The following is a 57170-nucleotide window of genomic DNA, read 5'->3' as shown; positions in this document are numbered from 1 at the left end:
TGAGTATTTTGCTCATCTGGTGCAAAGGGACGAAAGAGTACGGCGGTTTTGTCCGCGTGACGCTGTCGCTGCTGCTGGAGGTGCTGTTCTCCGTGCTACTGGCGCCGGTGCGTATGCTGTTCCATACCGTCTTCGTGGTCAGTGCTTTCCTCGGTTGGGAAGTCGTCTGGAACTCGCCGCAGCGTGATGATGACTCTACTCCGTGGGGTGAAGCGTTTATGCGTCACGGCTCCCAGCTGCTGCTGGGTCTGGTCTGGGCGGTCGGTATGGCCTGGCTGGATCTGCGCTTCCTGTTCTGGCTGGCACCGATAGTCTTCTCCCTGATCCTGTCGCCGTTTGTGTCGGTGATTTCCAGCCGTTCAACGATAGGGTTACGTACCAAGCGCTGGAAGCTGTTCCTGATCCCGGAGGAGTATTCTCCTCCGCAGGTGCTGGTGGATACGGATAACTACCTGGTGATGAATCGCAATCGCTCGCTGGATGACGGCTTTATGCACGCGGTGTTTAACCCGTCATTTAACGCACTGGCTACGGCGATGGCGACCGCGCGTCACCGCGCCAGTAACGTGCTGGAGATTGCCCGTGACCGTCATGTCGAGCAGGCGCTGAACGATACACCTGAGAAACTGAATCGCGATCGCCGCCTTGTGCTGTTGAGCGATCCGGTGACTATGGCGCGTTTACATTATCGCGTCTGGAACTCGCCGGATAAGTATTCGTCGTGGGTTAATTATTATCAGGGGATAACCCTGAACCCGCTGGCACTCAGGAAGAAATAGAACGCCTGAAATGTGAAAATACCGGCCTGGTGCCGGTATTTTTTTATGCGGATGACAATGTTGTTAATGAGGGTTCAGGTGCGAATACTTGCGGTTGGAATCATGGTCATCTTGCTGAGCGGTTGCGGCAGTATTATTAGCCGCACGATCCCGGGGCAAGGTCACGGAAATCAATACTATCCCGGCGTGCAGTGGGATGTCCGGGATTCAGCATGGCGCTATGTCACCCTGATCGATCTGCCTTTTTCACTGGTGTTTGATACGCTGCTGTTGCCCCTTGACATCCACCATGGTCCCTACGAGTAATTACCGCTCATCCCATTCGTCGGCTGCTGTCTGACCTTCCTCGGTATCCAGAGGTGGTTCAAGCTGGAATTCGCCTTCATCCCACTCGTGGAGGGTATTTTCCTCCAGCCACTCCTGGCGAATTTCAATCTCATCATAATCGCCATCAAAGACGCTTTGTGCCGCTTCACCGCTCAGCATCGGCAGACATTCGCCTTCCTCATCTTCGTCGGCGAAAAACTCAGCCTGCCACATGATGTCACCATCCTGTAGCACATACTTTTGTACGTTCAACTGCTGAACACTGGCGTCGTCCGCATCTAGGTCGGGGTTATCAGCCAGAAACTCTTCACGGGCAGCATCAATGGCTTCTTCCAGCGTGGCATACATGGTCATCAGCGTCTCCCTTTGATTTAATGAGGTATTCAGGGAAATAATAGTTGATTCTCCGCTAGTGCAAGTATGAATGCACAAAAATCATTGCGTGCGCTGGGTTTCGCGACGTCGGCGCAGGCTGTTCCAGGAGTAGAGCGCGTTAAATAAGACCACTCCCGCGGTCACGCAGAAGACCGCGCGAAAACCATAGTTGGCTGAAATAGCTGCGCCCATCAGTGGCCCCGTCACGTTGCCAATATCACGAAATGACTGGTTGTAGCTGAAAATACGCCCGGCTATTTGGTTGGTTGAGTTATAGACCAGCAGCGTTTGTACGGCAGGGAGCAGTGCGCCGTCGGCGGCTCCCAGCAAAAAGCGCAGGACGCCGAGCTGCCAGGGCGTCTGGACGAATGACATGGGGATGAGCAGCAATACGGAAATGACCAGAGCGACAATCAGGATCTTCTCCGGGCCTATGCGGTCGCCTAATTTGCCCAGCCTTGGCGCGCTGAGTAAAGCGGCCACGCCGGGAACGGAAGCGATCATGCCGCTGATAAAAGCGATATTGCCGACGTTACCCGCCAGTTCCCGCACATACAGCGTCAAGATAGGTGCGATGGATCCGGTTGCGATCTGAATGATCAGTGTGGTGACGAACAGACTCAGTACCAGCTTTGGATTTTTTAAGGATCCGACGACCTCCCGAATGTGCAACATCTCTTTTTTGCTGACCGGTTGAAAATGCTCACGAATAAAAAATAACGTCAGCATAAAACAGAGCAGCAGCACGCTGGCGGTAATAAAGAAAACGGGGCGCAACCCGTATTGGTCGGCAAGCAAGCCTCCCGCCAGCGGGCCCAGCAGTGCGCCACTGACGCCGCCGGTTGAAAGTGTTCCCAGCGCCCAGCCGCTTTTATTGCGCGGCACCTGGGTGGCGATCAGCGCATTCGCATTGGGAATGAACCCACCAAGCAGTCCCAGCAGCGCACGCAGGATCAAAAACTGCCAGATATTTTGCGCCAGCCCCATTAGCAGCATCACGACAGCCATCCCCAGCGCTGAGCGCAGGAGCATGATTTTCCTGCCTTTGCGATCTGCAAGGCCGCCCCAGAAAGGTGAAGCGATAGCTGAAAAAAGAAACGTAATGCTGAACACCAGACCCGACCACATGTTCAGGGCACCGTGTCCCGTCACGCCGAGGCTTTCGACATACAGGGGTAAGAAAGGCATCACCAGGCTAAATGCTGCACCGGTTAAAAAGCAACCGAGCCAGGCAACCGTGAGATTACGCTTCCAGTTGATGGAGACATCTGAGGGTGACATAGCGATCCGCAGTGTGGCGCGCTGTTTGCGCTATCGTGTAAAAATAAGTAAGCAGACTAATTATGCGCCTGGTTGATAGTCGCTGCAATGTGCAGAGCAGTAAAACCTAAACAGGGGGGCGAGATGTTGCAGCCCGCGGGCTGCAACAAAGGGTCAGTACAAGGAAGGTGCGCCTTCAGGGCGTGTTTTGAACCGGCGATGTAGCCACATATATTGCTCCGGCGCCATCATGATGCATTTCTCAATAATTTTGTTCATCCACGCGGCGGTGGTTTCAGCATCGTCCAGCGGCGGCGAACATTCCGGCGGCAGCATAATCAACTGATACCCTTTGCCGTCAGGTTTACGACGAGGGACAAACGGCACCAGACACGCATTGGACATCCGCGACAGCATCCACGTCCCAGAGGTGGTTGCAGCCTGCTCTACAGCAAACAGCGGCACAAAGACGCTGGAGCGTGGGCCGTAGTCGTGATCCGGGGCATACCAGACCACTTCACCTTTCTTCAGAGCCTTGACCATCCCTTTTAGATCTTTACGATCGAGCATTGATTTATTGGAGCGCATACGCCCCCAGGTTTGCAGCCAGTCGAGCAGCGGATTGTCGTTGGGGCGATACACCCCGATACCGGGTTCCTGTAAACCAAACTGACGCGCGCCTAATTCAAGCGTCAGAAAGTGCAGACCCACTAACAGGATCCCACGCTGCTGTGCCTGAACATCACGAATATGCTCCATGCCGATTACTTCGGTCCAGCGCGTAATACGACGGTCGGACCAAAACCAGGCCATGCCAGTTTCCACTACGCCCATGCCGACGGACTCAAAGTTTTTTACCACCATCTGCTGACGCTCTTGTTCGCTCATCTGTGGGAAGCACAGCTCCAGATTACGCGAAACAATCTTTGCCCGGCGTCTCATCACATGTAACGCCAGCCGACCTAATGTACAGCCCAGCTTATAGAGGAACGGATAGGGTAACTGCACGATCAACCAAAGGATGCCAATACCTAGCCAGGTTAACCAATAACGTGGATGCAAAAGTGCAGCCGAGAACTTGGGTAAATTCGTCATGTCTATCCTGTCATTAAACGACCAATGCCCTGTATTGTCGCATTTTTTCGCGCGTATCAAAAATTTGTGACGGGAGAATGGCTGGTTTTTCGTCAATTGTTGTGACGCTTTTATCATGAAGTATGAAATGTAGCGTAAAATGTGTGGATGTAAATTGGCGATGTTTGCTTTATGATGCCGGCCGATTTTCATCTTTTTACTGACTGCAGGAAACGTACACCATGCCAGTGTTACACAACCGCATTTCGAATGACGCGCTCAAAGCTAAAATGTTGGCGGAATCTGAGCCGCGCACCACGATTTCATTTTATAAATATTTCAACCTCGTTAATCCTCAGGATACGCGTGATGCGCTGTACCAACTGTTCACCGAGCTGAACGTTTTCGGGCGCGTATATCTGGCGCACGAAGGCATTAACGCACAAATCAGCGTGCCGCAAAGCAAGGTTGAGGCATTCCGTCAGCAGTTGTACGCGTTTGATCCTGCATTTTCCGGGCTGCGACTTAACATTGCGCTGGACGATGACGGAAAATCGTTCTGGGTACTGCGCATGAAAGTCCGTGAGCGTATTGTGGCGGATGGTATCGATGATCCTGCTTTTGATGCCAGCAACGTTGGTGATTACCTGAAGGCGGCAGAAGTAAACGCCATGCTTGACGATCCTGACGCGGTGTTTATCGATATGCGCAACCACTATGAGTATGAGGTGGGGCACTTCGAGAACGCCATGGAGATCCCGGCAGATACGTTCCGCGATCAGTTGCCGAAAGCCGTTGAAATGATGCAGGAACATAAAGATAAAAAAATCGTAATGTACTGCACGGGCGGTATTCGCTGTGAGAAGGCCAGCGCCTGGATGAAATACAACGGGTTCAGTAAAGTCTGGCACATTGAGGGCGGCATTATTGAATATGCCCGTAAAGCTCGTGAACAGGGACTTCCGGTACGCTTCATCGGTAAAAACTTTGTTTTTGATGAGCGGATGGGGGAGCGGATCTCTGAAGACGTTATTGCGCATTGTCATCAGTGTGGTGCGGCGTGCGACAGTCATACCAACTGCAAAAATGACGGCTGCCATCTGCTGTTTATCCAGTGCCCGGCCTGCGCCGAGAAGTACAAAGGGTGCTGCAGCGATCTGTGTTGTGAAGAGAGTACGTTGCCTGAAGAGGAACAACGTCGCCGTCGCGCAGGTCGTGAGAATGGCAATAAAATTTTTAATAAGTCCCGTGGCCGTCTGAATACTAAACTGGGTATTCCGGACCCTGCGCAATAAAATGATGCCGGATGAGGGCTACAGCCTCATCCGGCTTCCATTTTGGCAGCATTGAGATGCTATTTCTGCTGAACACCTTCTACCGAGATGATTAAGTCTACTTCCTGTGAAGCAGGCCCCAGGTCGGTGGTGATGTTAAAGTCCTTCAGCTTAATCTTCCCTTGTGCTTCAAAGCCTGCACGGGTGCCACCCCACGGATCGCCACCCTGACCAATAAGCTTCGCGTCCAGCGTGACCGGTTTGGTGACGCCGTTCAGCGTCAGATCCCCGGTAATATCCAGGTCGTTACCCGCTTTCTTCACGCTGGTGGAGGTGAAGGTCGCCTGCGGGAATTTGGCGACGTTAAGGAAATCTGCGCTGCGCAGATGCTTGTCACGCTCGGCATGATTAGTGTCAACGCTGTTGGTGTTAATGGTGACGTTCACTTTATCGGCGGCTGGATTTTTTTCATCGAAGGTAAACGATCCGTCGAAGTCTTTAAAGGTGCCGTACAGCCAGCTGTATCCCAGATGCTGAATACGAAAATTAACAAAGGCATGTTGTCCTTCTTTGTCGATTTTGTAATCTGCCGCGATGGCCGAACCGGTGGTAAACAGTAAAGATGCGAGAGTCAGTCCCAGCAGGTTTTTTTTCATTTTAAGCTCCATAGTCAGATGACGATTTTCCCAACATGCGATTAAGGGTATCGTCGTTGTCGATAAAGTGGTGTTTCAGGGCCATCAGCCCATGTAAAAGAGAGAGGACCACAACGCTCCAGGCAAGCCACAGGTGCAGGCTTCCGGCGAGATCGGCCTGCGCCCCGGCGTTGGCGAGCGTGGCGGGGATCTCAAACCAGCCAAAGACGCTGATGGGTTTGCCGTCTGCGGTCGAAATTAAATACCCACTGATGACAATGGAGAACAGCAGCAGATATAAACTGAGGTGGCCCAGGGCCGCAGCCAGACGAGTTAAGCGAGAATAGCTTTTCAATGCCGCAGGAGGAGGAGAGAACAGCCGCCAGACCACGCGAATCACAAGCCCCATCATCAGCAATACGCCGATGCTTTTATGCAGTTCAGGTGCCTGGTGGTACCAGCCATCGTAATAGCTGAGTGTGACCATCCATAAACCCAACGCAAACATGCCATACACGGCAAGCGCGACCAGCCAGTGTAAAACGGCTGACACCACACCATAGCGCTGTGGACTATTATTGAATTGCATAAATACACCGATAGATATTTCAGAAGTGAATGAAAATGGCCTGTAAAAGACATTAATGCAACTAATAAATAACAATAGTGATGATATTTATTCTTAATTCAATAAATTTGATGTGATGATGAGTTGATCATCAGGTGTTTAGAGAAAGATGGGCGGGTAGAGCCTGATGTGAGGTACTTTGCAGGGTTTCTGATTATTCAATTAATCACAATAAAAATTAAAGAAATCTCAATTGCTGTCAATTATTGTCAGCAGGCTAAGATCAGAAAAACATAATATATATTACATCCATGATTGCCAGCAGAGACCATAAAATAATGTAGAGCATAAAATGCTCGCGTATATTATTCACCAGATAGTCAACGATGCGGCGCATCACTATTATTCCTTCAATAAAATGGCCCCAGTGGCGAGGCCATATCATGGTTATCGTTTAAAACGGCTCAGTTTGAACGGTGCCAGGTCGAAGGCCGACGGCTTGTCCTGGGCAAAATCAGCCGCAATCTCCCCCAGTACCGAGGCAAACTTAAAGCCGTGACCGCTTAGCCCGGTAATAATAAGCGTATTATCATGTCCGGGTAGCGTATCAATAATAAAGTCTTCATCCGGAGAGTTATCGTAGGTGCACGACGCACCTTGCAGACAACATCCCACGCCGGGCAGAACAGAACGCAGGAACGGGAAAGCCTCTGAACCATCGCTGGCGACAGCGGCAAACGCTTTGCGCTCTTCGGCTGAGTGAATAACCTGCCCGCCGTTATGTTTACCAATCTTCAGTTCGTCGTTCTCGGCCGGGAAACCGTAATACTGATCGCCATTAGGCAATTCGCCGGTGAAGGCCGGGAAATTGTTTTTAACGCTGTAGCGCCCGTCAGCCTGATACCACGCGAACACTTTACGCACTGGCTGTATCGGCAGTTCCGGTACTAATGCCTGCACCCAGGTGCCGGCACTCACCAGCGCTTTTTTCGCGTGATAGTCGCCGTCTGCGGTCTCAACCGTTACGCCATCATCATGATGGTGAATCGCGGTAACCGGGCATTTAAACAGCTGAGCGCAGCCTGCTTCCTCAGCCAGGCGAATCCAGGTCTTAATGGCCAACTCACTGCGCAGAAAACCTGAATCGGCCTCAAACAGGCCGATATAGTTTTCCGGGACACGAATTTCGGGCCAGCGGGCCATGATGGCAGCGGCATCCAACTGTTCAACGTTGAGCTGCCACTGTTTTGCGCTTTGCGCCACGTTAGATAAGAACGTGGAATCTGCTGGGCCGAGGTTGACAACGCCAGAACGGACAAACACAGGTTCTTCATTATGCTGGGCGAGTTCATCCCACAATGTCTGCGCACGCAGGACCAACGGAACGTATTTTTCACCTTCGCCATAGGCATGACGAATTAAGCGTGTATCGCCGTGATGGCTACCCTGTTGATGCGGCGGCATATGTGCATCGATCATCAGTACATTCAGACCGGCGCGCGTGGCATAGTATCCGGCGGCGGCGCCTACGGAACCGCTGCCAATAATGATTAAGTCGTATTTCATCCGCTTCTCTCTGCAATCGCGATAGTAGCAGGGTAAATAACTGACCCGCATTATTCAACTATCAAATAAGAAAGGCACCGTTAAGGTGCCTTTTGAAGGTTGGGTGCATCAGATTTAATGACGCTGATACTCATTAGCGGGGAAATCACCTGATTCAATTTTGGCGATTCCGGCTTCTAATATCGAAATAAATTGCCTGGCAACATCAGTGGTTAACCAGAGCGTTTGACCAACTTCAGTCCCATTTGGGTCTGGACGATTCGGGGTCTGGTAGTGCAAGCGCAGCATCAGCGCATCATAGCTATCAACGGTGCTGATGTCCCATCCTACAAGCGGATGAGTCTGAATGACTTCATTATTCTTTTCCATCATGCCCCCTAATTCGTGTTACTAGACAACGGTTTTCGAGGTTCAATGCGTTTTTTTCTGAAGCAAGTTCAGTATATCAATAAATAAGGGTATTCACTGAAAATTTAAAGAGGACAAGGCATAATTTTTTTGTTTTAAGTGTTATCTGAACGATAAACCGGCATGTCATTCATATTTTTTTAGCATGTTGTGCAGTTATTTTGTGGTTTTGACTAAAAGATAATCAGCATGTAAATAAACATTAACTGTTTTGTTGAGAGAGATTGCTCGAAATCTTTATGATACGGGAAAATAAAAAAGCCGGGGCGACCCGGCAAAAAACATCACTGCATATCATTTTTTATTCATTAATGAACCAGTCATCCGCGCTTTCCCATGTCTCTTGCAGGATCTCGCTGATGCGTTCTTTGTCCTCTTTTGTCGCGCCAATGACCGACAGATTGTTTGTGCCGGCATAACGAACGGTGACGTTACCGTCGTTATCCGGAAAATGATGGTGAATACGACGGGAGAGTTCACCTGCCAACGCGTCAATGGCGCCAGCAGGCAAAGGTGAAGTTTTGGCAATAGTGACTTCAATACGCATAATAGCCCCCTGTTGAATATACTGGTTATTTATACAGTTAACTTCGCCAGTTGACAACAGGTTGCGACATTTTTTTAGCGTTTCACTGACCAGCGTACTGTTTCACCGCCGAGGAAAGGCACCAGCGTGTCTCCCTCCAGCGCGATACTTTCCGGTATCTGCTGCTCTTCTTTAACCAGTTCAATAAAGGTGTCGTTAACCGGCAGTCCGTAGAAGCGAGGACCGTTAAGCGAGCAGAAGGCCTCTAAATGGGCCAGGGCGTTCATCTCTTCGAAGACGGTGGCATAACTGGCGAGTGCGGTAGGGGCATTAAAGCACCCCGCGCAGCCGCAGCTGGATTCTTTACGATGACGCGCATGCGGCGCCGAGTCAGTGCCGAGGAACGCCCGGCTGAAACCACTGGCGACCAGTTCGCGCAGCGCCTGCTGGTGGACGTTTCGCTTGAGAATAGGCAGGCAATACAGATGCGGACGAATGCCCCCGACCAGCATATGGTTGCGGTTAAACATCAAATGCTGCGGGGTAATGGTCGCTGCCAGCAGATCATTGCCGTCACGCACGTAGTCGGCGGCGTCTTTAGTGGTGATATGTTCAAACACCACTTTCAGCGCGGTCAGACGCGACCGCAATGGCTCCATCACCGTGTCAATAAAGCGTGCTTCGCGATCGAATATATCGATTTCCGCGTGCGTGACTTCACCGTGCACCAGCAAAGGCATGCCGAGTTTTTCCATCCGTTCCAGAACCGGCATGATGGCATCAATAGAGGTCACGCCGTGAGTAGAGTTGGTGGTGGCGTTAGCCGGGTAGAGTTTGGCGGCGGTGAAAACACCTTCGTTGAACCCGCGCTCCAGTTCGTTGGGATCCAGCGTGTCCGTCAGATAGCAGGTCATTAACGGGGTGAAATCGTGTCCGGCAGGTACGGCGTCCAGTATACGCTGACGGTAAGCGATGGCTGCGTCAACAGTAGTGACGGGCGGTGCCAGGTTCGGCATGACAATTGCGCGTCCATAAATTTCACTGGTGTAGGGCACGACAGTTTTCAACATGTCGCCATCGCGAAAGTGAAGATGCCAGTCGTCTGGGCGGCGGATCTTTAATACCTGGGATGGTGCAGTCATCAATATGCTCCGGCTGAGGATAGTCTTTTTTGCCGGAAACAAAGGATAAGCGGAAACGTTTTCGTTTGCACGAAAAAAAAGGGCGCTGATGCGCCCTTTGGTGTGTTAATCGGTGAACGGGATGATGATTTCACCTGGTTTTACTTCAATTCCTTTTGCCAGCTTTTTCGCCAGCGCTTCGCCTTCACTGCTGTCTTCACGCAGGACGTATGCCGGTTGCTGGTTGAAATAATTGCGCAGCGACTGGTTTAAATACGGCATCAGGGTTTGCAAAACCGACTGCATTTTTTCTGGCGTGACGGTCGCATCAACCACTTCCATCTCTTGCAGATAAATCGCGCCTTTTTCTTTATTGAACACCGGTAATGCTTTTAACTTCAGCTTCATTGTCGCTTTCTGGCTGCCAAATAGTGAGTTCATGTCCAGGTTGGCATCGCCGGTCAGGGTCACTTTATTGGGTTCTTCACGACCGATCTGGCTGGTCAGATTGCTCAGCACGATGTGGGCTTCAGCAACGCCGGGCAAACCGATATCTTTCGAAAAATTATTATGCTTTGCCAGCGCCTGGTTAATTTCTTGCTCGCTTACCGTGTATTGTGTGAGTTGATTACAACCAACCAACAGGCCGCTGACAATGAGTGCAGCAGCAAAAAAAAACTTTTTCATGGGGTTCCTCAACATGATGCTTATGGCGTAATCGTGACACAAAGCAGCATCCAGTACCAGCGCCCCGGACACCAGCAGAAAAAACTGAAAAGGTGTCCGGGCTGAGGGTTACGCGTCAGGCATCAGGCTCCAGCATTCCACGCGTCGTGCGTTTGTGGCTGAACTGCCAGCCCAGCGCCAGGAAGGTGATAATGCCGATAACACCCAGCATCATCCACGGTAACTCGGGCTGCGACAGTGCCTTACCCATATCAAACAGCCAGCCGCCGCCGATGTAGCCTATGGCGCCGCCGATGGCGAGTCCCAGCCGACTAAAGCCCATATAGCTCCCCCGGGCCCGTGCACTCGCCAGCGAGGCACTGAGCGTTTCACGTGCTGGCTCAGCAATAATGGAGCCGATATAGAACGTGCAGATCAGGGTGAAGAGCTGCTGTAGGTTTCCGACCAACCCAATAGGCATCATGCTGAGTGACATGATTAACAGACCGGCCATCAGGCGGTGTTCAAGGCGAAAACGTTTTTCGCTCCAGCGGGCAATCGGGTAGAGCAACGTTAACGAGAGGCACGCCTCGATGGCATACATCCATTTGACGGCCGCCGGGGATCCGGCAATGTCGTTAACCATAATCGGCAGCATCAGCATCACCTGGACTGCCAGCATGTAGTAACCTGCCAGCGTCAGCACGTAAGTGACAAATCGCTTGTCACGCATCACGTGGTTCATCCCTTCACGCACCGGAATTTTCACTGTCGATAGTTTCCACGCAGGAAGCAACCAGGCGTTAAAGGCGGCGCACAGGATGAAGATAATGGCCCCGGTGGCGCAGACCAGCCTGAAGTCATACTGTAACAGCCAGCTTCCCAGTAATGCCCCAATGACCGCCCCGGCGCTGTCCTGCATCATCAGGATGGAGAAGAAGCGCCCGCGCTTTTCCGGGCGGATCAGTTTGACCACCAGCGCCGAACGGGGGGGATCGAACAGCGTGCCGCCCAGCCCGGAGAGAAAACAGGAAAACCACAGAAGCCAGGGTTCATGGGCGATTCCCATCGTCGCAAACCCGGCGGCGCGCATCAGCATGCCGGTGACAATCATCGGTTTTGCGCCAAAACGGTCGGCAATGGCCCCGCCAAAAATTCCCAAACCCTGCTGAATAAATTGACGTAACCCGAGCGCGATGCCGACCATCACGGCGGCCCAACCCATTTGGTCGACGAAACGAATCGAGATCAGCGGGAAGACGACGAAGAAGCCCAGCACGACCAGCATATTATCGATAAGCAGGAAATATTTACCCAGGTTCCTCGCCTGCGAGACTTGCGACATTTCCCCTCCAGGGAAAAACTCGTCACTCTGTTTAGAGTTTTAACGGTAAGCCTGTCTATTCTGCGGGGTTGTCTGACCTTTTCCCACCCTCGGCGGGACAATATTTTTTTATCAAAAGTCGGTCTTGATAGAGAGTTTTCATCAAAATGTGTGAATAATTCAAGAAATGGTGTTTTGCTCTTTTCATCGGGCATATTTGTACAGGTATAGTATCGCGAATAGCGTATTGAAAACGGTGCGGGAAGGAGTAGGTATAGAATGTTTGGCTATCGCAGTAACGTGCCAAAAGTGCGCTTAACCACGGACCGCCTGGTCGTGCGTTTAGTGCATGAGCGTGATGCCTGGCGTCTGGCAGATTATTACGCAGAGAATCGTCATTTCTTAAAGCCCTGGGAGCCTATTCGCGATGAAAGCCACTGCTATCCCTCTGGCTGGCAGGCGCGTCTGAGTATGATCACCGAGTTTCATAAACAAGGCTCTGCCTATTACTTTGCGCTGCTCGACCCGGAAGAGAAAGAGATTATCGGTGTTGCAAATTTCTCCAACGTTGTGCGTGGATCGTTTCACGCCTGCTATCTCGGCTATTCCATTGCGCAAAAGTGGCAAGGGCAGGGATTGATGTACGAGGCATTGGTTGCAGCCATTCGCTATATGCAGCGTACGCAGCATATTCATCGCATTATGGCGAACTATATGCCACACAATAAACGTAGCGGCGATTTGCTGGCGCGGCTTGGATTTGAAAAAGAAGGTTATGCCAAAGACTATCTGCTGATAGATGGGCAGTGGCGCGATCATGTGCTGACGGCGTTAACAACATCAGAATGGACCCCCGGTCGCTAAGTTTCAGCTGTATTGGCTGATGAATGGAGAAGACGATGAAATATGAATTAACCGCTACCGAAGCACGCGTGATTGGCTGTTTGCTGGAAAAACAGGTGACTACGCCGGAACAATATCCGCTCTCCGTGAATGGTGTCGTGACCGCCTGTAACCAAAAAACCAATCGTGAACCGGTGATGAATCTGTCGGAATCGGAGGTGCAGGATCAGCTCGATAATCTGGTGAAACGCCATTTCTTGCGTACGGTGAGCGGATTCGGCAATCGTGTGACCAAGTACGAACAGCGCTTCTGCAATTCAGAGTTTGGTAACCTTAAGCTCAGCGCCGGTGAGGTGGCCTTGATCACCACGCTGTTACTGCGCGGTGCGCAGACGCCGGGCGAACTGCGTAGTCGCGCATCCCGCATGTATGAATTCAGCGATGTGGCGGAAGTGGAGTCAACGCTGGAACAGCTGGCCACCCGCGAAGATGGTCCTTACGTGGTCCGTCTGGCGCGTGAACCGGGAAAACGCGAAAGCCGCTATATGCATCTGTTCTGTGGCGACGTCGATCTGACGATGGTGACAACCGCTGATGAGCCTCAGGCGGCATCCAGCGATTTGCAGGCGCGCGTTGAGGTGCTGGAAAGCGAAGTCGCTGAGTTAAAACAGCGGCTCGAATCCTTGCTGGCGCATCTGGGAGAGTAACGTGAAAAAACTTCGTATCGGTGTCGTCGGGTTGGGCGGCATCGCGCAAAAGGCCTGGCTACCCGTGTTGGGCGCCGCTGCGGACTGGACGTTACAGGGGGCCTGGTCACCTTCGCGTGAGAAAGCAGAACGGATTTGTGCAGCCTGGCGCATGCCGTATGTTGATTCATTACAAAACCTGGCGGCAACCTGTGATGCGGTTTTCGTACACTCCAGTACTGCGACGCACCATGCGGTAGTCAGCGAATTGCTTCATGCTGGGGTCCACGTTTGTGTGGATAAACCGCTGGCGGAAAACCTGCGTGATGCGGAACAACTGGTGGAGCTGGCGGCGCGAAAAAAACTGACGTTGATGGTCGGATTTAACCGCCGGTTTGCGCCGCTGTATCGCGAGTTAAAGTCGCAGTTAAGCCAGCCAGCCTCCATCCGCATGGATAAGCATCGCAGCGATAGCGTCGGGCCACACGATCTGCGTTTTACGCTGCTGGATGACTATCTGCATGTGGTGGACACCGCGCTGTGGCTGGCAGGGGGAAAGGCACAGCTAAATAGCGGCACGCTGTTAACCAACGAGTCCGGAGCAATGCTGTATGCAGAACACCATTTCTGCGTCGACCGGCTGCAGATAACGACCAGTATGCATCGCCGTGCGGGCAGTCAGCGCGAGAGCGTGCAGGCGGTTATCGACGGTGGGTTAATTGATGTCACGGATATGCGTGAATGGCGTGAGGAGCGCGGACACGGTGTCGTTCAGCAACCGATACCCGGCTGGCAAACGACGCTGGAGCAGCGAGGCTTTACCGGATGTGCGCGCCATTTTATTGAATGCGTGCAAAATCAGACAGTTCCTGAGACAGCGGGTGAGCAGGCTATTCTGGCGCAGCGCGTGGTGGAAAAGCTGTGGCGGGATGCGATGGACGAATAACCCCCTGTAACATCTGGCGGTAGTAATTCAGCATAATCCAGGTACTATACCCAAAATAATTCGAGTTGCAGGCAGGCGGCAAGGGAGTGAATCCCGTTGAGCTTACTCAGGTAAGTGATTCGGGTGAGCGAGCGCAGCCAACGCACATGCAGCTTGAAGTATGACGGGTATATATGCCCACTCAAAATAACACCTCTTTTCAACCATAGGCTGGCTTGTAGGCCTGATAAGACGCTGCGGCGTCGCCATCAGGCACAGTGACATTGCCGGATGGCGATGTTGGTTATACGGGGTTTTGCCTCAGAGTCTGGAATACAACATAGATGAATTTATTAAAGTCACTGGCAGCCGTCAGCTCAATGACGATGTTCTCACGCGTGCTGGGTTTTGCGCGTGATGCGATCGTCGCCAGAATCTTTGGTGCAGGGATGGCGACCGATGCCTTTTTTGTGGCCTTCAAACTTCCTAACCTGCTGCGTCGAATTTTTGCTGAAGGCGCATTTTCTCAGGCATTTGTCCCTATTCTGGCTGAATACAAAAGTAAGCAGGGCGAAGACGCCACCCGCGTGTTTGTTTCCTACGTGTCTGGCTTGCTGACGCTGGCGTTGGCCGTTGTGACGGTTGCCGGGATGCTTGCCGCGCCGTGGGTGATCATGGTCACCGCGCCAGGCTTTGCCGATACTGCTGACAAATTTACGCTGACTACCCAGCTGTTGCAGATAACCTTTCCTTATATTCTGTTGATTTCGCTGGCCTCGTTGGCGGGTGCGATTCTGAATACCTGGAACCGTTTCTCTATTCCGGCGTTTGCGCCGACGTTTCTCAACATCAGCATGATCGGTTTTGCGCTGTTTGCCGCGCCGTATTTTAATCCGCCGGTGCTGGCGCTGGCATGGGCCGTGACCGTCGGTGGTGTGCTGCAACTGGTATATCAACTTCCGCACTTGAAGAAAATTGGCATGCTGGTGCTGCCGCGCGTGAATTTTCGTGATGCGGGCGCGATGCGCGTAGTGAAGCAGATGGGGCCGGCGATCCTCGGCGTTTCCGTCAGCCAGATTTCCCTGATTATCAACACGATTTTCGCGTCATTTCTGGCTTCAGGTTCGGTTTCCTGGATGTACTACGCTGACCGTTTGATGGAGTTCCCGTCAGGTGTTCTGGGCGTCGCGCTGGGCACTATTCTGCTGCCCTCGCTGTCAAAAAGTTTTTCCAGCGGTAACCATGATGAATATTGTCGCCTGATGGACTGGGGTTTACGCCTGTGCTTCCTGCTTGCTTTGCCCAGTGCGGTGGCATTGGGGATCCTGGCAAAGCCGCTGACGGTTTCATTGTTCCAGTACGGTAAGTTTACCGCTTTTGATGCGTCCATGACCCAGCGCGCGCTGGTAGCGTATTCGGTCGGCCTGATTGGCCTGATCGTGGTGAAAGTATTGGCCCCCGGATTTTATTCCCGTCAGGACATTAAAACGCCGGTGAAAATTGCCATCGTGACGCTGATTATGACCCAGGTGATGAACCTGGCGTTTATCGGTCCGTTGAAACATGCCGGGCTGTCGCTGTCGATCGGTCTGGCGGCCTGTCTGAACGCCTCGCTGCTGTACTGGCAGTTGCGTAAACAGAAAATATTCACCCCACAGCCGGGTTGGGCCTGGTTCCTGGCGCGTCTGGTGATCTCTGTGCTGGTGATGTCTGCGGCGCTGGTGGGGATGCTGTACATTATGCCGGAGTGGTCTCAGGGGACGATGCTGTGGCGTCTGCTGCGCTTAATGGCGGTGGTGTTGGTCGGCATTACTGCTTACTTTGCCGCGCTGGCCGTGCTGGGCTTTAAAGTGAAAGAGTTTGTGCGCCGAACGGCATAATGAACATACTGCCGGATGAGGGGATCACCTTATCCGGCCTGCAAAACACGCAGGCCTGAAAGCTACGAGCCGTCAGGCATTCGTCAAATTGAGAACTTCTTTCCGCCGCGATGGGCTGAAGATGTTTGGCCGTTAGCGCCATACAGCGTGGGTTCCTGATGCGGTTTAAGCACCTCGAGCGCCTGTTGATTGCGCTCGATTTGTCCTTCCAACAGCCAACCATTATGCTGGTTGAGATCGCGTAAATGCTGCGTTTTAGTGGTAATCGTCTGCCAGCGTTGGGCAATATCATCATTAGCGCTGCGCGTCGCGTCGTGCTCAAGACGTCGCTGCTGCTCCAGGTAATCCAGGGTTGCCAGCAAAGAACTTTTTTCTTCTGTAATACGCTGTAGCTGGCTACCGTGAATGTGGCCTGCGGAAAGTTGCTGCTGCTCAGCATCCATCACCGTTTTCAGGTCATTCAGGACAGTCGTCATCTGATCAAGTATTTCTGACAAACGCGTCATACTTTATTTACTCTGTAAGTAGCTCTGCGCCTCGCGGATCAGCGAGTCGGCAATTTTTCCGGTATCCATTTTCAACTCACCGTTACGGATGGCGGTTTTCAGTGATTCAACGCGCTCCATATTGATGTCGTTGGTGCCGGGTTGCATCAGCTTTGCCTGCGCGTCGCTCAACATGACGCTAGTGCTGTTGGTCGTGGACGTTTTTTCCTTACGCGTTTTTTGGACCAACGTGTCGCTGGCTTCGCGCGGCTGGACAGTACTAACTGGCTTCAATGGTGAGGTACGATCAATACTCATTTTTTTATCCTCATCGAGGGGTTACGCTATAGCGGCCCGCTTTAATCATTGGTTGATTATCTATCGGCATCCGCAAAAAAATCTTTAACCTATTATAGGTTAATAAGAATATTCCCATCAGAATCGACGACGCCGCTGACGACCTGGCCTGAAAGCATCCGTACCCTGGCGTTCTGGGCAACCGCCGCATTATTCAGCGCCTTACCTTCCGCATTCACGCGAAAACCGTCTCCATTGGCGATAACCAACACGCGCTGACCCGCTTTTATCCGCCATGCTTGACGCAGCATGGTGAGCTGGATCGGCTGGCCAGCGACCACATCACGCAGACTCACCGCTTCCTGCACCTGGTTAATGTCCAGCACGGTACGTGGCGGCAGTTGGTCCAGACGACCGCGTTTTAGCGTTACGCTGGCTGAGTTAAGCGCGCTTCCCCGGGCGATGGGGGCAGCGGCAACCACGTAGTCGCCCGTGGCCTGCACGTTCACCTGTAGGTAACGTTTTTCATTGCCGCATCTCGCCAGCACATTCACATTGCCCCATAACTTCGCGCTACCGGCCACGCTGAGTGCCGGTTGCTCACAGGCAGGCAGCAGGTTGGGTGGGGTCCGGAGGGTAACGATCACCTCGTCACTGAACCCTGCCAGTCGCTCGGAAAACCACGCCGTAAGCTGCGAATTCAGGTCTTGCGCCAGCGTCAGGGGGCTGAACAGCAGTGCGACCACAGCTATTCCGCGTTTGAACGTTTGCATCAATACCTCTCGCTTTTTCAGGCTGTGGCTGGATTTTACCTGTGTGACGCCGCCATCAACGCAACAAATAGCGACGCATTTTGCGCTTATTCCAGCGATAACGCGCGCGTAATGGGATTTAAGCTGTCGGCTGAATTTTGTCATTTGCGGAGGAGATATGCTCGATAAGCTCGACGCCGCCTTACGTTTTCAACAGGAAGCGCTGAATCTGCGCGCCCAACGCCAGGAGGTATTAGCGGCCAACATTGCCAACGCCGACACGCCGGGGTATCAGGCGCGCGACCTGGATTTCGCCAGTGAATTAAAAAAAGTCATGGTGCGTGGACGGGAAGAAACCGGCGGTGTCTCGTTGACGCTGACCTCTGCACAACATATTCCGGCCCAGACACTTTCTGCACCTTCGACTGAGTTGCTTTATCGCATTCCGGACCAACCGTCGCTGGATGGCAATACGGTGGATATGGACCGCGAGCGTACGCAGTTTGCCGATAACAGTCTGAAGTATCAGATGGGGCTCACCGCATTGGGTGGACAAATCAAGGGCATGATGACCGTGCTGCAAGGAGGGAACTAATTCGTGGCGTTGTTAAATATTTTTGATATCGCAGGTTCGGCGCTGACCGCGCAATCCCAGCGCCTGAACGTGGCGGCGAGCAATATGGCGAATGCGGACAGCGTGACGGGACCTGACGGTCAACCGTATCGCGCGAAGCAGGTTGTTTTTCAGGTTAACGCCGCGCCGGGTGCGGCTACCGGTGGCGTAAAAGTCGCTGATGTGATTGAGAGCCAGGCGCCGGACAAGCTGGTTTATGAACCGGGTAATCCGCTGGCCGATGCGAACGGTTACGTCAAAATGCCCAATGTGGATGTGGTCGGAGAGATGGTCAACACCATGTCAGCCTCACGCAGCTATCAGGCAAACGTCGAAGTGCTCAATACCGTAAAAAGTTTGATGCTTAAAACGCTGACGCTAGGCCAGTAAAGGAGCCGCACATGTCAATTTCGGTAAAAATGAATGACCCGAGCAGCACGGGCGTGAATGCAGCCAGTAACAACAGTTCACTGACGGGCAGCAATGCCGCCGATCTGCAAAGCAGCTTTCTGACGCTGTTAGTCGCGCAGCTGAAAAACCAGGATCCGACCAACCCCTTGCAAAACAACGAACTCACCACCCAGTTGGCGCAAATCAGTACCGTCAGCGGGATTGAGAAGCTGAATACTACGCTGGGGTCGATTTCTGGACAGATAGACAACAGTCAGTCGCTGCAGGCCAGTACCTTGATTGGTCATGGCGTGATGATTCCAGGTACCACGATCCTGACCGGGAAAGGGACGGAAGAGGGGGCGACCACCACCACGACACCGTTTGGCGTTGAGCTGCAGCAGCCAGCCGATAAGGTCACTGCCACCATTACCGATAAAGACGGCAAGGTCGTGCGCACGATCGATATTGGTGAGCTGAAGGCGGGGGTTCACACCTTCACTTGGGACGGCACCATGACGGATGGCACGGCGGCCCCAAGCGGTTCCTACAACGTGGCGATATCCGCCAGCAATGGGGGGACGCAGCTTGTGGCGCAGCCACTTCAGTTTGCGTTGGTGCAGGGGGTTATTCGCAGCAACGGCGGTAACACGCTGGACCTCGGCACCTATGGAACCACCACCCTCGACGAAGTACGGCAGATCATCTAAGCCTTCACACTTATCAGGAGTAAGTCATGGCCTTTTCTCAAGCGGTCAGCGGTCTGAACGCTGCAGCGACCAACCTCGATGTCATTGGTAATAACATCGCCAACTCCGCGACCTACGGGTTTAAATCCGGAACCGCTTCCTTTGCGGATATGTTTGCCGGTTCTAAAGTGGGCCTGGGCGTTAAAGTTGCGGGTATTACCCAGGACTTTACCGATGGCACTACCACCAACACCGGCCGTGGGCTGGACGTTGCCATTAGCCAGAACGGATTCTTCCGTATGGTCGACAGCAATGGGTCTGTTTTCTTCAGCCGAAACGGTCAGTTCAAGCTCGATGAAAACCGTAATATCGTCAACATGCAGGGGCTGCAGTTGACGGGTTATCCGGCCACCGGCACACCGCCGACGGTACAGCAGGGCGCAAACCCGGCACCGATCACGATTCCGAATACGCTGATGGCGGCGAAATCCACGACCACCGCGTCTATGCAGATCAACCTGAACTCCACTGACAAGATTCCGGCGAATAAACCTTTTAGCGCAAGTGATGCGGACTCGTACAACAAAAAAGGCACCGTGACCGTATTTGATAGTCAGGGTAATGCCCATGACATGAATGTTTTTTATGTCAAAACGACGGATAACAAATGGGATGTTTACACCCAGGATGCCAGCGTGGCGGGCTCTCCCGCGACTAAAAATGCGGTGATGAACTTCAGCGCTAATGGCACGCTGGCCTCGGTGAATAACTATGTCGAAGAGCCAGTAGATCCCTTAAATCCAACTGGGCCAAAACATCTCGTGGAAGGCCCCGCCAACGCCCAGCCGCAAATTCAGATAACCACCGGTGCTATCAATGGCGCGGTCCCTGCGGGTTTCTCTCTGAGTTTCCTCAATTCCATGCAGCAGAATACCGGCGCCAATAACATCGTTGCGACGAATCAGAACGGCTACAAACCGGGCGATCTGGTGAGCTACCAGATTAACGATGACGGCACGGTGGTGGGTAACTACTCCAACGAACAGAAGCAACTTCTGGGACAGATCGTGCTGGCTAACTTTGCCAACAACGAAGGTCTGGCTTCTCAGGGCGATAACGTCTGGGCCGCGACACAGTCTTCTGGCGTCGCGCTGCTGGGCACCGCGGGCACCGGTAACTTCGGCAAGCTGACGAACGGCGCGCTGGAAGCATCGAACGTGGATTTGAGTAAAGAACTGGTGAACATGATCGTCGCCCAGCGTAACTATCAGTCGAACGCGCAGACCATCAAAACCCAGGATCAGATCCTCAACACGCTGGTCAACCTGCGCTAAGCGCTTGACGGGATGGCTTAATGGATCACGCAATTTATACCGCCATGGGCGCGGCCAGTCAGACGCTGAACCAACAGGCGGTGACGGCCAGCAACCTGGCAAACGCCTCAACGCCGGGTTTCCGCGCGCAGCTTAATGCGCTACGTGCGGTGCCGGTTGAAGGGCTCTCTTTACCGACGCGTACGCTGGTGGTGGCCTCCACGCCAGGGGCTGATATGACGCCAGGTCAGATGGACTACACCTCCCGCCCGCTGGACGTTGCGCTGCAACAGGACGGCTGGCTGGCGGTTCAGACCGCTAACGGCAGTGAAGGGTACACCCGTAATGGCGCAATTCAGGTAAGCCCCACCGGTGAACTGACCATTCAGGGACACCCGGTGATTGGCGAAGCCGGGCCAATAGCGGTACCGGAAGGTTCAGAAATCACCATTGCTGCTGACGGGACGATTTCTGCGCTGAACCCAGGCGATCCGGCGAACACCGTGGCGCCTGTCGGGCGTCTGAAGCTGGTGAAGGCGACGGGAAGTGAAGTACAGCGTGGTGATGACGGTATGTTCCGTCTGAGCGCGGCGGCACAGGCGACCCGTGGCCCGACGCTTCCGGCCGATCCCAGCATCCGCGTGATGTCGGGCGTGCTGGAGGGCAGTAACGTCAAACCGGTTGCCGCGATGAGCGACATGATCGCCAGCGCCCGTCGCTTCGAAATGCAGATGAAGATTATCAGTAGCGTGGATGATAACGCGGGTCGCGCCAACCAACTGCTGTCGATGAGTTAATACAGGACATTTTATGATCAGTTCATTATGGATCGCCAAAACCGGCCTGGATGCACAGCAAACCAACATGGATGTGATTGCCAACAACCTGGCAAACGTCAGCACCAATGGTTTCAAGCGTCAGCGTGCGGTGTTTGAAGATCTGTTGTACCAGACGATTCGTCAACCGGGCGCGCAGTCTTCTGAACAGACCGTACTGCCTTCGGGTTTGCAAATCGGTACCGGTGTGCGTCCGGTGGCGACCGAGCGTTTACACAGTCAGGGCAACCTGTCACAGACCAATAACAGCAAAGATGTGGCGATTAAAGGCCAGGGTTTTTTCCAGGTCATGTTGCCGGATGGTACCTCTGCTTATACGCGTGACGGTTCTTTCCAGGTGGATCAGAACGGCCAACTGGTGACGGCAGGCGGTTTTCAGGTTCAGCCAGCGATCACCATTCCAGCGAACTCGCTCAGCATCACTATCGGGCGTGATGGCATCGTCAGCGTAACCCAGCAAGGACAGGCGGCGCCGGTACAGGTAGGCCAGCTCAACCTGACCACCTTTATGAACGATACCGGACTGGAAAGCATTGGTGAGAACCTGTACACCGAGACGCAATCTTCAGGTGCGCCGAACGAGAGCACGCCAGGGCTTAACGGTGCGGGTCTGCTGTATCAGGGCTATGTTGAAACCTCTAACGTCAACGTGGCGGAAGAGCTGGTGAATATGATCCAGGTTCAACGTGCTTACGAAATCAACAGCAAAGCGGTGTCGACTACCGATCAGATGCTGCAAAAACTGACGCAACTCTAACGTGTTGTCCGGTGGGGTGAAAACCTCACCGGCACACTGATGTAGAAGATGAAGGCAATGCGAAAAAACGCGCTTCACCCATATCCGATTACGGCCCTGCTGGTGGTGTCACTGACAGGATGTGCCTGGATCCCGGCCACGCCGCTGGTTCAGGGGGCGACCTCTGCCCAGCCGATACCTGGCCCAACGCCGGTGGCGAATGGATCAATTTTTCAGTCTGCGCAGCCAGTTAACTATGGCTACCAGCCGCTATTTGAAGACCGCCGTCCGCGCAATGTTGGCGATACGCTAACTATCGTATTGCAGGAAAACGTCAGTGCGAGCAAAAGCTCTTCTGCTAACGCCAGCCGTGATGGCAAAACAAACTTTGGTTTCGACACGGTGCCGCGCTACCTGCAGGGACTGTTTGGCAACGAGCGTGCTGACGTAGAAGCGTCCGGTGGGAACTCCTTTAACGGTAAAGGTGGCGCCAATGCCCGTAACACCTTTAGCGGTACGCTGACCGTGACCGTCGATCAGGTTCTGGTCAACGGCAATTTACACGTTGTGGGTGAAAAGCAGATCGCCATAAACCAGGGCACTGAATTTATCCGCTTCTCCGGGGTGGTTAACCCGCGCACCATCAGCGGCAGCAACTCTGTTCCGTCAACCCAGGTGGCGGATGCACGTATTGAGTATGTCGGTAACGGCTATATCAACGAAGCGCAGAATATGGGCTGGTTGCAGCGTTTCTTCCTTAATTTGTCACCGATGTAAGCGAGGCTTTCTGTGTTTAAAACTCTTGTTGCAATGGTCCTGATGCTGGCAACTACATTGGCCCATGCCGATCGTATTCGCGATCTGACCAGCGTTCAGGGTGTGCGTGAAAACTCGCTGATTGGCTACGGGCTGGTGGTGGGGCTGGATGGCACGGGTGACCAGACCACCCAGACGCCGTTCACCACCCAAACGCTCAATAACATGCTCTCTCAACTGGGGATCACCGTGCCGACCGGCACCAATATGCAGTTGAAAAACGTGGCGGCGGTGATGGTGACTGCATCCTTTCCGGCGTTTGGACGTCAGGGACAAACCATTGACGTTGTGGTCTCTTCAATGGGTAATGCCAAAAGCCTGCGCGGCGGGACGCTGCTGATGACCCCGATGAAAGGGGTTGATAGCCAGGTGTATGCGCTGGCGCAGGGCAATATTTTAGTCGGCGGTGCCGGTGCGGCAGCGGGCGGCAGTAGCGTTCAGGTGAACCAGCTCAACGGTGGGCGGATCACCAACGGGGCCACTATTGAACGCGAACTTCCTAGCCAGTTTGGCGGCGGAAACACCCTCAATCTGCAGCTGAATAATGAAGACTTCACCCTGGCACAGCAGATAACCGACACCATTAACCGTTCGCGTGGGTTTGGCAGCGCCACGGCGCTGGATGCGCGTACGATTCAGGTGCGTGTGCCGAGCGGCAATAGCTCGCAGGTGCGCTTCCTCGCTGATATCCAGAATATAGAAGTGAACGTAACGCCGCAGGATGCGAAGGTGATTATCAACTCCCGTACGGGATCGGTAGTGATGAACCGCGAAGTTACGTTGGACAGTTGCGCGGTTGCGCAGGGCAACTTGTCTATCACGGTGAATCGCCAGGCCAACGTTAGTCAGCCCGATACGCCGTTTGGCGGTGGGCAAACCGTGGTTACCCCGCAAACCCAAATCGATATGCGTCAAAGCGGCGGCTCATTGCAGAGCGTGCGCTCCAGCGCCAATCTGAACAATGTGGTTCGCGCCCTCAATGCGCTCGGTGCCACGCCAATGGATTTGATGTCAATTCTGCAATCCATGCAAAGTGCGGGTTGTTTACGCGCCAAACTGGAAATTATCTGATGATTGGCGACAGCAAACTGCTGACCAGCGCCGCCTGGGATGCGCAATCGCTGAACGAACTGAAAGCGAAGGCGGGTCAGGATCCGGCGGCAAATATCCGCCCGGTCGCCCGCCAGGTTGAAGGGATGTTTGTCCAGATGATGCTGAAAAGCATGCGTGAAGCGCTGCCAAAAGATGGCGTCTTTAGCAGCGACTCGACGCGCTTGTACACCAGCATGTATGACCAGCAGGTAGCCCAGCAGATGACAGCAGGCAAAGGTCTGGGGCTGGCTGAAATGATGGTTAAGCAGATGACCGAAGGCCAGGGGACGCCTGCGGATGATGCGCCGCAGGTACCGATGAAGTTTTCACTGGAAACGGTGACCAGCTATCAAAACCAGGCACTGACGCAGATGGTGCGTAAAGCGCTACCGAAAGCGACGGAAGGGAACGATGAACCGCTGTCGGGCGACAGTAAAGACTTCCTTGCTCAGCTATCGCTACCAGCAAAACTGGCGAGTCAACAAAGCGGGGTACCGCATCATCTGATCCTGGCGCAGGCGGCACTGGAATCCGGTTGGGGGCAACGCCAAATCCGCCGTGAGAACGGTGAGCCGAGCTTTAACATTTTCGGCGTGAAGGCTTCGGGGAGCTGGAAAGGGCCGACCACCGAAATCACCACTACCGAATATGAAAACGGTGAGGCGAAAAAAGTGAAAGCCCGATTCCGTGTCTATAGCTCGTACCTTGAGGCGCTGTCGGATTATGTCGGGCTGATATCGCGTAATCCGCGCTACGCCGCGGTAACCGGTGCTGCGACTGCCGAACAGGGTGCGCAGGCCTTGCAGAATGCAGGCTACGCCACCGATCCGCACTATGCGCGTAAATTAACCACCATGATCCAGCAGCTGAAGTCGATGAGCGAGAAAGTGAGTAAAACTTACAGTAGCAATCTCGACAATCTGTTTTAAATAACTCAAGTCTACCCATCCGCTGCCGATAATAACGAGTATTGAAGGATTACAAGGAACCTCCATGTCCAGCTTGATTAACAACGCCATGAGTGGTCTTAGCGCAGCGCAGGCCGCGTTGAACACAGCCAGTAATAACATCTCCAGCTATAACGTGGCAGGGTATACCCGCCAGACGACCATTATGGCGCAAGCAAACAGCACGCTGGGTGCGGGGGGCTGGGTTGGCAATGGCGTCTATGTTTCTGGCGTGCAGCGTGAGTATGATTCATTCATCAGTAATCAGTTACGCGCTGCGCAGAACCAAAGCAGCGGTCTGACAACGCGTTATGAGCAAATGTCGAAAATCGATAACCTGCTCGCCAGCAAGACCAGCTCTATTTCTACCTCGATGCAGGGCTTTTTCACCAGCTTACAAACGTTGGTCAGTAACGCAGAAGACCCGGCGGCGCGTCAGGCATTGATTGGCAAAGCAGACGGCTTAGTCAACCAGTTTAAAACCACCGATCAGTATCTGCGCGATCAGGATAAACAGGTTAATACCGCGATTTCCGCCAGTGTTGACCAGATCAATAACTACTCGAAGCAAATTGCCAGTCTCAACGATCAAATCTCTCGTCTGACCGGCGTCGGCGCGGGTGCTTCACCGAACGATCTGCTGGACCAGCGCGACCAGTTGGTGAGCGAATTAAACAAGATTGTCGGCGTTGAAGTCAGCGTTCAAGACGGCGGCACCTATAACGTCACCATGGCGAATGGCTATTCGCTGGTGCAGGGCAGTAGCGCACGTCAGCTTGCTGCCGTACCGTCCAGTGCCGATACCACCCGCACCACCGTGGCCTATGTCGATGGGGTTGCGGGTAATATTGAAATTCCAGAAAAACTGCTCAATACCGGCTCACTGGGTGGGTTGCTGACGTTTCGCTCTCAGGAACTTGACCAGACGCGTAATACGCTGGGCCAATTGGCACTGGCTTTTGCCGACGCCTTTAACACACAACATAAAGCCGGTTTTGATACTGATGGTGTTGCGGGTAAGGATTTCTTTGCCATCGGCGATCCGTCGGTGACCAGTAATGCTAAAAACACTGGCAAAGCGGAGTTAACCGCTGAAGTTGATGATAGTTCGAAAGTGCAGGCGACTGACTATAAAGTTGTGTTTAACGGTGGCAAATGGCAAGTCACGCGCCTGGCGGATAATACGACGTTTGAAGCTAAACCGGATGCCAGCGGTAAACTGGACATTGATGGTCTGAAAGTGACGGTGACGAATAAACCAACCGGAGCTAACGATAATGACAGTTTTATTCTGAAGCCGGTTAGCGACGCTATCGTCAATATGAAAGTGATGGTGACCGACGAGTCAAAAATTGCCATGGCGTCAGAGAAAAAGACCGATCCTGCTGCGGAGACGGGCGCAAGCGACAACCGTAACGGTCAGAAACTGTTGGATCTACAAAATAAGGCCACCGTCGGGAATAAAACCTTCAACGATGCCTATGCCACGCTGGTAAGCGATGTCGGTAACAAAACCGCGACGCTGAAAACCAGCAGCACCACGCAAAACAACGTGGTCACGCAGCTCTCTAATCAGCAGCAGTCCATCTCCGGGGTGAATCTCGACGAAGAGTACGGCAATTTGCAGCGCTATCAGCAGTACTACCTGGCTAACGCCCAGGTGCTGCAAACCGCGAATGCGTTGTTTGATGCACTGATTAATATTCGCTAAGGGAGAGGGAATCAATGCGTATCAGTACCCAGATGATGTACCAGCAGAACATGCGTGGCATCACCAACTCTCAGGCGGAATGGATGAAATTCGGCGAGCAAATGTCGACGGGTAAACGGGTCATTAATCCGTCTGACGATCCGATTGCCGCCTCACAGGCCGTGGTGCTGTCTCAGGCTCAGGCACAAAACAGCCAGTACACGCTGGCGCGCTCTTTCGCCACGCAAAAAGTCTCACTGGAAGAAAACGTGTTGGGACAGGTAACGACGGCTATTCAGAGCGCGCAGGAAAAAATTGTCCATGCTGCTAACGGGACGTTAAGTGATGATGACCGTGCATCGTTGGCAACTGATTTACAGGGGATCCGCGATCAGCTGATGAACCTGGCGAACAGCACCGATGGCAACGGGCGCTATATTTTCGGTGGATATAAAACAGAAAGTGCACCATTTGCCCAGGCTGATGGTACCTATACTGGCGGAACCCAAAACGTGACCCAGCAGGTCGATGCTGCCCGTACCATGGTGATTGGCCATACCGGGGATAAAATATTTGCCGAATTGACCAGTAATGCGGTGCCGGAACCCGCGGGTGGAACCCAGGAAAAGAGCCTGTTCAAAATGCTGGATACCGCTATTGATGCCCTCAAAACGCCGGTTGCTGGGGATGATGTGGCAAAAGATAAAGCGGCAGCCGCTATTGATAAAACCAGCCGTGGCCTGAAGAACTCGCTTAATAACGTCCTGTCTGTGCGTGCTGAATTAGGCACACAGCTCAGTGAGTTGAGCTCGCTGGATTCACTGGGTACCGATCGCGCATTAGGGCAAACTCAGCAGATGAGTAACCTGGTGGATGTCGACTGGAACTCAGCGATTTCGTCCTATGTTATGCAGCAGGCTGCGCTGCAGGCATCCTATAAAGCGTTTACCGATATGCAGGGAATGTCGTTGTTCCAGTTAAATCGTTAACGCCTTTTTTTGAAACATATCATGAAACTGGATATGTTTGTCTGCCCGCGCCACTTACACCCCGGCGCGGGCATTTTTTTAGGCCGTTTTTGTCCGACTCACCACAGTGTTACCTGTCAGTCTGATCATCAGAGCAATCGCACCGCTGACGGTTGCCAACCCGACAACGCCTTGCCAGTTTGCCAGGGCGTAAACTTGGGTGCCGAGAACTGAACCCAACGCCATGCCAATGAACACCAGGGTAAACAGTAGGGCGTTCAGGCGGCCCCGCGCCTGAGGCTCAAGGCTATAGACCAGATTCTGGTGAGCCACCAGGCTGGATTGTAGCCCAAGATCAAAGCCGACCGCAGAAAGGGCTATTAGCAGCCACTGTCCCTCAACCGGCAGGGCGGGCAGTAAAAACATCAGCGCGAAAGAAAGCGTCACTAATAATGCCCCCAGTTGCGTGACCTTTTCGCCGCCAACTCTGTCTGCAAGATGTCCAGCTAGCGGTGCGGCAAGCGCACCTGCTGCTCCTGCAATACCAAAACCCCCGGCTACTGCGCTGCCCATGTGATAATGCTCGGATAACATCACCGCCAGCGTTGACCAGAAGGCACTGAAGGCAATTGAAAGGAATCCCTGTGCCAGCGCCGCCCGGCGCAGTACAGGATACCGTTGCCAGAGTTTGGCCATTGAGAGCATTAACGACGGATAGCTCAGCGTGGAATTGGCCGCAAAGTGAGGCAGCATTTTCCACATCACCACAGTAATAATGGCAATACTGATGGCGGCGAGTTGATACATCTCGCGCCAGCCAAACGCTTCTCCCACCAGACCACTGACGGTGCGGGAGAGCAAAATGCCCAGCAACAGGCCGGTCATCACCGTACCGACCGTTTTTCCCTGTTTCCCCGCGGGGGCGAGTATGGCTGCTGCGGGAACGATGTCCTGTGCCATGGTTGCCGCCATTCCCATCAGCAAGCTAATCAACAGCAGTGAATGCAGTTGCCCGCTAAAGCTACAGGCCAGAAGCAGCACGGCAAGTGAGATGCTTTTCAGCAAGATTAAAGTCCGGCGGTCATAGCGGTCGCCAAGCGGCAAGAGAAACAAAATCCCCAGCGCGTACCCGGCCTGGGTAAGCGTCGGCACCAGCCCCATACCGGTGAGACTTAAGGTCAGGTCCTGACCGATCAGCGGCAGAAGAGGCTGGGCATAGTAGATAGCCGCCACGCTGAAACCGGCGCCAAGTGCCAGTACAAAGATGACCCAACGGGAAAGTGCGGTAGATGTGTTCACAAATGATTCCTCAATCACAGGATGTACGGCTATTTTTATCTTTCGCTCATTGGCACGGTAGCGGGCGTGGTGGTAAAACAGTTATACGTTTGACGTATGATGAAAGTGGTTATCTTGAAAAATGAGCGTATAGACAGAGTGGAGCTGATGCGGACGTTTGTGCGCATCGTTGAGGCAGGATCGCTCTCTGCGGCGGCAAAACAGATGGGGACCACCCAGGCGACCGTCAGTCGGAGACTGCAATCCCTGGAAACGCTGCTGGGTGTGAAACTGATTTTACGCACCACCCACGCGATGAAATTGACCGATGACGGAGAGCGGGGATATCAGCATGCTAAGCATATTATCGATGCTTGGTTAGCGCTGGAAGATGGGCTGAATATCACGGAGGATGAACCCGTCGGTACGCTGCGGGTACGAGCGCCTCATGCGTTTGGTCAGCAACAACTGCTTGAACCGCTGTTGCAATTTCTGGCCCGTTATCCGCAGTTATCGGTGGAGTGGATGCTCAATGACAAAACGGTGGATTTCCTTAGCGACAATATTGATTGCGCGATCCGAGTGGGTGCGGAAGTTGATCCGGCAACGGTCTCCGTTCTGCTGGCCGAAGTGCCCCGAAGCATTGTGGCCAGCCCGGCATTGCTGGCGCAGTATGGCGATACTACGCATCCCGAACAGTTATCAACGCTGCCGTGGATTGCTGTAAACACGTTTTATCAGCATAGTGTGTCGCTGCGCCATCAACAGCGAAATGAACTCATCACGATAAATATCTCTCCCCGATTAAGCACGGACAGTATTTATGTTGCCAGAAATGCGGCTCTGGCAGGGCTGGGGGTAGCCATTGTGTCAAGCTGGATGGTGGAAGAAGATATTGTTCACGGGCGTTTAGTCGAGCTATTCGCAGACTGGCCTGCGGCATCGCTGCCGGTGCATCTGGTGTATCCCTGGGCGCGTTATTATCCGGTCCGACTGCGTAAATTTCTGGCGCTGATGAAGGATGTGATGCCGCAGCTGACGGGAATGAAACAAATCGATAAGAAATAAAAAAGCCGACCCGAAGGTCGGCTTTGATGTTGATTACGGCTTACTCAACAGGCTGCGGGCGTGTGGCTGGGGCAGTAGCCTGATGCGTGGCGCTGTGACCGCCTGCGGCACCTTTGCCTTCGAAGTCGAAAGCAGGGCGCTGCCAGTCGCTCTTACGCGGCGCTTCTGGTTCGTAGTCCGGCGCAGGTGCGCGGGTCATCGGTGCGGTTGCGTGGCTGTGAACCGTTACGGGTACAGCGGCAACAGACGCAGGTTCTACCACAGCTTCAGCGACAACGACTGGTGCAACCGGTGCGACTTCTTCCTGCGTAACCGGGGCAATTGGCGCGGCCTCGATAACCGGTTCAGCAACGTCTGGCTGGGCGACAGCGACGTCAACCTGGACAGGTTCTTCGGTAATCGGTGCTTCTACCACGTTTGCTACGGGCTCAGCTTCAGCAACAACCTCTTCTGCAACCGGGACGTCAGCGTCAACGATGAACTGCGGTTGTTCCTCAACAGCCGTCTCGATAACCTCCGGATGTGTGGTTTCAACCGCCACAACCTGAGGTTCGACAACGACGGTTTCGGTGACTACCGGCGCTTCTGTGACCGCGACAGATGCCGCTACGGTTTCCACTGCTGGTGCAACGACCGCTGCAATGCTTTGCTGCTCGGCGATAACCGGCTGCACCTGGGCCACTTCCTGCTGATGCTGCTCTTCAACCTGCAGTTCCTGTGCACGGGCAACAGGGTAACGGATCCAGACTTTACCAGAGGCTAATTCTGGAGATGCACAGGCGACAGTAATCGGCATTGGCGACTGCGTCGGGTAACGTTCGTCACGATAGCGACGACGACGCTGTCCGCTTACGCGCAGATGGCGAGGCGAGCGGCGAGAACGACGCGGCATACCGTTGCTATCACGCGCGTCGTTGTTATCTTCATGCTCGGTAGTGACAACGGCAGGCAGATCGACTTTCGCCAGTTCAGTTCGCTGGGCAACAGCGGCCTGAACCACAGGCTCAGCCACAACCGTTTCGGTAACCACGGCAGCGGTTACGGCTTCGGTTTCGACGGTTGCGCTATCGGTGTAACGAACCTTCTGGTTCAACTGACGCTGTTTACGGCGAGTCTGAGGCTGGCGAACGCGCTCTTCCTGATCCGTTTCCTGTGCCGGTTGTTCAACCAGGTTCAGTTCTTTAACTTCCTGCGGTGCCTGACGCTTGTCGTCGTTACGACGGCGGTTGCGTTCACGACGCGGAGCCTGCTGTTCGTCACCTGACTTCGCTTTATCAGCAACATCAGTGGATTGCTGGCGGGTATCGCGCGCTTCGGCATTCTGCGGCTGGCGACGGTTACGGCGATTTTCATCGCGGTTTTCGCTGCTATCAGAACGTTCATTACGGTTGTCACGATCGCGGTTATCACGTTCGCCACGGTTATCGCGATTATCACGACGATCGTTACGATCGTTACGATCGTTGCGGTCACGGCGATTGTTCTGACGAGGCTTACGACGATCCTGCTGGCGTTCAGAAGATTTCTCTTCCGCTTGCGGTGCTGGCTGCTCAACCGGCTTGGCTTCTTCATTGCCACCAAAGATGGACTTCAGTGCGCCGAGGAAACGACCAAACAAACCAGGCTGTTCGGATCCTGCTGCGACTGCGGCTGCTTTTGGTGCGGCAGCAACGGCTGTAACGGCAGGCTCCTGCAGAGCAGGTTCTGGCGGTACGTCTGGCATGGCGAAGGTCGCCAGCGCAGGCTGTTCCGGCTGTTTACGCTCGACGTACTCTTCTTCCGTCGGTAACGCCATCTCTTCTTCGTGCAGTTTCGGCAGCAGATAGCTCAGGGTCGATGTCTCTTCACCTTTGCGAACACGCAGAACAGAGTAGTGCGGTGTTTCCATTTGATCGTTGGGCACGATCACACAGCGTACGCCGTTCTGTCGGGTTTCAATGGCATTGACCGCAGTACGTTTTTCGTTAAGCAGATAAGACGCAATCGGCACCGGGACAATCGCATGGACTTCCTGGGTGTTTTCCTTCAGCGCTTCTTCTTCAATCAGGCGCAGAATAGACAGCGACAGCGATTCGTTATCACGCACTGTACCTGTGCCGGAGCAACGCGGGCAGACGTGATGGCTGGATTCGCCTAATGACGGACTCAGACGCTGACGGGACATCTCCAGCAAGCCGAAGCGAGAAATATGGCTAATCTGGATACGCGCGCGGTCCTGACGAACGGCTTCACGCAGACGGTTCTCAACGGCACGTTGGTGACGAACCGGCGTCATGTCGATGAAGTCGATAACAATCAGGCCGCCGAGGTCACGAAGACGCAGCTGGCGAGCGATTTCATCGGCCGCTTCAAGGTTGGTATTAAATGCGGTCTCTTCGATATCGCCGCCGCGCGTGGCACGTGCGGAGTTGATATCAATTGCGGTCAGTGCTTCGGTGCTATCGATAACGATAGAACCCCCAGAAGGCAGGCGTACTTCACGCTGGAACGCAGACTCAATCTGAGACTCTATTTGATAGTGGCTGAACAGCGGGATTTCACCGGTGTAGAGCTTAATTTTGCTGCTGAAATCCGGACGACCCAACGCGGCGATGTGCTGACGCGCCATCTCCATGACTTTTGGGTTATCAATGAGGATTTCGCCGATATCCTGACGTAAATAGTCGCGGAATGCGCGAACGATGACATTACTTTCCTGATGGATCAGGAACGGAGCAGGGCGGCTGTCAGCGGCCTTTTTAATCGCTTCCCAGTGCTTCAGACGGAAACTCAGGTCCCACTGCAGCGCTTCTGCGGATTTACCAACACCCGCAGTGCGTACGATGAGCCCCATGCCATCAGGCAGTTCCAGGCTTGCCAGCGCTTCTTTGAGTTCTGTCCGGTCATCGCCTTCGATGCGACGAGAGATACCACCCGCACGCGGGTTGTTAGGCATCAGAACCAAATAACTACCCGCCAGGCTGATAAAGGTGGTCAGTGCAGCACCTTTGTTGCCGCGTTCTTCTTTATCAATCTGAACAATCACTTCCTGACCTTCGCGCAACACATCTTTAATGTTGGGACGGCCATGGGAGTTGTAGTTAGCGGGGAAGTATTCGCGGGCAATTTCTTTTAACGGGAGGAAACCGTGACGTTCAGCGCCATAATCAACAAAAGCGGCTTCCAGACTCGGTTCAATACGGGTAATTTTACCTTTATAGATGTTGGCTTTTTTCTGCTCGTGTCCAGGACTTTCGATATCCAGATCGTACAGACGCTGCCCATCTACAAGGGCGACACGCAACTCTTCCTGCTGAGTCGCGTTAATTAACATTCTTTTCATCGTAACTTACTCATTATTCTTACATTGACGACTAAGCTGCGGGCAGAGTAATGCCTTTCCGGGTGTGAACCGATGGCCTCGTGTCTATTCGCGTCGCCAACCTCACGGTTATCGTCAGCTCAAAGAGGCGCAGAGTGTCGGTTGCCTGTATTTCATACGGAAACACAGCGCAATTATCAGGGGAACAGTCTGGGTGTTACTCTCCAGAAACGCTTCCATTATGCTCGTCGTCTTTCACGCTATCGGTGCGTTGGCTTCATCTACTCACCCCAGTCACTCACCGGAGTAAATTCTTGGGGGTTCCCAGACTTGCCGTCTTCCTACAACGCGAAATTCATAGAGCACTTACCGGTAAGGACTGCAACCCGCAGCCCGCTAACTGCCTGAAAGATCAATACGTCTTACGCCATTGCTGCGTTGATGATCGGTCGGGCAAAATTGGGTCATTCCGGAAAAGTTCTTGTTTTAACAAGATTCAACACGGAGACGACCTCATTATTCCACTGCTAACCTTGTTATAGCAAGATGACTTTTGCCATTTACCACCCGGTTACTCACAGTTTTTACACTTCCGTACAGTGATTGGTTTAATAACCACCAAATCGAAACTGTCAAACCTGTGTAATAGGGTATAGCAGTTAATATAAGCATAGAAAAATGTGTGGCGCGAATCTTGATGGCTATTTAAAATCGGCACCCATGAAAACAGAGACTCCAGCCGTAAAAATTGTTGCCATTACTGCCGACGAAGCAGGGCAACGCATCGACAACTTTCTGCGCACCCAGCTCAAAGGCGTGCCAAAAAGTATGATTTATCGCATTTTGCGTAAGGGCGAAGTGCGTGTGAATAAAAAACGCATCAAACCCGAGTACAAGCTCGAAGACGGAGATATTGTGCGTATTCCGCCAGTGCGTGTCGCTGAGCGCGAAGAAGAAGCTATTTCACCGCATCTGCAGAAGGTCGCCGCGCTGGCCGATGTTATTCTGTATGAAGATGACCATATTCTGGTGCTCAACAAACCGTCAGGCACGGCCGTGCATGGCGGCAGTGGATTAAGCTTTGGGGTAATTGAAGGTCTGCGAGCGTTACGCCCGGAGGCACGTTTCCTTGAATTGGTGCATCGCCTCGACCGTGACACGTCTGGCGTGCTGTTGGTTGCCAAAAAACGTTCCGCACTGCGTTCGCTGCATGAACAGTTGCGCGAAAAGGGAATGCAAAAATATTACCTGGCGCTGGTAAGAGGTCAGTGGCAGTCGCATGTCAAAACCGTACAGGCGCCGCTGTTAAAGAATATTCTGCAAAGCGGTGAGCGAATCGTGCGGGTAAATCAGGAAGGTAAACCGTCGGAGACGCGATTTAAAGTGGAAGAGCGCTATGCGTTTTCCACGCTTGTGCGCTGTAGTCCGGTAACCGGGCGGACCCACCAGATTCGCGTGCATACCCAGTATGCTGGACATCCTATTGCTTTTGACGATCGCTATGGCGACCGCGAGTTCGACAAGCAGTTGGCCGGTACGGGGCTGAACCGACTGTTTCTGCACGCCGCAGCATTGAAGTTTACCCATCCGGGGACCGGTGAGGTCATGCGTGTTGAAGCCCCGATGGATAATCAGCTAAAACGCTGCCTTGAGGTATTACGCAGCAAAGCCTGATGCGCGTTGCTTATCAGGCCTACCATTGCGTTATGCGCCATAGGCCTGATAAGACGCACCGCGTCGCCATCAGGAAGATTAATCAGGCTTTCAGCGGATTCATCTCTTCCCGGCGTAGCATTTGACACAACGCAATCAGCGGCAGGCCAATCAACGTATTAGGATCGCGACCCTCCAGACGCTCAAAGAGCGCAATACCTAATCCCTCGCTTTTAAAACTGCCGGCACAATGTAACGGACGTTCTTTGCGTACGTAATCGTCAATTTCCGTCTCGCTTAAATGACGGAAATGAACATCGAACGGTTCGACTTCGGTTTGTAAATGTCCGTTTGCAGAATTATACAGCGCCAGTCCGGTGTAAAACGTCACAATATTGCCGCTGGCTTTGGTTAATTGTTGTCTGGCCTTTTCTTCTGTTAACGGTTTTCCGGTTATTTCTCCATCAAGTACACAGATTTGATCGGATCCAATAATGAGGTGTGATGTGTAGCGGTGGGCAAGAGATTGCGCTTTTTCCTGGGCCAGACGTAACACCAAATGCCGAGGTGTTTCGCCAGGCTGCGGTGTTTCATCAACCTCAGGTGCTGCACATTCGAACGGGATGGCCAGTTTTTCAAGCAAGGCGCGACGCCAGGGAGAGGTAGACGCAAGAATGAGTTGAGGCATATTTTTTCCCTCGCATATAGCGTAATGATGAGAGCCATTTTAAACTAGGGCTCTCGACCTTCAAGTTGGCTGCTATGGCCAGACTTGAGTGATTTTAAGTCGATGACCCGCAATGTGTGCGAATTATTGGCAAAAGGCAACCTCAGGCTGCCTTTTTCTTTGACTCTATGACGTTACAAAGTTAATATGCGCGCCCTATGCAAAAGGTAAAATTACCCCTGACTCTTGATCCGGTTCGTACGGCTCAAAAACGCCTCGATTATGAAGGTATCTATACTTCTGATCTGTTAGAGCGCGTCACCGATTTTGTAGTCAGTGTGGACAGTGATGTGGAATGCTCCATGTCGTTCGCGATCGATAACCAACGTCTTGCCGTTATTACCGGTGATGCGAAGGTCTCGGTTACGCTCGCATGCCAGCGTTGCGGGAAACCGTTCCCACTCCATGTCCACACAACATATTGTTTTAGTCCTGTCCGTTCTGACGAGCAGGCTGAAGCACTGCCGGAAGCGTATGAACCGATTGAGGTTAACGAATTCGGTGAAATCGATCTGCTTGCAATGGTTGAAGATGAGATTATCCTCTCCTTGCCGGTAGTTCCGGTGCATGATTCTGAACACTGTGAAGTGTCCGAGGCGGACATGGTCTTTGGTGAATTGCCTGATGAAGCGCAAAAACCAAATCCATTTGCCGTATTAGCCAGCTTAAAGCGTAAGTAATTGAGGAGTAAGGTCCATGGCCGTACAACAGAATAAACCAACCCGTTCCAAACGTGGCATGCGTCGTTCTCATGACGCTCTGACCGCAGTCACCAGCCTGTCTGTAGACAAAACTTCTGGTGAACAACACCTGCGTCACCACATCACTGCCGATGGTTTCTACCGCGGCCGTAAGGTAATCGCTAAGTAATCACGCATGGCTCAATGAATTTCCCACCTCGGTGAGAAAGACAAAGAGAACCAGCGTGATGAAGCTTAGTGAGGCTTTCCCCGGGTAACTGGGGAAACACCTAACCGAGCAGCGACGATACCTTGACACGTCTAACCCTGGCGTTAGATGTCATGGGGGGCGATTTTGGCCCTACCGTGACAGTGCCTGCAGCACTGCAGGCACTGAATTCTAATTCGCAACTCACACTTCTTTTAGTCGGGGATCCCGATACAATCACGCCATTACTTGCCAAAGCTGACTTCGAACAACGTTCACGTCTGCAGATTATCCCTGCTCAGTCAGTTATTGCCAGTGATGCCCGGCCCTCGCAGGCTATCCGCGCCAGTCGTGGTAGCTCTATGCGTGTTGCCCTGGAGCTCGTGAAAGAAGGTCGTGCAGAAGCCTGTGTGAGCGCCGGTAATACGGGCGCGCTAATGGGACTGGCGAAGTTATTACTCAAACCCCTTGAGGGGATTGAGCGACCTGCGTTGGTGACGGTGTTGCCGCATCAGCAGAAGGGCAAAACGGTGGTGCTGGATCTCGGCGCTAACGTTGATTGCGACAGTACGATGTTGGTGCAATTTGCCGTCATGGGTTCCGTGCTGGCAGAAGAGGTGGTTGGGATTGCCAGCCCTCGCGTTGCATTGCTTAATATCGGTGAAGAAGAAACTAAGGGTCTCGACAGTATTCGGGATGCTTCTGCTGTGCTAAAAACAATCCCTTCCATTAACTATATCGGCTATCTTGAAGCCAATGAGTTGTTGACTGGCAAAACCGATGTGTTGGTTTGTGACGGCTTTACAGGCAATGTCACATTAAAGACGATGGAAGGTGTTGTAAGAATGTTCCTTTCACTGCTGAAATCTCAGGGTGAGGGCAAAAAACGGTCGTGGTGGCTGCTTTTATTAAAACGTTGGTTACAAAAAAGCCTAACGAGGCGATTCAGTCACCTCAACCCCGACCAGTATAATGGCGCCTGTCTGTTAGGATTGCGCGGCACAGTGATAAAAAGTCATGGTGCGGCCAATCAGCGAGCATTTGAAGTCGCGATTGAACAGGCAGTGCAGGCGGTGCAGCGACAAGTTCCTCAGCGAATTGCCGCTCGCCTGGAATCTGTATACCCAGCTGGATTCGAACTGCTGGATGGTGGCGAAACGACACGCTCGCGGGCGCGCAGATGATAGTGCGGTCGAGAGCGTAGCCTACCTACCCGTGATTTGTTCGTAGCGGTATATAACCAAAAAGTGACTGAGCGTACATGTATACGAAGATTATTGGTACTGGCAGCTATCTGCCTGAACACGTGCGTACTAACGCCGATTTGGAAAAAATGGTCGAGACATCTGATGAGTGGATTGTCACTCGTACAGGTATCCGTGAACGCCATATTGCCGCGCCCAATGAAACCGTTGCGACGATGGGCTTTGCCGCCGCAAACCGCGCACTTGAAATGGCTGGCATCGATAAAGATCAAATTGGTCTGATTGTGGTTGCGACCACATCATCAACGCACGCTTTTCCGAGTGCGGCGTGCCAGATCCAAAGTATGCTGGAAATTAAAGGCTGCCCGGCGTTTGACGTCGCGGCTGCCTGCGCCGGTTTTACTTATGCCCTGAGCGTGGCTGACCTGTACGTTAAGTCCGGCGCAGTGAAGCACGCGCTGGTGATCGGGTCTGATGTGCTGGCGCGTACTTGTGATCCGACCGATCGCGGGACGATCATTATTTTTGGTGATGGTGCTGGCGCGGTGGTACTGAGTGCCTCAGAAGAGCCAGGCATTCTCTCCACTCATTTGCATGCTGATGGTCGCTATGGCGAACTGTTGACACTGCCGAATGCCGATCGTGTGAATCCGGAGAATCCGATTCATCTGACCATGGCGGGTAACGAAGTCTTTAAAGTGGCGGTTACCGAGCTTGCACACATCGTTGATGAAACGCTGGCAGCGAATAATCTCGACCGTTCTGCCCTGGACTGGTTGGTACCGCACCAGGCAAACTTGCGCATTATCAGCGCGACGGCGAAAAAGCTGGGCATGTCGATGGATAATGTCGTGGTTACGCTGGACAGACATGGCAATACGTCAGCCGCTTCCGTTCCATGTGCGTTGGACGAAGCCGTCCGCGACGGGCGAATTAAAGCCGGTCAGCTGATATTGCTTGAGGCCTTCGGGGGTGGATTCACCTGGGGCTCGGCGCTGGTTCGTTTCTAGTATAAGGATTTTAACATGACGCAATTTGCATTTGTGTTCCCGGGTCAGGGATCTCAAACCGTTGGGATGTTGTCTGAAATGGCTGCAGCCTACCCCATTGTTGAAGAAACTTTTGCTGAAGCTTCAGCTGCGCTGGGCTATGATCTGTGGGCACTTACCCAGCAGGGACCAGCAGAAGAACTGAATAAAACCTGGCAAACGCAGCCAGCGCTGTTAACGGCCTCTGTTGCATTGTACCGCGTGTGGCAGCAGCAGGGTGGCGCAACGCCTGCGCTGATGGCCGGGCATAGCCTGGGTGAATACTCCGCGTTGGTATGCGCGGGTGTCATCAACTTTGCTGATGCCGTACGCCTGGTTGAACTGCGTGGCAAATTCATGCAGGAAGCGGTGCCGGAAGGTACGGGCGGCATGTCTGCTATCATCGGCCTGGACGATGCGTCCATCGCGAAAGCCTGTGAAGAGTCAGCAGAAGGTCAGGTTGTATCACCGGTTAACTTTAACTCACCGGGCCAGGTGGTGATTGCCGGGCATAAAGAAGCCGTAGAACGTGCAGGTGCAGCATGTAAAGCTGCAGGTGCGAAACGTGCTCTGCCGCTGCCGGTTAGCGTGCCGTCTCACTGCGCGTTGATGAAACCAGCAGCAGAAAAACTGGCCGTTGAACTGCAGAAGATCACTTTTAACGCACCGACCGTTCCGGTTGTGAACAATGTCGATGTGAAGTGCGAAACCCACGCAGACGCGATCCGCGATGCGCTGGTTCGCCAACTGTACAGCCCGGTTCAGTGGACCAAAACCGTCGAGTTTATGGCGTCCCAGGGCGTAGAGCATCTGTATGAAGTGGGGCCGGGTAAAGTCCTCACGGGTCTGACAAAACGTATTGTTGATACCCTGACTGCTTCGGCATTGAATGAGCCGGCGGCGCTGACTGCGGCGCTTGCGCAATAAAAGAGGAAAACCATGAGTTTTGAAGGAAAAATCGCGCTGGTTACCGGTGCAAGCCGTGGCATTGGCCGCGCAATTGCTGAAACACTCGTTGCCCGTGGCGCGAAAGTGATCGGCACTGCAACCAGCGAAAGCGGTGCGCAGGCCATTAGCGATTACTTAGGTGCAAATGGTAAAGGTCTGGTGTTGAATGTGACCGATCCTGCATCTATCGAATCTGTTCTGGGAAATATTCGCGCAGAATTTGGGGAAGTCGATATTCTGGTTAATAATGCCGGGATTACTCGTGATAACCTGTTAATGCGCATGAAAGATGACGAGTGGAACGATATCATCGAAACCAACCTGTCATCTGTTTTCCGTCTGTCAAAAGCGGTAATGCGCGCTATGATGAAAAAGCGTCATGGTCGTATTATCACTATTGGTTCTGTGGTTGGTACCATGGGAAATGCGGGTCAGGCCAACTACGCTGCGGCGAAAGCGGGTTTGATCGGCTTCAGTAAATCACTGGCGCGTGAAGTTGCGTCTCGTGGCATTACTGTAAACGTTGTTGCTCCGGGCTTTATTGAAACGGACATGACGCGTGCGCTGACTGATGAACAGCGTGCGGGTACGCTGGCGGCAGTTCCTGCGGGGCGCCTTGGCTCCCCAAATGAAATCGCCAATGCGGTTGCATTTTTAGCTTCTGACGAAGCAAGTTACATCACAGGTGAGACTTTGCATGTCAACGGCGGGATGTACATGGTTTAACCACGAGATAAAAAAATTTGCGTTATTAGGGTGAATGCCCTCAAAATAACGCAAAATCGTGGTAAGACCTGCCGGGATTTAGTTGCAAATTTTTCAACATTTTATACACTACGAAAACCATCGCGAAAGCGAGTTTTGATAGGAAATTTAAGAGTATGAGCACTATCGAAGAACGCGTTAAGAAAATTATCGGCGAACAGCTGGGCGTTAAGCAGGAAGAAGTAACCAACAATGCTTCCTTCGTTGAAGACCTGGGCGCAGATTCTCTTGACACCGTTGAGCTGGTAATGGCTCTGGAAGAAGAGTTTGATACTGAGATTCCGGATGAAGAAGCTGAGAAAATCACTACCGTTCAGGCTGCCATTGATTACATCAACGGTCACCAGGCGTAAGTGAACATCTCCAGGCGGTCATTCGACCGCCTGAGTTTTATCTTTTTATCCCACTTGAATTATTTTCCCTCCCTGGAGGACAACCGTGTCTAAGCGTCGTGTAGTTGTGACCGGACTGGGCATGTTGTCTCCTGTCGGCAATACCGTAGAGTCTACCTGGAAAGCTCTCCTTGCCGGTCAGAGTGGCATCAGCCTGATCGACCATTTCGATACTAGCGCCTATGCAACGAAATTTGCTGGCTTAGTAAAGGATTTTAACTGTGATGACATTATCTCGCGCAAAGAACAGCGCAAGATGGATGCCTTCATTCAATATGGAATTGTCGCTGGCGTTCAGGCCATGCAGGATTCTGGTCTCGAAATTACGGAAGAGAACGCTCACCGTGTTGGCGCCGCTATTGGCTCCGGTATTGGTGGTCTCGGTCTTATCGAAGAAAACCATACCTCGCTGGTAAACGGTGGACCACGTAAGATCAGTCCATTCTTCGTTCCGTCGACGATTGTTAACATGGTGGCCGGTCACTTGACCATCATGTACGGCCTGCAAGGGCCAAGCATCTCCATCGCTACCGCCTGCACTTCAGGCGTGCATAACATCGGTCATGCCGCGCGTATCATTGCATACGGCGACGCAGACGCGATGGTTGCGGGTGGTGCTGAAAAAGCCAGTACACCGCTGGGTGTGGGTGGTTTTGGCGCAGCACGTGCGCTGTCTACGCGTAATGATAACCCGCAAGCGGCAAGCCGTCCGTGGGACAAAGAGCGTGACGGTTTTGTGCTGGGCGACGGCGCTGGTATGGTGGTACTGGAAGAGTACGAGCATGCAAAAGCGCGTGGTGCAAAAATTTACGCTGAAGTGGTCGGTTTTGGGATGAGCAGCGATGCTTACCATATGACTTCGCCGCCGGAAAACGGCGCGGGTGCTGCACTGGCGATGGTCAACGCATTACGTGACGCGGCTATCGAACCCGGTCAGATTGCCTATGTCAACGCACATGGCACGTCTACACCAGCAGGCGATAAAGCGGAAACTCAGGCAGTGAAATCCGTCTTTGGTGATGCGGCACGTAGCGTGATGGTCAGTTCGACCAAATCCATGACCGGACACCTGTTGGGTGCGGCGGGCGCGGTAGAGTCTATTTTCTCTATTCTGGCGCTGCGCGATCAGGCGGTTCCACCAACCATCAACCTGGATAACCCGGATGAAGGTTGTGACCTGGACTTTGTTCCGCACGAAGCACGTCAGGTCAGCGGCATGGAATATGCTCTTTGTAACTCCTTCGGCTTTGGTGGTACTAACGGTTCGGTGATCTTTAAAAAGATCTAAGTCCCGCAGGTAACTTACCTGGCGTCATAAAAAAGGTCCGCTTGCGGGCCTTTTTTTATTCGATTTTTCGACCTTGTCCTGGCTTTGGCATCCTGCCAAACTAGCGGACCACGAATAAGGAGCCACCATGTTCTTAATTAATGGCCGTGAGCAGGGCACGTTGGTTGCAAGCGATCGTGCGACGCAGTTTGGTGACGGATGTTTTACCACTGCGCGAATTGTCGATGGTAATGTGTGTTTTCTTTCGGCGCATCTCCAGCGTTTAGACGACGCATGCAAAAAATTGCTGATCCCCTTCGATAAGTGGTCAGAACTGCAAGATGAAATGCAAATGCTGGCGGTCGGGCATACACGTGGTGTACTGAAAGTGATCATCAGTCGTGGTAGCGGGGGCAGGGGCTATAGTGGCGCGAACTGTCATTCGCCTACGCGTATTCTCTCTACTTCTGCCTTTCCCACACATTACGCTTGTTGGCAGAACGATGGGATTGTTCTGGCTGTAAGTCCTGTGCGTCTGGGGCGCAATCCGATGCTTGCCGGAATTAAACACTTGAACCGACTGGAGCAGGTGCTGATTCGTTCTCATCTTGAGCAGACAGACGCCGATGAAGCGCTGGTTCTTGACAGTGAGGGATGGGTTACGGAATGCTGTGCGGCTAATGTGTTCTGGCGTAAAGACGATGTCGTTTATACTCCTCGACTGGATCAGGCTGGCGTGAACGGCATTATGCGACAATTCTGTATGCGGATGCTGGCACAATCACCGTTCAAGATTGTCGACGTGTATGCGCGGGAAGAGGACGTGATGCAGGCGGATGAGATGGTTGTCTGTAATGCATTAATGCCGGTGGTTCCTGTGCGTGCCTGTGGTGACAGGATGTTGTCTTCACGTTTGTTATTCGATTTTTTAGCCCCACTTTGTGAGCACCCAAATTAGTCATGAAAAAATTGTTACGCGTTGTTGTTTTATTGCTGGTTGTGCTGGGCATTGCCACGGGTGTGGGAATGTGGAAAGTTCGCCATCTGGCGGACAGTAAATTATTGATTAAAGATGAAACGATTTTTACGCTGAAAGCGGGCACGGGTCGTCTGGCTCTGGGTGAGCAGCTGTATGCAGATAAGGTGATTAATCGTCCACGCGTATTCCAGTGGTTACTGCGTATTGAACCCGACCTTTCGCATTTTAAAGCCGGGACCTACCGGTTGACGCCTGATATGACTGTACGGGAAATGTTGCAACTGCTGGAAAGCGGAAAAGAAGCACAGTTCCCATTACGTCTGGTTGAGGGCATGCGCCTGAGTGATTACCTTAAACAGCTGCGCGATGCGCCCTATATCAAGCACACATTGAGCGACGACAACTACGCTACCGTTGCCGAGGCGCTGAAGCTGGAGAACCCGGAATGGGTGGAAGGCTGGTTCTGGCCGGATACCTGGATGTATACCGCCAACACCTCGGATGTGGCGCTGCTGAAGCGTGCACACCAGAAAATGGTCAAAGCTGTTGATACTGCCTGGGAAGGGCGTGCCGAAGGTCTACCGTACACCGACAAAAATCAGCTGGTGACCATGGCCTCTATTATTGAAAAAGAAACCGCTGTCGCCAGCGAGCGCGATCAGGTGGCCTCGGTGTTTATAAACCGTTTACGTATTGGCATGCGCTTACAGACCGATCCGACCGTGATTTACGGGATGGGCACACGGTATAATGGTAAATTGTCGCGCGCCGACCTGGAAACGCCGACTGCGTATAACACCTACACCATTACCGGGCTGCCGCCAGGCCCGATTGCTATGCCGGGCGAAGCCTCATTGCAGGCCGCCGCGCATCCGGCAAATACACCGTATCTCTATTTCGTGGCTGACGGTAAAGGTGGTCACACGTTTAATACCAATCTTGCCAGCCACAACCGATCTGTGCAGGATTATCTGAAAGTGCTTAAGGAAAAAAATGGGCAGTAATTATATCGTCATCGAGGGCCTGGAAGGCGCCGGAAAAACTACCGCGCGGGATGTAGTGGTGGAGACACTTGAGCAACTCGGTATCCGCGACATGGTGTTTACCCGCGAGCCAGGTGGGACCCAGCTGGCAGAGAAATTAAGAAGCCTGGTGCTGGACATCAAGTCGGTCGGTGACGAAGTGATTACCGATAAAGCGGAAGTGCTGATGTTCTACGCCGCACGTGTTCAGCTGGTCGAAACCGTCATTAAGCCTGCGTTGGCAAAAGGTGCCTGGGTGATTGGCGACCGTCACGATCTGTCGACCCAGGCCTATCAGGGCGGTGGCCGTGGCATCGACCAAACGATGCTGGCCACTCTGCGTGATGCGGTACTCGGTGATTTTCGCCCGGACCTGACGCTCTATCTGGATGTGACGCCTGAAGTGGGTTTAAAGCGTGCCCGTGCTCGTGGTGAGCTGGACCGCATTGAACAGGAGTCTTTTGACTTCTTTAATCGCACCCGTGCCCGCTATCTGGAACTGGCGGCGATAGATCCCAGTATCCGTACCATAGATGCCACGCAGCCGCTTGAAGCTGTCATGAATGATATCCGTAGCACCATTACCCACTGGGTACAGGAGCAGGGCGCATGAAATGGTATCCATGGTTACGACCCGATTTTGAAAAACTTGTCGCCAGTTACCTGGCGGGTCGCGGTCACCATGCGTTACTGATTCAGGCGTTACCCGGTATGGGTGACGACGCGCTGATTTACGCCCTGAGTCGCTATCTGATGTGCCAGCAGCCGGAAGGGCATAAAAGCTGCGGACGTTGCCGTGGTTGCCAGTTGATGCAGGCAGGAACGCATCCTGACTATTATTCTCTGCTGCCGGAAAAAGGAAAGAACACGCTGGGTGTTGACGCGGTGCGTGAAGTCACTGAAAAGCTGTACGAACATTCGCGTCTGGGCGGTGCCAAAGTGGTGTGGATCCCCGATGCTGCCCAGTTAACGGATGCGGCAGCCAATGCCCTGCTAAAGACGTTAGAAGAGCCGCCGGCGCAAACGTGGTTTTTCCTGGCTACTACCGAGCCGGCACGCTTACTTGCCACATTACGCAGCCGTTGTCGATTGCATCACCTTGCTCCCCCGGAGGAATCGTATGCGGTTTCCTGGTTGGCCCGCGAAGTGACTGCCCCGCAGGATGCACTTCTTAGCGCACTACGCCTGAGCGCCGGGTCTCCTGGAGCGGCACTAATGTTGCTTCAGGCAGAAAGCTGGGCGCACCGTAGCGATTTTTGCGCGGCACTGGCGAACACCTTGCATTCCGGCGACTGGTATCAGCTGCTGGCGGCGCTCAACCATGAACAAGCTGCAGCCCGCTTACACTGGCTGGCAACGCTGTTTACGGATGCGCTCAAACGTCCGTATGGTGCTGCCCATTTAACTAACCCTGATGCACTGGCGTTGATTTCATCCATTGCTGAACGGTTCTCCGTGGCGCAGATTCAGGCGATGCTGGGTGATGTGTGCCACTGCCGTCAGCAACTGCTCAACGTGACGGGCGTCAATCGTGAACTGGTATTAACCGATCTTATCCTGCGTATTGAGCATTACCTGCAACCAGGCGCCGTACTGCCTGTTCCCCATCTTTGAGAGAGACATTATGTTTTTAGTCGACTCACACTGCCATCTTGATGGCCTGGATTATCAATCTCTGCATAAGGACGTGGATGACGTGCTGGCGAAAGCGGCAGCGCGTGATGTGAAGTTTTGTCTTGCCGTAGCGACCACCTTACCCGGATACCGCAATATGCGCGACCTGGTTGGCGAGCGCGATAATGTGGTGTTCTCCTGCGGTGTACATCCGTTAAATCAGGATGAAACCTATGATGTAGAAGACCTGCGTCGCTTTGCCGCGGAAGACGGCGTGGTGGCGATGGGGGAAACCGGGCTGGACTATTTCTACACCCCGGAAACCAAAGTGCGTCAGCAGGAGTCGTTCATTCATCACATTCAGATTGGCCGCGAACTGCAAAAACCAGTGATCGTCCATACCCGTGATGCGCGAGCCGATACGCTATCGATTCTGCGAGAAGAAAACGTGACGGATTGTGGCGGCGTACTACACTGTTTTACAGAGGACAGGGAAACTGCGGGCAAATTGCTGGATCTCGGATTCTATATCTCTTTTTCCGGCATCGTCACGTTCCGTAACGCCGAACAGTTACGCGACGCCGCGCGCTATGTTCCTTTGGATCGCTTGTTAGTTGAGACTGACTCTCCGTACCTTGCGCCGGTACCGCATCGTGGTAAAGAGAACCAGCCCGCCATGGTTCGTGATGTCGCAGAGTATATGGCCGTATTGAAAGGTGTTGCCGTTGAAGAACTGGCGCAAATCACCACTGATAACTTTGCCCGCCTGTTTCACATCAACGCTTCTCGCCTGCAATCTATCCGTTAATTGAGTTTTTTTAAAGCTCGTAATTAATAAGTAAACCGAGTAAAGTTCACCGCCATAAAATGGGCGGTGAATAACCAGTTAGACACATTCAGATACTCATTTTATCGGATTGTGCGAATTTTACGGCTATCCACAGCTGAATTGTGATAGCCGTCAAACAAAAATAAGCTGAATTATTTTACTCTGTGTAATAAATAAAGGGTACTTAGATGCCCTGTTCACGGCGAGGTTCTCCCCCCTCGCCAATGCGTGAGAACGTAGAATACGCAAAATCATTCAAGCAGCATCAAGGCGGCAAGTGAGTGAATTGCAGGAGCTTACTTAAGTAAGTGACTGGGATGAACGAGCGCAGCCAACACTGAGGCGGTTTGAAGGATGAAGTGTATAAGCACAAATACTCAGGAGCACTCCTAATTATGTTTAAGAATGCATTTGCTAACCTGCAAAAGGTCGGTAAATCGCTGATGCTGCCGGTATCCGTACTCCCGATCGCAGGTATCCTGCTGGGCGTCGGTTCCGCTAACTTCAGCTGGCTGCCAGCCGTTGTATCGCACGTTATGGCAGAAGCAGGCGGTTCTGTTTTTGCAAACATGCCGTTGATTTTTGCCATCGGTGTCGCGTTAGGCTTCACCAACAATGACGGTGTTTCCGCACTGGCTTCAGTGGTTGCCTACGGCATCATGGTCAAGACCATGGCTGTGGTTGCGCCGCTGGTTCTGCATTTACCTGCTGAAGAGATCGCAGCTAAACACCTTGCTGATACGGGTGTTCTCGGGGGGATTATCTCCGGTGCGATAGCAGCGTATATGTTCAACCGTTTCTACCGTATCAAACTGCCTGAGTATCTTGGCTTCTTTGCCGGTAAGCGCTTCGTTCCAATTATTTCTGGTCTGGCTGCCATCTTTACGGGTGTGGTCCTGTCCTTCATTTGGCCGCCGATCGGTACTGCTATCCAGACATTCTCCCAATGGGCTGCATACCAGAACCCGGTTGTGGCGTTCGGTATCTACGGCTTCATTGAACGCTGCCTGGTACCGTTTGGTCTGCACCATATCTGGAACGTTCCATTCCAGATGCAGATTGGCGAATACACCAACGCTGCGGGCCAAGTGTTCCACGGCGATATCCCTCGCTATATGGCGGGTGACCCGACTGCGGGCATGCTGTCTGGTGGCTTCCTGTTCAAAATGTACGGTCTGCCGGCTGCCGCTATTGCTATCTGGCATTCTGCAAAACCAGAAAACCGCGCGAAAGTGGGCGGTATCATGATCTCCGCGGCGCTGACCTCGTTCCTGACCGGTATTACCGAGCCGATCGAGTTCTCCTTCATGTTCGTGGCGCCGATCCTGTACATCATCCACGCGATTCTGGCAGGCCTGGCATTCCCGATCTGTATCCTGCTGGGTATGCGTGACGGTACGTCGTTCTCTCATGGTCTGATCGACTTTATCGTTCTGTCCGGTAACAGCAGCAAACTGTGGCTGTTCCCAATTGTCGGTGCTGGCTATGCTATCGCCTACTACACCATCTTCCGTGTGCTGATCAAAGCGCTGGACCTGAAAACACCGGGTCGTGAAGACGCGACTGAAGACAGCAAAGCGGGCGCAACGGGTGAAATGGCTCCGGCCCTGGTTGCTGCTTTCGGCGGAAAAGAAAACATCACTAACCTCGATGCGTGCATTACGCGTCTGCGTGTCAGCGTGGCTGACGTCGCCAAAGTGGATCAGGCTGGCCTGAAGAAACTGGGTGCAGCAGGCGTGGTGGTTGCGGGTTCTGGTGTTCAGGCTATTTTCGGCACCAAGTCCGATAACCTGAAAACTGAAATGGATGAATACATCCGTAACAGTTAAGCCGTAAGATGTTGGGGAGAACTAAGGCAGCCTGCGGGCTGCCTTTTTTAATGCATTAATTGGCCTGAACACGAATCGGCGCGGTGGCAGCAAATAGCCATGGACGAGCATCACTGTTTACGCGCGGTGACAAGGTTTCTCTGACTTGCTGATGGTAATCATCAATCCACTGCTTTTCGCTCTCGCTCAGCAGATGCAACTCAACCAGATTCAAATCAATGGGCACTAGCGTCAACGTGGAGAAGCGGCAAAAGCCAGGGCGACTGTCGATAATTTCCACCTGATTCTCAATACGGATACCGTATTGTCCGGCCAGATAATATCCTGGTTCGATGGTAATAATGTTGCCCGCAACCAGAGGCCAGGGATTCACTTTCTTCGCAATGCGGTGCGGCTGCTCGTGGATCAACAACTGATGTCCGACACCGTGGCCGGTGCCATGATCGTAATCCAGGCCCAGCGCCCAAAGTGCCCGACGGCTAAACGCATCCAGTTGATGCCCCTGAGTACCGCTCGGGAATTGCAACGTGATCAGCGATAAAAAGCCTTTCAGCACTGCAGTGTAATGCAGTCGACGCTGTGGATCCTGCGGGCCAAAGGCGAGGGTGCGCGTTGTATCCGTAGTGCCGTTCTGATACTGACCACCAGAATCATTTAAATACATCGCCTGAGAGGTGATGGGGGTATTGGTTTTTTCGCTGGAATGATAATGACACATTGCCGCATTGCTGGCTGATGCTGAGATCGTACCAAAACTTTGCTCAATAAACCCAGGCTGCTGCTGGCGAAACGCCAACTGTTTTTCCTGGGCTTCCAGTTCGGTTACCGGATTACCCGCAGCCTCACGTAAGGGGACTTCATGCGCCAGCCAGGCGAGGAAGTTCACCCAAGCGGCACCATCCTGCTCATGACATTCGCGATAACCCGCCAGTTCTGTGTCATTTTTATGTGCTTTGATAAGCGTTATGGGATCGGGTGCCCAGAGGAGTTCGCCACCGTGCTGTTCAATGGCGAATCGCAGTGCAACCGGTGCATAGTCTTTATCGACCAGGAAGCGTTTCCCGTGGGCAAGTTGCTGGCAGCGAGACAGAAAATCCTCTTGTGGCGAAATCGTTAATGCGTTCAGTAGCGCTTCGGGTAACTGCTGCGTTTTGTTGGCATCCACAAACCACTCCAGTTCACCACTGCGATGCAGCAAGGCAAACGAAAAAGGCACCGGAACCATATTGAGATCTGAACCGCGCATATTGAGCAGCCAGGCGATGTTATCGGGCAGGGTGATTGCCAGAAAGTCAGCCTGTTGCTGAGCAAGTTGCTCGACGATCCGTGCGCGTTTCTGTGCACTGCTTTCGCCGCTGATCTCAATGGGCATTTCGCGGATGATGCCGCAGGGGGCTGCCGGACGGTCGAGCCAAACTGTATCGAAGGGGTCGGTTTCCAGCGCGACCAGTTCGCAATGAGTGGCCGAAAGCGCCTCAAACTGGCTGTTGACCATCAGCAGAGGCTCAAAGCCAATGCGGGTACCTGCTGGCACATGCGTCTGCAAATAATCGGCTAGCGGCTCGTCGTGTAAATGATGAATCTCGAAATCGTCCAGGGAGACTTCGTTACGGACCTGGACCTGGTAACGTCCATCGACAAACATCAATGCGCGATCGCGAAGCACCAGTGCCAGACCGGCTGAGCCGCTAAAGCCGGTAAGCCAGGCCAGTTTATTGTCGTGTGGTGTGCAATCCTCACTCTGATGAGCGTCGGCGCGTGGAACAATCATACCATCCAGTCCCTGTGCTAACAGGAGATTGCGCAGGGCGGAAAGGGGCGTTGAGTTATGCATAGTTACCTTCAGGCCTTAACGGAACGGCGGTTCGTTGAACGTACGTAGTTTGCGGGAATGCAGGCGATCGCCTTCGGCGCGAAGCCGATCGATTGCCCGAATACCGATTTGCAGATGCTCGGAAATTGCACCTTCATAAAAACGGTTGGCCTGGCCTGGCAGTTTAATCTCTCCGTGCAGCGGTTTATCGGAGACGCAAAGCAGGGTGCCGTAAGGTACGCGGAAACGGTAACCCTGCGCGGCAATCGTGGCGCTCTCCATATCGATAGCGACGGCACGACTGAGGTTAAAACGCAGCGCAGAGGCAGAATAGCGTAGCTCCCAGTTACGGTCGTCAGTGGTGACGACGGTGCCGGTACGCAGTCGCTGTTTGACCTCTTCACCGGGCATGCCGCTGACCTCTTTGGTGGCGTCATACAGCGCGCGCTGGACTTCGGCGATGCTCGGAATCGGAATATCTGGCGGCAGTACGGCATCCAGCACGTGGTCGTCGCGTAGGTAGGCGTGGGCGAGAACGTAATCACCTATGGCCTGGCTCTCACGCAGGCCGCCACAGTGCCCAATCATTAGCCAGACGTCAGGACGCAGGACCGCCAGGTGATCGCAAATGGTTTTGGCGTTTGACGGGCCAACGCCGATATTCACCAGTGTGATCCCCTGACCGTCGGCGGTGATTAAATGCCAGGCGGGCATCTGGTGCTTCTTCCAGGCAAGATCGGAAATAGCCTCTTCCGGTGCCTCAGTTTCTGCGGTAATCCAAATTCCACCTGCGCATGACAGCGCAATATACGGACTGTCCGGGTCGAGGATCTGGCTACAGCCCCAGCGCACAAACTCATCGACATAGCGAGTGTAGTTGGTGAACAGTACGAAGGGCTGAAAATGTTCTACCGGTGTGCCGGTGTAATGGCGCAGGCGTGCAAGTGAAAAATCAACACGTCGGGCGTCGAAGTGCGACAGGGGAGAAAATTCTGCCGGGTGAAATGTTCCATCCGCGGTTTCATCGCCAATCTGCGACAGTTCGGTAGTGGGGAAATGGCGCGTTAATCCGGCGCTCATGGAGCGGTCGAGCGTCAACTCAGAACCGTCTATCACGTAGGGGTAGGGGATCTCGTGCTGGGACGGTTCGACAGAGATATGCGCATCGTAATCCTGGTACAGCAGGGTGAGCTGTTCTTCAAGATAAGGTCGGAACAGAGACGGGCGAGTAATGGTCGTGGTATAGCAGCCAGCATGGGTAAAACGGCCATAGGCGCGTGTTTTTGGAGGATTCGTTGCGCTGCCATCCCAGGTCACAGAAAGTGAAGGGTAAACAAAAAGACCTTTATCTCGGGCGATGATGTCAGGAAGCGTCCCGGTTTCAATGTACTTGCCAATGGCGCTACGCAGAGCCTTAACCGATTGCTCATACAATGCGTCCAGTTTATCCAGTGCCTGAGCCGGGGTCAGGCTGGAGCCCTTGTTGTTCATGTCTGTCTCCTTGTTCCACAGATGTGCTGCTCTCCCGATAGTATGTCACAGGAATGTGAAACAAAAGTCAGACGTTAAGGAAGAATCTGCGAAGGCCGAACGGCCCTCGTAGAATGGCTTAGCCGTGTGGTTTATCTTTCATCAGAATTGCGGTTGCGGCAGAAATAAGACACCCCGCCATCAGGTATATGGCTACACTGTGCCAGTTTCCGCCCGAGAAGGTCACCAGTGCCGCGGCAATAAACGGGGTAAAGCCGCCGCCAACGACGCTGGCTACCTGATAGCCAACGCCAGCACCGCTGTAACGGTAACTGGCGCCAAACAACCCGGTAAACATCGGCTGTTGCACGCAGACCACCATGTCGTGGGCGATGTTTGCCAGCATAATGGCGAAGAATACAATCCAAAAGATAGACTGTGCCTCAAGGGCCATAAAGAACGGAAAGGCACAGAGCGTGCCGACCAGAGCGCCGGTAATGTAGACCCGTCGGCGGCCGAAGCGGTCAGCAAGCCAGGCGAAACAGGGGATGGTCAGACAGCTCAACCCACCAACTAACAGACCGATATTCAGAAATAGCTCGCGCGGTAGACCCAGATTTTGCGTGGAATAGTTGAGTGCAAACGCGGTGACGATATACATGGTCAGCAGCTCACACAGGCGCAGGGCGATTATCTTTAAAAATGCGCCCGGATGACGGATTAACGCCTCAACGACCGGCAGCCGCTTTTTCTTGGGCAGAGGTTCCTGTTTTTGCTGCTCGAACTCAGCTGATTCATCCATGCGGTTACGCATCCATAATGCACCAAGTACCAGCACGATGCTGAACAGGAATGGGATGCGCCAGCCCCAACTCAGGAACTGTTCATCGGTTGTTTGTGAACTGATCAGCGAAACCAATCCGGTCGAGAGCAATAGGCCAACGCCATAACCCACTTGCACGCCGCTGCTGTAGAAGGCTTTTTTATTTTTTGGCGCGCTTTCGACAGAGAGTAACGCCGCGCCGCCCCATTCGCCGCCGACGGCAAAACCCTGAATGGCGCGTAGTGTTACCAGCAGTATTGGAGCCCACCAACCGATAGTGTCAAAAGAGGGGATGATGCCAATCAACGCCGTGGCAATACCCATCACCCAGACGGTAAGCATCAGCATACGTTTGCGGCCAAGACGATCGCCGAAGTGACCGAAGATAACTCCGCCTAATGGGCGGAATAAAAATCCGACACCAAAGGTGGCAAAGGCCGCGAGCGTGCCCATCGCCGGGCTGACTTGCGGGAAAAACTCGCGGTTAAAGACTAACGCGGCGGTGATGCCATACAGCAGAAAATCATACCAATCGACCACGGCACCGGCGAAGCTGCCCAGTGCGGCACGTCGAGCGCGATCGCGATGATGTAAAGAGGAGTCCTCCTGAGGACTCGCGGAGATGAGGGTGGAATCCATAGCTATCCTGTCTGTACTGATTTTTTGTTATTAGTATTGGAATAAGGTTACGCACATTGCAGTCGATATATTAGCGACTGTGATGAGACTACCGCGACAGGCGGGAAGAGAAAACGATTTTATCTGTTACAACGGAGTAAGATGACAAATAGGACGAAAGAGAAAGTAGAAAAACAAAAAGCCTGCTTAGTTTCCTAAGCAGGCTTCTTAAATTTGGCTCCTCTGACTGGACTCGAACCAGTGACATACGGATTAACAGTCCGCCGTTCTACCGACTGAACTACAGAGGAATCGTGTGAACGAGGCGCATATTAGCGAGGGGCGCGGGTGTTGTCAAAGGGGTAAATGCAATTGCGAGTTTGTTTGCTGACAAAATCAACAAAGCGGCGATCTTTCCCGCTTTTTAGATTGTTGCCCTATTCTGGTGCGCCACAGCATGTGGTGGGGCAGAGGAAAAGACGGCTGCCAGGGTAAAGAATATTTATCATTGACCTCCAGGCCTTGTTTTACGGGCACTGAGCGCTGTGGCCCGTACTCACTCGAAACTGGCAAGCATTTTGCAAACCTGATGAACATGACTGCCAGCACGGGTTCTGGTATTCCGACAGGAGGCAAAATGAACTTCAGACGGCTGAAATATTTCGTAAAAATCGTCGATATTGGTAGCCTGACCCAGGCAGCGGAAGTGTTGCATATTGCGCAACCCGCGTTGAGCCAACAGGTTGCTACGCTGGAAGGCGAACTGGATCAACAGTTGCTGATTCGTACTAAGCGCGGCGTGACACCGACTGACGCTGGAAAGGTGCTTTATACCCACGCCCGCACGATTTTGCGGCAGTGCGAGCAGGCGCAGCTTGCCGTCAGTAATATCGGACAGACCTTGAGCGGCCAGGTGTCTATTGGCCTTGCCCCCGGGACGGCAGCGTCATCTATCACCATGCCGTTATTACAGACCGTGCGCGCCGAACTGCCAGAGGTGTTGATCTACCTGCATGAGAACAGTGGAGCGGCGCTAAACGAAAAGTTGCTCAGTGGTCAGCTCGACATGGCCGTACTCTACGAACGTTCTCCGATCGCAGGTATTACTAGCCAGCCATTGCTAAAAGAGGATCTTTTCCTTGTCGGCACACGAGATTGTCCAGGGCAAAGTGTTGATTTAGCCGCTGTAGCCCAGATGAATCTGTTTCTTCCCCGGGATTACAGCGCGGTGCGTTTACGTGTAGATGAAGCATTTTCATTACGCCGTTTAACGGCCAAAGTGATTGGGGAAATTGAGTCTATTTCCACCTTAACCGCAGCGATTGCCAGTGGCATGGGGGTGACTGTTTTACCGGAGTCCGCTGCTCGTTCACTCTGCAATGCGGCAAATGGCTGGATGGCGCGTATTACCACCCCATCGATGAGTTTGCCGTTATCGTTGAACGTGTCGGCCAGGGGGAGTTTATCGCCTCAGGCTCAGGCGGTGAAAGAGATCCTGTTGTCGCTTGTCGGTAGCCCGGCACTGGAAAACCGTGAACTGCAGTTAGTGAGTTAAACCTTATTCCGTGCAGGAATAAGATGCAGGTTTTTATTATTTGTTATGCCGGTCATCAGACTTTAACAATAGCGTAATGTCTGATGTATCCGGAGTGTAGAGTGAATTTCCAGCAACTTAAAATCATCCGTGAAGCGGCACGTCAGGATTACAACCTGACGGAGGTCGCGAATATCCTTTATACCTCGCAATCGGGGGTAAGCCGCCATATTCGCGAGCTTGAAGATGAACTGGGTATCGAAATATTTATCCGCCGTGGTAAACGCCTGCTTGGTATGACCGAACCGGGTAAAGCCCTGCTGGTTATCGCTGAACGTATTCTCAATGAAGTCAGCAATGTTCGCCGACTTGCCGATCTGTTTACCAATGACACTTCCGGAGTGCTGACGATTGCCACTACCCATACGCAGGCACGTTATAGCCTGCCTGCGGTGATTAAAGCGTTTCGCGAACTCTTCCCTGAAGTTCGCCTGGAGTTAATTCAGGGCACGCCGCAGGAAATCGACGCACTATTGCAAAATGGTGGGGCAGATATCGGTATTGCCAGCGAGCGGTTAAGCAGCGATCCCCTATTGGTGGCTTTTCCATGGTTTCGTTGGCATCACAGCCTGCTCGTACCTCACGATCATCCGCTAGTCCTGACGTCCCCGCTGACGCTGGAGGCCATTGCTCGCTGGCCGCTTATTACTTACCGCCAGGGCATCACCGGGCGTTCACGTATTGATGAGGCATTTGCCCGCAAAGGATTACTGCCAGATATTATCCTCAGCGCGCAGGACTCTGATGTGATCAAGACCTATGTGGCGCTGGGACTGGGCATTGGGCTGGTGGCGGAGCAATCCAGCGGTGAACAGGAAGAGGGGACGCTCACCCGTCTTGATACCCGGCATTTATTCGATGCCAACACTGTCTGGCTTGGCTTGAAACGCGGTCAATTACAACGTAATTACGTTTGGCGATTCATCGAGTTATGCAATGCAGGGTTATCCGTGGAGGAGATCAAGCGACAAGCGATGGGGCCAGATGATGAAGTAATGATTGATTATCAGATATAAAGCAAAAAGCCTGCTTAGTTTCCTAAGCAGGCTTCTTAAATTTGGCTCCTCTGACTGGACTCGAACCAGTGACATACGGATTAACAGTCCGCCGTTCTACCGACTGAACTACAGAGGAATCGTGTGAACGAGGCGCATATTACTGACCTCACCATGACGTGTCAACAGTAAAATTAGCACGTCATTTCAATTGGTTAATTAATCCTCAAAATGCAGTATTAATGCACATTCGATGAGCGATTATTCTCATCTTCCCGGTTATCGCGTAGTCGTTGCAGGGGATTCTGCCGATAAAACTGGGAAAAACGCTGCCATAGTGCAGGAAAACGAGGCGCAAATAACTCGGGTGCGCTGAAGTAATATTCAGATAACACGGCAAAACATTCGGCAGGATCGGTCGCCGCATAGGCGTCTATACTGCAAGCGGTTTCACCCACCAGGTCGACTTCATCCTGAATATTATTCATTGCTGCATGCAAATCGTGTTCCCAGCCAGCGATATCCCGCAGCGGGATCGCCGGAATACCGCTGGCGCGATCGCCATTGCGCATATCCAGTTTATGTGCCACTTCATGGATAATCAGATTAAAACCGGAGGCATCGAAGGAGTCCTGAATATCGAGCCAGTTCAGGATAATCGGCCCCTGCTGCCAGCTTTGCCCGGATTGAACGACGCGTTGGTTATGCACCAATCCAATGTCATCCTCCCATTCATCATCCACGACAAACGGGGCAGGGTAGATCAGAACTTCATGAAAACCATCGAGCCACTCGATACCCAATTCCAGAATGGGCAAACAGAAAAGCAGAGCAATACGCGCACTTTTTAGCGGATCCAGTTCAAATCCCTGCAGTGCAACTAACCTTTTTTGCTGTAAAAAACGTTCAGCCAGCGCGATAAGTCTGGCTTGTTCTTGCTCAGTGAGATTCACCAGAAGAGGAATTGCCAGGGCGTCATCCCACGGCCAGTCATCATTCCGGGTTGTTTCTTGCTCTTTCCAGGGCCACTTAATCATCGTTTTGCTCGCAAACTCGTCACTTGAACGAAATTGACGGAACGGGGTCTGTTAAAATGCCAAATTACCTGGCATTATGGCAACCGCCAGAACGGAGAGATGCCAGAGCGGCTGAATGGACCGGTCTCGAAAACCGGAGTAGGGGCAACTCTACCGGGGGTTCAAA

At 53.0% G+C, this 57170-nt stretch carries 58 protein-coding genes and 2 tRNA genes (1 of these 60 running past the window's edge); 36 read left to right on the top strand and 24 right to left on the bottom strand.

Annotation, left to right across the window (positions count from 1 at the left end; genetic code table 11):
* On the top strand, nucleotides 1-779 hold the final stretch of the coding sequence (gene mdoH, locus FDX22_RS08965; protein WP_115258879.1) for a glucans biosynthesis glucosyltransferase MdoH. Its footprint begins 1750 nt before the window's first position; 779 of the gene's 2529 nt are visible here — the last part of the coding sequence; the start codon falls outside the window, past its left edge; its stop codon occupies nucleotides 777-779.
* A gap of 66 nt (nucleotides 780-845) precedes the next feature.
* On the top strand, nucleotides 846-1085 hold the full coding sequence (locus FDX22_RS08960; RefSeq protein WP_217439126.1) for a YceK/YidQ family lipoprotein: 240 nt from the start codon (nucleotides 846-848) through the stop codon (nucleotides 1083-1085).
* On the opposite strand, the gene FDX22_RS08955 is transcribed toward FDX22_RS08960, so the two are convergent.
* The 3 genes from FDX22_RS08955 to FDX22_RS08945 all read right to left on the bottom strand — a co-directional run bounded on the left by FDX22_RS08955 (nucleotide 1086) and on the right by FDX22_RS08945 (nucleotide 3836).
* Nucleotides 1086-1460: a MysB family protein gene (locus FDX22_RS08955; protein ID WP_096757583.1), complete on the bottom strand. Its 375-nt coding sequence runs from the start codon at nucleotides 1458-1460 to the stop codon at nucleotides 1086-1088.
* An 81-nt stretch (nucleotides 1461-1541) separates the two neighbouring features.
* Nucleotides 1542-2762 carry a multidrug efflux MFS transporter MdtG gene (gene mdtG / locus FDX22_RS08950; protein ID WP_146717070.1) on the bottom strand — a complete coding sequence of 407 codons (1221 nt, stop codon included), beginning with the start codon at nucleotides 2760-2762 and terminating at the stop codon, nucleotides 1542-1544.
* Between the two features lie 153 nt (nucleotides 2763-2915).
* Entirely contained in the window at nucleotides 2916-3836 is a 921-nt protein-coding gene (locus tag FDX22_RS08945; protein WP_117341757.1) for a Kdo(2)-lipid IV(A) acyltransferase, read from the bottom strand.
* 221 nt (nucleotides 3837-4057) lie between these two features.
* Between FDX22_RS08945 and FDX22_RS08940 the strand changes: the two genes are divergently transcribed.
* Nucleotides 4058-5110 carry a rhodanese-related sulfurtransferase gene (locus FDX22_RS08940; RefSeq protein WP_146717069.1) on the top strand — a complete coding sequence of 351 codons (1053 nt, stop codon included), beginning with the start codon at nucleotides 4058-4060 and terminating at the stop codon, nucleotides 5108-5110.
* A 59-nt stretch (nucleotides 5111-5169) separates the two neighbouring features.
* On the opposite strand, the gene FDX22_RS08935 is transcribed toward FDX22_RS08940, so the two are convergent.
* The 9 genes from FDX22_RS08935 to mdtH form a co-directional block, all read right to left on the bottom strand.
* On the bottom strand, nucleotides 5170-5745 hold the full coding sequence (locus FDX22_RS08935; protein ID WP_096757579.1) for a YceI family protein: 576 nt from the start codon (nucleotides 5743-5745) through the stop codon (nucleotides 5170-5172).
* Between the two features lies 1 nt (nucleotide 5746).
* Nucleotides 5747-6313: a cytochrome b gene (locus FDX22_RS08930; RefSeq protein ID WP_115258876.1), complete on the bottom strand. Its 567-nt coding sequence runs from the start codon at nucleotides 6311-6313 to the stop codon at nucleotides 5747-5749.
* A 262-nt stretch (nucleotides 6314-6575) separates the two neighbouring features.
* The gene (locus FDX22_RS08925) at nucleotides 6576-6689 is read right to left on the bottom strand and encodes a YceO family protein (RefSeq protein ID WP_096757577.1); all 114 of its coding nucleotides are present in this window, start codon (nucleotides 6687-6689) and stop codon (nucleotides 6576-6578) included.
* A gap of 50 nt (nucleotides 6690-6739) precedes the next feature.
* Nucleotides 6740-7858 (bottom strand): N-methyl-L-tryptophan oxidase, encoded by a 1119-nt coding sequence (solA, locus tag FDX22_RS08920; RefSeq protein ID WP_146717068.1) that lies wholly within the window; start codon nucleotides 7856-7858, stop codon nucleotides 6740-6742.
* Nucleotides 7859-7972: 114 nt separating this feature from the next.
* Entirely contained in the window at nucleotides 7973-8227 is a 255-nt protein-coding gene (gene bssS, locus FDX22_RS08915) for a biofilm formation regulator BssS (RefSeq protein WP_096757575.1), read from the bottom strand.
* 340 nt (nucleotides 8228-8567) lie between these two features.
* Nucleotides 8568-8813: a DNA damage-inducible protein I gene (gene dinI / locus FDX22_RS08910; protein WP_096757573.1), complete on the bottom strand. Its 246-nt coding sequence runs from the start codon at nucleotides 8811-8813 to the stop codon at nucleotides 8568-8570.
* Nucleotides 8814-8887: 74 nt separating this feature from the next.
* Nucleotides 8888-9934: a dihydroorotase gene (gene pyrC / locus FDX22_RS08905; protein ID WP_146717067.1), complete on the bottom strand. Its 1047-nt coding sequence runs from the start codon at nucleotides 9932-9934 to the stop codon at nucleotides 8888-8890.
* A 105-nt stretch (nucleotides 9935-10039) separates the two neighbouring features.
* Nucleotides 10040-10600: a lipoprotein gene (locus FDX22_RS08900; RefSeq protein ID WP_096757571.1), complete on the bottom strand. Its 561-nt coding sequence runs from the start codon at nucleotides 10598-10600 to the stop codon at nucleotides 10040-10042.
* A gap of 115 nt (nucleotides 10601-10715) precedes the next feature.
* Nucleotides 10716-11924 carry a multidrug efflux MFS transporter MdtH gene (mdtH, locus tag FDX22_RS08895; RefSeq protein ID WP_096757570.1) on the bottom strand — a complete coding sequence of 403 codons (1209 nt, stop codon included), beginning with the start codon at nucleotides 11922-11924 and terminating at the stop codon, nucleotides 10716-10718.
* Nucleotides 11925-12182: 258 nt separating this feature from the next.
* Between mdtH and rimJ the strand changes: the two genes are divergently transcribed.
* From rimJ to murJ, 4 genes are all read left to right on the top strand, one after another.
* Nucleotides 12183-12767 (top strand): ribosomal protein S5-alanine N-acetyltransferase, encoded by a 585-nt coding sequence (rimJ, locus tag FDX22_RS08890; protein ID WP_115258871.1) that lies wholly within the window; start codon nucleotides 12183-12185, stop codon nucleotides 12765-12767.
* A 35-nt stretch (nucleotides 12768-12802) separates the two neighbouring features.
* Nucleotides 12803-13453 (top strand): YceH family protein, encoded by a 651-nt coding sequence (locus FDX22_RS08885; protein ID WP_096757568.1) that lies wholly within the window; start codon nucleotides 12803-12805, stop codon nucleotides 13451-13453.
* 1 nt (nucleotide 13454) lies between these two features.
* On the top strand, nucleotides 13455-14378 hold the full coding sequence (locus FDX22_RS08880) for a Gfo/Idh/MocA family protein (protein WP_096757567.1): 924 nt from the start codon (nucleotides 13455-13457) through the stop codon (nucleotides 14376-14378).
* 323 nt (nucleotides 14379-14701) lie between these two features.
* Nucleotides 14702-16237: a murein biosynthesis integral membrane protein MurJ gene (murJ, locus tag FDX22_RS08875; protein WP_096757566.1), complete on the top strand. Its 1536-nt coding sequence runs from the start codon at nucleotides 14702-14704 to the stop codon at nucleotides 16235-16237.
* A gap of 83 nt (nucleotides 16238-16320) precedes the next feature.
* Here the strand turns inward: murJ and flgN are convergent, their stop codons facing one another.
* From flgN to flgA, 3 genes are all read right to left on the bottom strand, one after another.
* The gene (gene flgN, locus FDX22_RS08870; RefSeq protein ID WP_115258870.1) at nucleotides 16321-16743 is read right to left on the bottom strand and encodes a flagella biosynthesis chaperone FlgN; all 423 of its coding nucleotides are present in this window, start codon (nucleotides 16741-16743) and stop codon (nucleotides 16321-16323) included.
* 3 nt (nucleotides 16744-16746) lie between these two features.
* Nucleotides 16747-17040: a flagellar biosynthesis anti-sigma factor FlgM gene (gene flgM, locus FDX22_RS08865; RefSeq protein ID WP_146717066.1), complete on the bottom strand. Its 294-nt coding sequence runs from the start codon at nucleotides 17038-17040 to the stop codon at nucleotides 16747-16749.
* A 92-nt stretch (nucleotides 17041-17132) separates the two neighbouring features.
* On the bottom strand, nucleotides 17133-17792 hold the full coding sequence (gene flgA, locus FDX22_RS08860) for a flagellar basal body P-ring formation chaperone FlgA (protein ID WP_146717065.1): 660 nt from the start codon (nucleotides 17790-17792) through the stop codon (nucleotides 17133-17135).
* Between the two features lie 157 nt (nucleotides 17793-17949).
* On the opposite strand from flgA, the gene flgB reads away from it, so the two are divergent.
* The 11 genes from flgB (at nucleotide 17950) to flgL (ending at nucleotide 27882) form a co-directional block, all read left to right on the top strand.
* Nucleotides 17950-18366 (top strand): flagellar basal body rod protein FlgB, encoded by a 417-nt coding sequence (gene flgB, locus FDX22_RS08855; RefSeq protein ID WP_096757563.1) that lies wholly within the window; start codon nucleotides 17950-17952, stop codon nucleotides 18364-18366.
* A 3-nt stretch (nucleotides 18367-18369) separates the two neighbouring features.
* Nucleotides 18370-18774: a flagellar basal body rod protein FlgC gene (flgC, locus tag FDX22_RS08850; RefSeq protein ID WP_096757562.1), complete on the top strand. Its 405-nt coding sequence runs from the start codon at nucleotides 18370-18372 to the stop codon at nucleotides 18772-18774.
* Nucleotides 18775-18785: 11 nt separating this feature from the next.
* Complete coding sequence (gene flgD, locus FDX22_RS08845) at nucleotides 18786-19484, top strand: flagellar hook assembly protein FlgD (protein ID WP_115258868.1); 699 nt, start codon at nucleotides 18786-18788, stop codon at nucleotides 19482-19484.
* A 26-nt stretch (nucleotides 19485-19510) separates the two neighbouring features.
* Nucleotides 19511-20797: a flagellar hook protein FlgE gene (flgE, locus tag FDX22_RS08840; protein ID WP_146717064.1), complete on the top strand. Its 1287-nt coding sequence runs from the start codon at nucleotides 19511-19513 to the stop codon at nucleotides 20795-20797.
* A 20-nt stretch (nucleotides 20798-20817) separates the two neighbouring features.
* On the top strand, nucleotides 20818-21573 hold the full coding sequence (locus FDX22_RS08835; RefSeq protein WP_096757559.1) for a flagellar basal body rod protein FlgF: 756 nt from the start codon (nucleotides 20818-20820) through the stop codon (nucleotides 21571-21573).
* Nucleotides 21574-21586: 13 nt separating this feature from the next.
* A complete protein-coding gene (gene flgG, locus FDX22_RS08830) occupies nucleotides 21587-22369 on the top strand; it encodes a flagellar basal-body rod protein FlgG (protein WP_045441663.1) in 783 nt (260 codons plus the stop codon).
* Between the two features lie 57 nt (nucleotides 22370-22426).
* Nucleotides 22427-23125 carry a flagellar basal body L-ring protein FlgH gene (locus FDX22_RS08825; protein WP_096757558.1) on the top strand — a complete coding sequence of 233 codons (699 nt, stop codon included), beginning with the start codon at nucleotides 22427-22429 and terminating at the stop codon, nucleotides 23123-23125.
* Between the two features lie 12 nt (nucleotides 23126-23137).
* Nucleotides 23138-24235, top strand: a complete 1098-nt coding sequence (locus FDX22_RS08820) for a flagellar basal body P-ring protein FlgI (protein WP_096757557.1) — start codon at nucleotides 23138-23140, stop codon at nucleotides 24233-24235.
* Complete coding sequence (gene flgJ / locus FDX22_RS08815; RefSeq protein WP_117341764.1) at nucleotides 24235-25185, top strand: flagellar assembly peptidoglycan hydrolase FlgJ; 951 nt, start codon at nucleotides 24235-24237, stop codon at nucleotides 25183-25185. Before FDX22_RS08820 ends, flgJ begins: the two co-directional genes overlap by 1 nt.
* Nucleotides 25186-25249: 64 nt before the next feature.
* Entirely contained in the window at nucleotides 25250-26914 is a 1665-nt protein-coding gene (gene flgK, locus FDX22_RS08810) for a flagellar hook-associated protein FlgK (protein WP_115258864.1), read from the top strand.
* A gap of 14 nt (nucleotides 26915-26928) precedes the next feature.
* Nucleotides 26929-27882, top strand: coding sequence for a flagellar hook-associated protein FlgL (gene flgL / locus FDX22_RS08805; protein WP_146717063.1), 954 nt, complete (start codon nucleotides 26929-26931; stop codon nucleotides 27880-27882).
* 78 nt (nucleotides 27883-27960) lie between these two features.
* Here flgL and FDX22_RS08800 read toward each other — a convergent pair whose 3' ends face one another.
* Nucleotides 27961-29160, bottom strand: a complete 1200-nt coding sequence (locus tag FDX22_RS08800; protein WP_115258862.1) for an MFS transporter — start codon at nucleotides 29158-29160, stop codon at nucleotides 27961-27963.
* Nucleotides 29161-29271: 111 nt separating this feature from the next.
* Between FDX22_RS08800 and FDX22_RS08795 the strand changes: the two genes are divergently transcribed.
* Nucleotides 29272-30207 (top strand): LysR family transcriptional regulator, encoded by a 936-nt coding sequence (locus FDX22_RS08795; protein WP_174361562.1) that lies wholly within the window; start codon nucleotides 29272-29274, stop codon nucleotides 30205-30207.
* Between the two features lie 40 nt (nucleotides 30208-30247).
* On the opposite strand, the gene rne is transcribed toward FDX22_RS08795, so the two are convergent.
* Nucleotides 30248-33529, bottom strand: a complete 3282-nt coding sequence (gene rne / locus FDX22_RS08790) for a ribonuclease E (RefSeq protein ID WP_146717062.1) — start codon at nucleotides 33527-33529, stop codon at nucleotides 30248-30250.
* Between the two features lie 699 nt (nucleotides 33530-34228).
* On the opposite strand from rne, the gene rluC reads away from it, so the two are divergent.
* Nucleotides 34229-35182: a 23S rRNA pseudouridine(955/2504/2580) synthase RluC gene (rluC, locus tag FDX22_RS08785; RefSeq protein WP_186805288.1), complete on the top strand. Its 954-nt coding sequence runs from the start codon at nucleotides 34229-34231 to the stop codon at nucleotides 35180-35182.
* 82 nt (nucleotides 35183-35264) lie between these two features.
* On the opposite strand, the gene FDX22_RS08780 is transcribed toward rluC, so the two are convergent.
* A complete protein-coding gene (locus FDX22_RS08780) occupies nucleotides 35265-35849 on the bottom strand; it encodes a nucleoside triphosphate pyrophosphatase (protein ID WP_146717060.1) in 585 nt (194 codons plus the stop codon).
* A 197-nt stretch (nucleotides 35850-36046) separates the two neighbouring features.
* Here FDX22_RS08780 and yceD point away from each other — a divergent pair, with 197 nt between their 5' ends.
* The 14 genes from yceD (at nucleotide 36047) to ptsG (ending at nucleotide 48654) form a co-directional block, all read left to right on the top strand.
* The gene (gene yceD / locus FDX22_RS08775; protein ID WP_115258860.1) at nucleotides 36047-36568 is read left to right on the top strand and encodes a 23S rRNA accumulation protein YceD; all 522 of its coding nucleotides are present in this window, start codon (nucleotides 36047-36049) and stop codon (nucleotides 36566-36568) included.
* Nucleotides 36569-36584: 16 nt separating this feature from the next.
* Nucleotides 36585-36758 (top strand): 50S ribosomal protein L32, encoded by a 174-nt coding sequence (rpmF, locus tag FDX22_RS08770; RefSeq protein WP_003036242.1) that lies wholly within the window; start codon nucleotides 36585-36587, stop codon nucleotides 36756-36758.
* A gap of 122 nt (nucleotides 36759-36880) precedes the next feature.
* Nucleotides 36881-37960, top strand: a complete 1080-nt coding sequence (gene plsX / locus FDX22_RS08765; RefSeq protein WP_096759432.1) for a phosphate acyltransferase PlsX — start codon at nucleotides 36881-36883, stop codon at nucleotides 37958-37960.
* A gap of 77 nt (nucleotides 37961-38037) precedes the next feature.
* Nucleotides 38038-38991: a beta-ketoacyl-ACP synthase III gene (locus tag FDX22_RS08760; protein WP_137400370.1), complete on the top strand. Its 954-nt coding sequence runs from the start codon at nucleotides 38038-38040 to the stop codon at nucleotides 38989-38991.
* Nucleotides 38992-39006: 15 nt separating this feature from the next.
* On the top strand, nucleotides 39007-39936 hold the full coding sequence (gene fabD, locus FDX22_RS08755) for an ACP S-malonyltransferase (RefSeq protein ID WP_096757546.1): 930 nt from the start codon (nucleotides 39007-39009) through the stop codon (nucleotides 39934-39936).
* Nucleotides 39937-39948: 12 nt separating this feature from the next.
* The gene (gene fabG, locus FDX22_RS08750; RefSeq protein WP_096757545.1) at nucleotides 39949-40683 is read left to right on the top strand and encodes a 3-oxoacyl-ACP reductase FabG; all 735 of its coding nucleotides are present in this window, start codon (nucleotides 39949-39951) and stop codon (nucleotides 40681-40683) included.
* Between the two features lie 155 nt (nucleotides 40684-40838).
* Nucleotides 40839-41075, top strand: coding sequence for an acyl carrier protein (gene acpP / locus FDX22_RS08745; protein ID WP_000103754.1), 237 nt, complete (start codon nucleotides 40839-40841; stop codon nucleotides 41073-41075).
* Between the two features lie 85 nt (nucleotides 41076-41160).
* Nucleotides 41161-42402 (top strand): beta-ketoacyl-ACP synthase II, encoded by a 1242-nt coding sequence (gene fabF, locus FDX22_RS08740; RefSeq protein WP_115258859.1) that lies wholly within the window; start codon nucleotides 41161-41163, stop codon nucleotides 42400-42402.
* A 127-nt stretch (nucleotides 42403-42529) separates the two neighbouring features.
* Nucleotides 42530-43339, top strand: a complete 810-nt coding sequence (gene pabC, locus FDX22_RS08735; protein ID WP_135912251.1) for an aminodeoxychorismate lyase — start codon at nucleotides 42530-42532, stop codon at nucleotides 43337-43339.
* 2 nt (nucleotides 43340-43341) lie between these two features.
* Entirely contained in the window at nucleotides 43342-44364 is a 1023-nt protein-coding gene (gene yceG, locus FDX22_RS08730; protein ID WP_146717059.1) for a cell division protein YceG, read from the top strand.
* Nucleotides 44354-44995 carry a dTMP kinase gene (tmk, locus tag FDX22_RS08725; protein ID WP_115258856.1) on the top strand — a complete coding sequence of 214 codons (642 nt, stop codon included), beginning with the start codon at nucleotides 44354-44356 and terminating at the stop codon, nucleotides 44993-44995. The genes yceG and tmk overlap by 11 nt, the downstream gene beginning before the upstream one ends.
* Complete coding sequence (gene holB / locus FDX22_RS08720) at nucleotides 44992-45996, top strand: DNA polymerase III subunit delta' (protein ID WP_146717058.1); 1005 nt, start codon at nucleotides 44992-44994, stop codon at nucleotides 45994-45996. Before tmk ends, holB begins: the two co-directional genes overlap by 4 nt.
* A gap of 10 nt (nucleotides 45997-46006) precedes the next feature.
* Complete coding sequence (locus tag FDX22_RS08715; protein WP_135912250.1) at nucleotides 46007-46804, top strand: metal-dependent hydrolase; 798 nt, start codon at nucleotides 46007-46009, stop codon at nucleotides 46802-46804.
* Nucleotides 46805-47220: 416 nt separating this feature from the next.
* Nucleotides 47221-48654: a PTS glucose transporter subunit IIBC gene (gene ptsG, locus FDX22_RS08710; protein WP_096757538.1), complete on the top strand. Its 1434-nt coding sequence runs from the start codon at nucleotides 47221-47223 to the stop codon at nucleotides 48652-48654.
* A 55-nt stretch (nucleotides 48655-48709) separates the two neighbouring features.
* On the opposite strand, the gene FDX22_RS08705 is transcribed toward ptsG, so the two are convergent.
* From FDX22_RS08705 to FDX22_RS08690, 4 genes are all read right to left on the bottom strand, one after another.
* Nucleotides 48710-50488 (bottom strand): aminopeptidase P family protein, encoded by a 1779-nt coding sequence (locus tag FDX22_RS08705; protein WP_146717057.1) that lies wholly within the window; start codon nucleotides 50486-50488, stop codon nucleotides 48710-48712.
* Between the two features lie 15 nt (nucleotides 50489-50503).
* Nucleotides 50504-51958 carry an AMP nucleosidase gene (locus FDX22_RS08700; RefSeq protein WP_115258852.1) on the bottom strand — a complete coding sequence of 485 codons (1455 nt, stop codon included), beginning with the start codon at nucleotides 51956-51958 and terminating at the stop codon, nucleotides 50504-50506.
* A 118-nt stretch (nucleotides 51959-52076) separates the two neighbouring features.
* Nucleotides 52077-53399 (bottom strand): shikimate transporter, encoded by a 1323-nt coding sequence (gene shiA / locus FDX22_RS08695; protein WP_146717056.1) that lies wholly within the window; start codon nucleotides 53397-53399, stop codon nucleotides 52077-52079.
* 214 nt (nucleotides 53400-53613) lie between these two features.
* Nucleotides 53614-53689 (bottom strand) — tRNA-Asn (locus FDX22_RS08690).
* 326 nt (nucleotides 53690-54015) lie between these two features.
* Between FDX22_RS08690 and nac the strand changes: the two genes are divergently transcribed.
* Together nac and cbl are read left to right on the top strand one after the other, a co-directional pair.
* Nucleotides 54016-54933 carry a nitrogen assimilation transcriptional regulator NAC gene (gene nac, locus FDX22_RS08685; RefSeq protein ID WP_115258850.1) on the top strand — a complete coding sequence of 306 codons (918 nt, stop codon included), beginning with the start codon at nucleotides 54016-54018 and terminating at the stop codon, nucleotides 54931-54933.
* A gap of 101 nt (nucleotides 54934-55034) precedes the next feature.
* The gene (cbl, locus tag FDX22_RS08680; RefSeq protein ID WP_146717055.1) at nucleotides 55035-55988 is read left to right on the top strand and encodes an HTH-type transcriptional regulator Cbl; all 954 of its coding nucleotides are present in this window, start codon (nucleotides 55035-55037) and stop codon (nucleotides 55986-55988) included.
* Nucleotides 55989-56030: 42 nt separating this feature from the next.
* Here the strand turns inward: cbl and FDX22_RS08675 are convergent.
* Together FDX22_RS08675 and mtfA are read right to left on the bottom strand one after the other, a co-directional pair.
* Nucleotides 56031-56106: transfer RNA gene (locus FDX22_RS08675), tRNA-Asn, on the bottom strand.
* A gap of 100 nt (nucleotides 56107-56206) precedes the next feature.
* Entirely contained in the window at nucleotides 56207-57004 is a 798-nt protein-coding gene (gene mtfA / locus FDX22_RS08670) for a DgsA anti-repressor MtfA (RefSeq protein WP_146717054.1), read from the bottom strand.
* Nucleotides 57005-57170: the final 166 nt, after the last annotated feature.

It is taken from the genome of Citrobacter sp. TBCS-14 (genome assembly GCF_005280805.1).
In the GTDB taxonomy this organism is placed as follows: Bacteria; Pseudomonadota; Gammaproteobacteria; order Enterobacterales; family Enterobacteriaceae; genus Citrobacter; species Citrobacter gillenii.
The sequence above is the reverse complement of the archived record's forward strand: the minus strand, read 5'-3'. Positions and strand labels throughout refer to the sequence as shown.

Bases quoted from the DNA above. Each gene is read 5' to 3' on its own strand.
- mtfA (WP_146717054.1), bottom strand. From the start codon at position 57,004: ATGATTAAGTGGCCCTGGAAAGAGCAAGAAACAACCCGGAATGATGAC.
- FDX22_RS08930 (WP_115258876.1), bottom strand. From the start codon at position 6,313: ATGCAATTCAATAATAGTCCACAGCGCTATGGTGTGGTGTCAGCCGTT.
- shiA (WP_146717056.1), bottom strand. From the start codon at position 53,399: ATGGATTCCACCCTCATCTCCGCGAGTCCTCAGGAGGACTCCTCTTTA.
- murJ (WP_096757566.1), top strand. From the start codon at position 14,702: ATGAATTTATTAAAGTCACTGGCAGCCGTCAGCTCAATGACGATGTTC.
- flgE (WP_146717064.1), top strand. From the start codon at position 19,511: ATGGCCTTTTCTCAAGCGGTCAGCGGTCTGAACGCTGCAGCGACCAAC.
- FDX22_RS08705 (WP_146717057.1), bottom strand. From the start codon at position 50,488: ATGCATAACTCAACGCCCCTTTCCGCCCTGCGCAATCTCCTGTTAGCA.
- flgG (WP_045441663.1), top strand. From the start codon at position 21,587: ATGATCAGTTCATTATGGATCGCCAAAACCGGCCTGGATGCACAGCAA.
- yceD (WP_115258860.1), top strand. From the start codon at position 36,047: ATGCAAAAGGTAAAATTACCCCTGACTCTTGATCCGGTTCGTACGGCT.
- bssS (WP_096757575.1), bottom strand. From the start codon at position 8,227: ATGGAAAAGAATAATGAAGTCATTCAGACTCATCCGCTTGTAGGATGG.
- fabG (WP_096757545.1), top strand. From the start codon at position 39,949: ATGAGTTTTGAAGGAAAAATCGCGCTGGTTACCGGTGCAAGCCGTGGC.
- solA (WP_146717068.1), bottom strand. From the start codon at position 7,858: ATGAAATACGACTTAATCATTATTGGCAGCGGTTCCGTAGGCGCCGCC.
- mdtH (WP_096757570.1), bottom strand. From the start codon at position 11,924: ATGTCGCAAGTCTCGCAGGCGAGGAACCTGGGTAAATATTTCCTGCTT.
- flgB (WP_096757563.1), top strand. From the start codon at position 17,950: ATGCTCGATAAGCTCGACGCCGCCTTACGTTTTCAACAGGAAGCGCTG.
- pabC (WP_135912251.1), top strand. From the start codon at position 42,530: ATGTTCTTAATTAATGGCCGTGAGCAGGGCACGTTGGTTGCAAGCGAT.
- rluC (WP_186805288.1), top strand. From the start codon at position 34,229: ATGAAAACAGAGACTCCAGCCGTAAAAATTGTTGCCATTACTGCCGAC.
- dinI (WP_096757573.1), bottom strand. From the start codon at position 8,813: ATGCGTATTGAAGTCACTATTGCCAAAACTTCACCTTTGCCTGCTGGC.
- FDX22_RS08700 (WP_115258852.1), bottom strand. From the start codon at position 51,958: ATGAACAACAAGGGCTCCAGCCTGACCCCGGCTCAGGCACTGGATAAA.
- rne (WP_146717062.1), bottom strand. From the start codon at position 33,529: ATGAAAAGAATGTTAATTAACGCGACTCAGCAGGAAGAGTTGCGTGTC.
- pyrC (WP_146717067.1), bottom strand. From the start codon at position 9,934: ATGACTGCACCATCCCAGGTATTAAAGATCCGCCGCCCAGACGACTGG.
- rpmF (WP_003036242.1), top strand. From the start codon at position 36,585: ATGGCCGTACAACAGAATAAACCAACCCGTTCCAAACGTGGCATGCGT.
- FDX22_RS08780 (WP_146717060.1), bottom strand. From the start codon at position 35,849: ATGCCTCAACTCATTCTTGCGTCTACCTCTCCCTGGCGTCGCGCCTTG.
- mdtG (WP_146717070.1), bottom strand. From the start codon at position 2,762: ATGTCACCCTCAGATGTCTCCATCAACTGGAAGCGTAATCTCACGGTT.
- FDX22_RS08900 (WP_096757571.1), bottom strand. From the start codon at position 10,600: ATGAAAAAGTTTTTTTTTGCTGCTGCACTCATTGTCAGCGGCCTGTTG.
- FDX22_RS08885 (WP_096757568.1), top strand. From the start codon at position 12,803: ATGAAATATGAATTAACCGCTACCGAAGCACGCGTGATTGGCTGTTTG.
- FDX22_RS08955 (WP_096757583.1), bottom strand. From the start codon at position 1,460: ATGACCATGTATGCCACGCTGGAAGAAGCCATTGATGCTGCCCGTGAA.
- yceG (WP_146717059.1), top strand. From the start codon at position 43,342: ATGAAAAAATTGTTACGCGTTGTTGTTTTATTGCTGGTTGTGCTGGGC.
- flgM (WP_146717066.1), bottom strand. From the start codon at position 17,040: ATGAGTATTGATCGTACCTCACCATTGAAGCCAGTTAGTACTGTCCAG.
- FDX22_RS08715 (WP_135912250.1), top strand. From the start codon at position 46,007: ATGTTTTTAGTCGACTCACACTGCCATCTTGATGGCCTGGATTATCAA.
- flgA (WP_146717065.1), bottom strand. From the start codon at position 17,792: ATGCAAACGTTCAAACGCGGAATAGCTGTGGTCGCACTGCTGTTCAGC.
- FDX22_RS08960 (WP_217439126.1), top strand. From the start codon at position 846: ATGAGGGTTCAGGTGCGAATACTTGCGGTTGGAATCATGGTCATCTTG.
- holB (WP_146717058.1), top strand. From the start codon at position 44,992: ATGAAATGGTATCCATGGTTACGACCCGATTTTGAAAAACTTGTCGCC.
- FDX22_RS08945 (WP_117341757.1), bottom strand. From the start codon at position 3,836: ATGACGAATTTACCCAAGTTCTCGGCTGCACTTTTGCATCCACGTTAT.
- flgJ (WP_117341764.1), top strand. From the start codon at position 24,235: ATGATTGGCGACAGCAAACTGCTGACCAGCGCCGCCTGGGATGCGCAA.
- FDX22_RS08935 (WP_096757579.1), bottom strand. From the start codon at position 5,745: ATGAAAAAAAACCTGCTGGGACTGACTCTCGCATCTTTACTGTTTACC.
- FDX22_RS08825 (WP_096757558.1), top strand. From the start codon at position 22,427: ATGCGAAAAAACGCGCTTCACCCATATCCGATTACGGCCCTGCTGGTG.
- flgL (WP_146717063.1), top strand. From the start codon at position 26,929: ATGCGTATCAGTACCCAGATGATGTACCAGCAGAACATGCGTGGCATC.
- tmk (WP_115258856.1), top strand. From the start codon at position 44,354: ATGGGCAGTAATTATATCGTCATCGAGGGCCTGGAAGGCGCCGGAAAA.
- ptsG (WP_096757538.1), top strand. From the start codon at position 47,221: ATGTTTAAGAATGCATTTGCTAACCTGCAAAAGGTCGGTAAATCGCTG.
- flgK (WP_115258864.1), top strand. From the start codon at position 25,250: ATGTCCAGCTTGATTAACAACGCCATGAGTGGTCTTAGCGCAGCGCAG.
- nac (WP_115258850.1), top strand. From the start codon at position 54,016: ATGAACTTCAGACGGCTGAAATATTTCGTAAAAATCGTCGATATTGGT.
- FDX22_RS08925 (WP_096757577.1), bottom strand. From the start codon at position 6,689: ATGCGCCGCATCGTTGACTATCTGGTGAATAATATACGCGAGCATTTT.
- flgN (WP_115258870.1), bottom strand. From the start codon at position 16,743: ATGACGCGTTTGTCAGAAATACTTGATCAGATGACGACTGTCCTGAAT.
- fabD (WP_096757546.1), top strand. From the start codon at position 39,007: ATGACGCAATTTGCATTTGTGTTCCCGGGTCAGGGATCTCAAACCGTT.
- flgD (WP_115258868.1), top strand. From the start codon at position 18,786: ATGTCAATTTCGGTAAAAATGAATGACCCGAGCAGCACGGGCGTGAAT.
- FDX22_RS08760 (WP_137400370.1), top strand. From the start codon at position 38,038: ATGTATACGAAGATTATTGGTACTGGCAGCTATCTGCCTGAACACGTG.
- FDX22_RS08835 (WP_096757559.1), top strand. From the start codon at position 20,818: ATGGATCACGCAATTTATACCGCCATGGGCGCGGCCAGTCAGACGCTG.
- rimJ (WP_115258871.1), top strand. From the start codon at position 12,183: ATGTTTGGCTATCGCAGTAACGTGCCAAAAGTGCGCTTAACCACGGAC.
- acpP (WP_000103754.1), top strand. From the start codon at position 40,839: ATGAGCACTATCGAAGAACGCGTTAAGAAAATTATCGGCGAACAGCTG.
- FDX22_RS08940 (WP_146717069.1), top strand. From the start codon at position 4,058: ATGCCAGTGTTACACAACCGCATTTCGAATGACGCGCTCAAAGCTAAA.